Annotated in this window: 56 protein-coding genes and 1 pseudogene (1 of these 57 only partly in view); 28 read left to right on the top strand and 29 right to left on the bottom strand. The window is 73.7% G+C overall.

The annotated features are described in order from the left end of the window. From E1O70_RS03270 to E1O70_RS03250, 5 genes are all read right to left on the bottom strand, one after another. Positions 1-1395 carry the 5' portion of an ABC transporter ATP-binding protein gene (locus E1O70_RS03270; protein WP_021483161.1) on the bottom strand. Its footprint begins 339 nt before the window's first position, so only the first 1395 of its 1734 coding nucleotides appear in the window; it begins with the start codon at positions 1393-1395; the stop codon falls past the left edge of the window. A gap of 113 nt (positions 1396-1508) precedes the next feature. After that, the gene (locus E1O70_RS03265) at positions 1509-2258 is read right to left on the bottom strand and encodes a TetR/AcrR family transcriptional regulator (protein WP_061267370.1); all 750 of its coding nucleotides are present in this window, start codon (positions 2256-2258) and stop codon (positions 1509-1511) included. A gap of 142 nt (positions 2259-2400) precedes the next feature. Beyond that, positions 2401-3732 (bottom strand): SPFH domain-containing protein, encoded by a 1332-nt coding sequence (locus tag E1O70_RS03260; RefSeq protein ID WP_061267369.1) that lies wholly within the window; start codon positions 3730-3732, stop codon positions 2401-2403. A 67-nt stretch (positions 3733-3799) separates the two neighbouring features. After that, positions 3800-4270: an NfeD family protein gene (locus E1O70_RS03255; RefSeq protein ID WP_306303300.1), complete on the bottom strand. Its 471-nt coding sequence runs from the start codon at positions 4268-4270 to the stop codon at positions 3800-3802. A 73-nt stretch (positions 4271-4343) separates the two neighbouring features. Further along, entirely contained in the window at positions 4344-5132 is a 789-nt protein-coding gene (locus tag E1O70_RS03250) for an ABC transporter ATP-binding protein (RefSeq protein WP_021483599.1), read from the bottom strand. Positions 5133-5159: 27 nt separating this feature from the next. Here E1O70_RS03250 and E1O70_RS03245 point away from each other — a divergent pair, with 27 nt between their 5' ends. Next, positions 5160-5996, top strand: a complete 837-nt coding sequence (locus E1O70_RS03245) for a hypothetical protein (RefSeq protein WP_232422923.1) — start codon at positions 5160-5162, stop codon at positions 5994-5996. Between the two features lie 50 nt (positions 5997-6046). On the opposite strand, the gene E1O70_RS03240 is transcribed toward E1O70_RS03245, so the two are convergent. Then, complete coding sequence (locus E1O70_RS03240; RefSeq protein ID WP_061267368.1) at positions 6047-6529, bottom strand: SRPBCC family protein; 483 nt, start codon at positions 6527-6529, stop codon at positions 6047-6049. After that, positions 6526-7737: a glycogen synthase gene (glgA, locus tag E1O70_RS03235; RefSeq protein ID WP_061267367.1), complete on the bottom strand. Its 1212-nt coding sequence runs from the start codon at positions 7735-7737 to the stop codon at positions 6526-6528. The genes E1O70_RS03240 and glgA overlap by 4 nt, the downstream gene beginning before the upstream one ends. Positions 7738-7855: 118 nt before the next feature. Between glgA and glgC the strand changes: the two genes are divergently transcribed. Next, entirely contained in the window at positions 7856-9097 is a 1242-nt protein-coding gene (glgC, locus tag E1O70_RS03230; protein ID WP_061267366.1) for a glucose-1-phosphate adenylyltransferase, read from the top strand. 86 nt (positions 9098-9183) lie between these two features. Continuing rightward, complete coding sequence (serB, locus tag E1O70_RS03225) at positions 9184-9852, top strand: phosphoserine phosphatase SerB (protein WP_255218742.1); 669 nt, start codon at positions 9184-9186, stop codon at positions 9850-9852. A 70-nt stretch (positions 9853-9922) separates the two neighbouring features. On the opposite strand, the gene E1O70_RS03220 is transcribed toward serB, so the two are convergent. From E1O70_RS03220 to fabG, 3 genes are all read right to left on the bottom strand, one after another. Then, a complete protein-coding gene (locus E1O70_RS03220; RefSeq protein ID WP_061267365.1) occupies positions 9923-10477 on the bottom strand; it encodes a SixA phosphatase family protein in 555 nt (184 codons plus the stop codon). Beyond that, positions 10474-11241 (bottom strand): enoyl-ACP reductase FabI, encoded by a 768-nt coding sequence (gene fabI / locus E1O70_RS03215; RefSeq protein WP_061267364.1) that lies wholly within the window; start codon positions 11239-11241, stop codon positions 10474-10476. Before fabI ends, E1O70_RS03220 begins: the two co-directional genes overlap by 4 nt. Before the next feature lie 122 nt (positions 11242-11363). Further along, complete coding sequence (gene fabG / locus E1O70_RS03210; RefSeq protein ID WP_061267363.1) at positions 11364-12089, bottom strand: 3-oxoacyl-ACP reductase FabG; 726 nt, start codon at positions 12087-12089, stop codon at positions 11364-11366. A 198-nt stretch (positions 12090-12287) separates the two neighbouring features. On the opposite strand from fabG, the gene E1O70_RS03205 reads away from it, so the two are divergent. The 3 genes from E1O70_RS03205 to E1O70_RS03195 are packed head-to-tail and all read left to right on the top strand — an operon-like array spanning position 12288 to position 13887. Beyond that, positions 12288-12656 carry a DUF3099 domain-containing protein gene (locus tag E1O70_RS03205; RefSeq protein ID WP_074807059.1) on the top strand — a complete coding sequence of 123 codons (369 nt, stop codon included), beginning with the start codon at positions 12288-12290 and terminating at the stop codon, positions 12654-12656. Positions 12657-12664: 8 nt separating this feature from the next. After that, positions 12665-12901 (top strand): hypothetical protein, encoded by a 237-nt coding sequence (locus E1O70_RS03200; RefSeq protein ID WP_061267427.1) that lies wholly within the window; start codon positions 12665-12667, stop codon positions 12899-12901. Continuing rightward, the gene (locus E1O70_RS03195; RefSeq protein WP_061267362.1) at positions 12898-13887 is read left to right on the top strand and encodes an SURF1 family cytochrome oxidase biogenesis protein; all 990 of its coding nucleotides are present in this window, start codon (positions 12898-12900) and stop codon (positions 13885-13887) included. Before E1O70_RS03200 ends, E1O70_RS03195 begins: the two co-directional genes overlap by 4 nt. Before the next feature lie 27 nt (positions 13888-13914). On the opposite strand, the gene E1O70_RS03190 is transcribed toward E1O70_RS03195, so the two are convergent. After that, a complete protein-coding gene (locus E1O70_RS03190; protein ID WP_061267361.1) occupies positions 13915-15513 on the bottom strand; it encodes an ABC-F family ATP-binding cassette domain-containing protein in 1599 nt (532 codons plus the stop codon). 248 nt (positions 15514-15761) lie between these two features. Between E1O70_RS03190 and E1O70_RS03185 the strand changes: the two genes are divergently transcribed. From E1O70_RS03185 to ypfJ, 3 genes are read left to right on the top strand one after another with little or no spacing between them, the layout of a single operon-like run. After that, entirely contained in the window at positions 15762-16130 is a 369-nt protein-coding gene (locus tag E1O70_RS03185; RefSeq protein ID WP_021481118.1) for a hypothetical protein, read from the top strand. A gap of 5 nt (positions 16131-16135) precedes the next feature. Continuing rightward, positions 16136-16669, top strand: coding sequence for a hypothetical protein (locus tag E1O70_RS03180; RefSeq protein WP_061267360.1), 534 nt, complete (start codon positions 16136-16138; stop codon positions 16667-16669). A gap of 34 nt (positions 16670-16703) precedes the next feature. After that, positions 16704-17609 carry a KPN_02809 family neutral zinc metallopeptidase gene (ypfJ, locus tag E1O70_RS03175; RefSeq protein ID WP_061267359.1) on the top strand — a complete coding sequence of 302 codons (906 nt, stop codon included), beginning with the start codon at positions 16704-16706 and terminating at the stop codon, positions 17607-17609. A gap of 19 nt (positions 17610-17628) precedes the next feature. On the opposite strand, the gene E1O70_RS03170 is transcribed toward ypfJ, so the two are convergent. Then, positions 17629-18762: a GNAT family N-acetyltransferase gene (locus E1O70_RS03170; protein ID WP_061267358.1), complete on the bottom strand. Its 1134-nt coding sequence runs from the start codon at positions 18760-18762 to the stop codon at positions 17629-17631. Between the two features lie 121 nt (positions 18763-18883). Here E1O70_RS03170 and metH point away from each other — a divergent pair, with 121 nt between their 5' ends. Further along, positions 18884-22477 carry a methionine synthase gene (gene metH, locus E1O70_RS03165; RefSeq protein WP_061267426.1) on the top strand — a complete coding sequence of 1198 codons (3594 nt, stop codon included), beginning with the start codon at positions 18884-18886 and terminating at the stop codon, positions 22475-22477. 47 nt (positions 22478-22524) lie between these two features. Here metH and E1O70_RS03160 read toward each other — a convergent pair whose 3' ends face one another. Beyond that, a complete protein-coding gene (locus E1O70_RS03160) occupies positions 22525-23193 on the bottom strand; it encodes a hypothetical protein (protein ID WP_061267357.1) in 669 nt (222 codons plus the stop codon). Positions 23194-23577: 384 nt separating this feature from the next. On the opposite strand from E1O70_RS03160, the gene E1O70_RS03155 reads away from it, so the two are divergent. From E1O70_RS03155 to E1O70_RS03140, 4 genes are all read left to right on the top strand, one after another. Continuing rightward, the gene (locus E1O70_RS03155; RefSeq protein WP_082774361.1) at positions 23578-24054 is read left to right on the top strand and encodes a DUF2975 domain-containing protein; all 477 of its coding nucleotides are present in this window, start codon (positions 23578-23580) and stop codon (positions 24052-24054) included. Next, complete coding sequence (locus tag E1O70_RS03150; RefSeq protein WP_034655601.1) at positions 24055-24291, top strand: helix-turn-helix domain-containing protein; 237 nt, start codon at positions 24055-24057, stop codon at positions 24289-24291. Positions 24292-24376: 85 nt separating this feature from the next. Further along, positions 24377-25024, top strand: coding sequence for a dihydrofolate reductase family protein (locus tag E1O70_RS03145; protein WP_061267355.1), 648 nt, complete (start codon positions 24377-24379; stop codon positions 25022-25024). Between the two features lie 109 nt (positions 25025-25133). Further along, entirely contained in the window at positions 25134-25574 is a 441-nt protein-coding gene (locus E1O70_RS03140; protein WP_061267354.1) for a VOC family protein, read from the top strand. Between the two features lie 9 nt (positions 25575-25583). On the opposite strand, the gene E1O70_RS03135 is transcribed toward E1O70_RS03140, so the two are convergent. From E1O70_RS03135 to E1O70_RS03115, 5 genes are all read right to left on the bottom strand, one after another. Next, a complete protein-coding gene (locus E1O70_RS03135; protein WP_061267353.1) occupies positions 25584-25952 on the bottom strand; it encodes a DUF2200 domain-containing protein in 369 nt (122 codons plus the stop codon). Between the two features lie 71 nt (positions 25953-26023). Further along, complete coding sequence (locus E1O70_RS03130; protein WP_061267352.1) at positions 26024-26611, bottom strand: DUF6580 family putative transport protein; 588 nt, start codon at positions 26609-26611, stop codon at positions 26024-26026. After that, positions 26608-27081: a DUF4430 domain-containing protein gene (locus tag E1O70_RS03125; RefSeq protein WP_061267351.1), complete on the bottom strand. Its 474-nt coding sequence runs from the start codon at positions 27079-27081 to the stop codon at positions 26608-26610. Before E1O70_RS03125 ends, E1O70_RS03130 begins: the two co-directional genes overlap by 4 nt. 64 nt (positions 27082-27145) lie before the next feature. Continuing rightward, positions 27146-27790: a cation efflux transmembrane domain-containing protein gene (locus tag E1O70_RS03120; protein WP_061267350.1), complete on the bottom strand. Its 645-nt coding sequence runs from the start codon at positions 27788-27790 to the stop codon at positions 27146-27148. A 2-nt stretch (positions 27791-27792) separates the two neighbouring features. Beyond that, complete coding sequence (locus tag E1O70_RS03115; protein ID WP_061267349.1) at positions 27793-29922, bottom strand: DNA gyrase/topoisomerase IV subunit B; 2130 nt, start codon at positions 29920-29922, stop codon at positions 27793-27795. Positions 29923-30112: 190 nt separating this feature from the next. Here E1O70_RS03115 and E1O70_RS03110 point away from each other — a divergent pair, with 190 nt between their 5' ends. After that, positions 30113-30325: a DUF7455 domain-containing protein gene (locus E1O70_RS03110; RefSeq protein WP_061267348.1), complete on the top strand. Its 213-nt coding sequence runs from the start codon at positions 30113-30115 to the stop codon at positions 30323-30325. A gap of 197 nt (positions 30326-30522) precedes the next feature. Here E1O70_RS03110 and E1O70_RS03105 read toward each other — a convergent pair whose 3' ends face one another. From E1O70_RS03105 to E1O70_RS03095, 3 genes are all read right to left on the bottom strand, one after another. After that, positions 30523-32076, bottom strand: a complete 1554-nt coding sequence (locus tag E1O70_RS03105) for an RNA polymerase sigma factor (protein WP_061267347.1) — start codon at positions 32074-32076, stop codon at positions 30523-30525. Positions 32077-32424: 348 nt separating this feature from the next. Further along, positions 32425-32826 (bottom strand): universal stress protein, encoded by a 402-nt coding sequence (locus tag E1O70_RS03100; protein ID WP_061267346.1) that lies wholly within the window; start codon positions 32824-32826, stop codon positions 32425-32427. A gap of 69 nt (positions 32827-32895) precedes the next feature. Continuing rightward, positions 32896-34116: a DUF4192 domain-containing protein gene (locus E1O70_RS03095; protein ID WP_128957492.1), complete on the bottom strand. Its 1221-nt coding sequence runs from the start codon at positions 34114-34116 to the stop codon at positions 32896-32898. Between E1O70_RS03095 and E1O70_RS20550 the strand changes: the two genes are divergently transcribed. From E1O70_RS20550 to E1O70_RS03085, 3 genes are all read left to right on the top strand, one after another. After that, positions 34115-34243: a hypothetical protein gene (locus E1O70_RS20550; protein WP_276321337.1), complete on the top strand. Its 129-nt coding sequence runs from the start codon at positions 34115-34117 to the stop codon at positions 34241-34243. The two genes, E1O70_RS03095 and E1O70_RS20550, sit on opposite strands and share 2 nt — an antisense overlap. A gap of 13 nt (positions 34244-34256) precedes the next feature. Further along, positions 34257-34826, top strand: coding sequence for a hypothetical protein (locus E1O70_RS03090; protein WP_128957491.1), 570 nt, complete (start codon positions 34257-34259; stop codon positions 34824-34826). A 70-nt stretch (positions 34827-34896) separates the two neighbouring features. Further along, positions 34897-36066, top strand: a complete 1170-nt coding sequence (locus E1O70_RS03085; protein ID WP_240696581.1) for a polyprenyl synthetase family protein — start codon at positions 34897-34899, stop codon at positions 36064-36066. A gap of 49 nt (positions 36067-36115) precedes the next feature. Here the strand turns inward: E1O70_RS03085 and E1O70_RS03080 are convergent, their stop codons facing one another. Then, positions 36116-36541, bottom strand: a complete 426-nt coding sequence (locus tag E1O70_RS03080; protein WP_061267343.1) for an Rv2175c family DNA-binding protein — start codon at positions 36539-36541, stop codon at positions 36116-36118. 91 nt (positions 36542-36632) lie between these two features. Here E1O70_RS03080 and pknB point away from each other — a divergent pair, with 91 nt between their 5' ends. Next, entirely contained in the window at positions 36633-38663 is a 2031-nt protein-coding gene (pknB, locus tag E1O70_RS03075) for a Stk1 family PASTA domain-containing Ser/Thr kinase (protein ID WP_061267342.1), read from the top strand. A 94-nt stretch (positions 38664-38757) separates the two neighbouring features. Here pknB and E1O70_RS03070 read toward each other — a convergent pair whose 3' ends face one another. The 3 genes from E1O70_RS03070 to E1O70_RS03060 all read right to left on the bottom strand — a co-directional run bounded on the left by E1O70_RS03070 (position 38758) and on the right by E1O70_RS03060 (position 42270). Then, entirely contained in the window at positions 38758-40107 is a 1350-nt protein-coding gene (locus tag E1O70_RS03070) for a class II 3-deoxy-7-phosphoheptulonate synthase (protein ID WP_061267341.1), read from the bottom strand. Between the two features lie 40 nt (positions 40108-40147). After that, the gene (locus tag E1O70_RS03065) at positions 40148-41374 is read right to left on the bottom strand and encodes a pyrophosphate--fructose-6-phosphate 1-phosphotransferase (protein WP_061267340.1); all 1227 of its coding nucleotides are present in this window, start codon (positions 41372-41374) and stop codon (positions 40148-40150) included. 110 nt (positions 41375-41484) lie between these two features. Next, a complete protein-coding gene (locus E1O70_RS03060) occupies positions 41485-42270 on the bottom strand; it encodes a lysophospholipid acyltransferase family protein (protein WP_228075234.1) in 786 nt (261 codons plus the stop codon). Positions 42271-42327: 57 nt separating this feature from the next. Between E1O70_RS03060 and E1O70_RS03055 the strand changes: the two genes are divergently transcribed. Then, entirely contained in the window at positions 42328-42975 is a 648-nt protein-coding gene (locus tag E1O70_RS03055; RefSeq protein WP_061267339.1) for a hypothetical protein, read from the top strand. A 37-nt stretch (positions 42976-43012) separates the two neighbouring features. Here the strand turns inward: E1O70_RS03055 and E1O70_RS03050 are convergent, their stop codons facing one another. After that, positions 43013-43960: an ROK family glucokinase gene (locus E1O70_RS03050; protein WP_043658218.1), complete on the bottom strand. Its 948-nt coding sequence runs from the start codon at positions 43958-43960 to the stop codon at positions 43013-43015. Between the two features lie 251 nt (positions 43961-44211). Between E1O70_RS03050 and E1O70_RS03045 the strand changes: the two genes are divergently transcribed. Beyond that, positions 44212-46029: an AMP-dependent synthetase/ligase gene (locus tag E1O70_RS03045; RefSeq protein WP_061267338.1), complete on the top strand. Its 1818-nt coding sequence runs from the start codon at positions 44212-44214 to the stop codon at positions 46027-46029. A 69-nt stretch (positions 46030-46098) separates the two neighbouring features. Here the strand turns inward: E1O70_RS03045 and E1O70_RS03040 are convergent, their stop codons facing one another. Beyond that, on the bottom strand, positions 46099-47424 hold the full coding sequence (locus E1O70_RS03040; RefSeq protein ID WP_128957490.1) for an NYN domain-containing protein: 1326 nt from the start codon (positions 47422-47424) through the stop codon (positions 46099-46101). A gap of 186 nt (positions 47425-47610) precedes the next feature. On the opposite strand from E1O70_RS03040, the gene E1O70_RS03035 reads away from it, so the two are divergent. Continuing rightward, positions 47611-49467 carry a DEDD exonuclease domain-containing protein gene (locus E1O70_RS03035; protein ID WP_082774861.1) on the top strand — a complete coding sequence of 619 codons (1857 nt, stop codon included), beginning with the start codon at positions 47611-47613 and terminating at the stop codon, positions 49465-49467. Next, positions 49446-49727, top strand: a complete 282-nt coding sequence (locus E1O70_RS03030; protein ID WP_034654744.1) for an Lrp/AsnC family transcriptional regulator — start codon at positions 49446-49448, stop codon at positions 49725-49727. The genes E1O70_RS03035 and E1O70_RS03030 overlap by 22 nt, the downstream gene beginning before the upstream one ends. A 33-nt stretch (positions 49728-49760) precedes the next feature. Here the strand turns inward: E1O70_RS03030 and trpD are convergent, their stop codons facing one another. Both trpD and E1O70_RS03020 read right to left on the bottom strand, forming a co-directional pair. After that, positions 49761-50858: an anthranilate phosphoribosyltransferase gene (trpD, locus tag E1O70_RS03025; RefSeq protein WP_061269446.1), complete on the bottom strand. Its 1098-nt coding sequence runs from the start codon at positions 50856-50858 to the stop codon at positions 49761-49763. Between the two features lie 34 nt (positions 50859-50892). Then, positions 50893-51330, bottom strand: a complete 438-nt coding sequence (locus E1O70_RS03020) for a response regulator (protein ID WP_021481151.1) — start codon at positions 51328-51330, stop codon at positions 50893-50895. Positions 51331-51647: 317 nt separating this feature from the next. Here E1O70_RS03020 and ctaE point away from each other — a divergent pair, with 317 nt between their 5' ends. The 5 genes and pseudogenes from ctaE to E1O70_RS02995 all read left to right on the top strand — a co-directional run. Continuing rightward, a complete protein-coding gene (gene ctaE / locus E1O70_RS03015; RefSeq protein WP_021481150.1) occupies positions 51648-52298 on the top strand; it encodes an aa3-type cytochrome oxidase subunit III in 651 nt (216 codons plus the stop codon). Between the two features lie 73 nt (positions 52299-52371). Beyond that, complete coding sequence (qcrC, locus tag E1O70_RS03010; protein WP_021481149.1) at positions 52372-53151, top strand: cytochrome bc1 complex diheme cytochrome c subunit; 780 nt, start codon at positions 52372-52374, stop codon at positions 53149-53151. Beyond that, positions 53148-54209 carry a cytochrome bc1 complex Rieske iron-sulfur subunit gene (gene qcrA / locus E1O70_RS03005; protein WP_061269447.1) on the top strand — a complete coding sequence of 354 codons (1062 nt, stop codon included), beginning with the start codon at positions 53148-53150 and terminating at the stop codon, positions 54207-54209. Before qcrC ends, qcrA begins: the two co-directional genes overlap by 4 nt. Then, positions 54206-55960 (top strand): cytochrome bc1 complex cytochrome b subunit, encoded by a 1755-nt coding sequence (gene qcrB / locus E1O70_RS03000; protein WP_021481147.1) that lies wholly within the window; start codon positions 54206-54208, stop codon positions 55958-55960. Before qcrA ends, qcrB begins: the two co-directional genes overlap by 4 nt. 192 nt (positions 55961-56152) lie before the next feature. Further along, positions 56153-56247, top strand: a pseudogene (locus E1O70_RS02995) (superoxide dismutase); the annotation flags it as partial.

Genomic DNA, 56247 nt, shown 5'->3' with positions numbered 1-56247 from the left:
GACCGGTGCGTCGAGGCCGCCGTCGAGCGCCTCGACGAAGTCGCGCGCCTGCGCCACCTCGAGGGCCTCCCACATCTGCTCCTCGGTGGCGTCGGGCCGGCCGTAGCGGAGGTTGTCGGCGACCGTCCCGGAGAACAGGTAGGCCTTCTGCGGTACGAGGCCGAGGAGGGAGCCGAGGTCCGCGCCGGTGAGGTCGCGCACGTCGGTCCCGTCGATCCGCACGGCGCCGCCCGTCACGTCGAACAGCCGCGGGACGAGGTTGAGGAGCGTCGTCTTGCCGGAGCCGGTCGAGCCGATGATCGCCGTCGTCCGCCCGGGCTCGGCGACGAACGAGACGTCGTGGAGCACGGGCTCCTCGGCCCCCGGGTAGCGGAACTCGACGCCGTCGAGCTCGACACGGCCCGTCCGCGTGGTGAGGGCGACCGGCCGCTCGGGCTCGACGACCGTCGCGCGGGTCTGCATGACGTCGGTGATGCGCTCCGCGGAGACGGCCGCGCGCGGCACCATCATGAACATCATCGTCGACATCATCACGGCCATGAGGATGTACATGAGGTACGACAGGAACGCGGTGAGCGCACCGACCTCCATGTCGCCGGCGTCGATCTGGCGCCCACCGAACCACAGCACCGCGATGCTCGACGCGTTCATGACGAGCATGACGGTCGGGAACATGAGCGCCATGAGCTTGCCCGCCTTGAGCGAGACGTCGAACAGGGCGTCGTTCGCGACGTCGAACCGCTCGGCCTCGCGGCGCTCGCGCACGAACGCGCGGATCACGCGGATACCGGTGATCTGCTCGCGCAGCACGGCGTTGATGCCGTCGATCTTCTTCTGCATCTGCCGGAAGTAGGGCACCATCCGCCAGATGATGAGCCCGACGCTCACCCCGAGGACGGGCACGATGACGAGCAGCAGGCCGGAGAGCTCGACGTTCTCCTGCAGCGCCATGACGACGCCGCCGACCAGCATGATCGGCGCCATGACCATGATGGTCAGCGAGAGCAGCACGAGCATCTGCACCTGCTGCACGTCGTTCGTCGTGCGGGTGATGAGGGACGGCGCCCCGAACTGGCCCATCTCCTGGGCCGAGAAGCGCTGCACGTTGGTGAACAGCCCGGCTCGCACGTCGCGGCCGAACGACATGGCGACCCGCGCGCCGAAGTAGACGGCCGCGACCGCGCACACGACCTGGCCCAGGCTCACGAGGAGCATGAGGCCGCCGGTCCGCATGATGTAGGCGGTGTCGCCCTGCGTGACGCCCTGGTCGATGATGTCGGCGTTGAGGCTCGGCAGGTAGAGCGACGCGAGCGTCGCGAGGAGCTGGAGCACGAGGAGGACGACGATCGGCGTCCGGTAGGGACGCAGTCGTGTCCGCAAGAGGCTGACGAGCATGGGCTTCCTGTCCGGGAGGGGGCTGCGGGACGAGGGCGCGAGCCGCGGGTCGCGGGTGCGCGGGGCGGGCGGCACCGGGCGAGGGTGCGCGCGCGTCGTGGACGGGCCGCCGGTCAGGGCGACGGGTCGGTCGTGACGTCCGCCCCGATGCCGCCGAGGATGAGGTCGGCGAGCTGCACGGCGTCGAGCCTGTCACCGCCCGAGAGGTGCGGCAAGGCGTTTCCGAAGACGAGCGAGAACAGCGCCCGCGCGGCCAGCGCCGGGTCCACGCGGAGCTGCGCCCGGTGCGCCGCGAGCTTGCTCTCGATCGCCGCGACGATCTCGCGCGCCGACCGCTCCCGGGCGTCGAACCCGGCCCGACGGGCGTCCCGGCCGTCCCCGGCCCGCATCCGGCGCACGGCCTCGGCGCGGTCCGCCGTCGCGCGGTGCGGGTCGAGCACCTGGTGCGCCGCGGCGAAGATGCGCATACCGACGCGCTGCGCCTCGAGCAGGAACTCGACGATGCTCACGACGAGCGGGCGCAGGCCGTCGTCGTCCGGGAGCGTGCCGATCGCGGCGACGGCGGGCGCCGGATCGAGCGAGCGGACGACCGCGGCGTGCAGGATCTCGTCCTTGTCCGCGAACGCGCGGAACAGCGTGCCCTCCGCGACGCCCGCGGCGTCGGCGATCTGGCGCGTCGTCACGGCGGCGCCGTGCTGGACGAGCAGCGGGATCGTCGCGGCGGCGATCGCGTCGCGGCGCTCCTCGCGCGAGAGCGGCCGTGCGCGGGTGCGCTCCGGGGTGGACGCCTCGGACCGCGCGCCCGAGGGCGCGTCGAGAGGAGCGTCGGGCGGGGCGTCGGAGGGCACGGAGACGGGGGCCACACCTCGACGGTAACTGAGTGAGCACTCACTCTCAAGGTCGTCCGCGCGCGGCACGACGACGCCCCCGCACCCGGGTGGGTGCAGGGGCGTCGTCGTGCGGGGCCGGGGCCACCACGGCCGCGGGCTGCGCGGTGCCGCCCCGTCAGTGCCGCGGCGAGAAGGACGGCGGCGGCCCGCCGGCGGGCGGCTCGTCGCGCGGGGGCTCGTCCGTGGTCGGCGCGTCCTCGACGATCGGCTGCGGGGGCGGCGGCGCGTACTGCGACGGCCCGCCCAGCGGACGCGGCGTGGCGGTCCCGGGCTCCGGCGCGGCCGCGTGATGCTCGCCGGGGCCGCCCGGGTGCTGGCCCCGCTCGGTCTGCGGGTCGAACGGCAGGCCGGACCGGGTGCCCGAGCTCGTCGCGTCCGCGGTCGCGGCCTCCGCCTGACGCCGCGCCTCGGCCAGGGCCTCGGCGGGGTCGGTCAGCGACGGGACGCCGAACCTCACGCGGTCGCGGTCGCGCTCGCGACGCGCCTCGGCGCTCGCCTCGGCCGCCTCCGCGTCCTCGGCGGGGCCCCCGCTCGGCACTCCTCCGCCGTCGATCCCCGGCACGCCGCCGAATCCCTTGGCGATCGAGCCGAGCGCCGCCGTGAACTCCGTCGGCACGACCCACAGCTTGCTCGCCGTGCCGTTCGCGATCTGCGGGAGCATCTGGAGGTACTGGTAGGCGAGCAGCTTCGGGTCCGCGTCGCCCTCGTGGATGGCGTCGAAGACCTGGAGGATCGCGCGCGCCTCGCCCTCGGCCCGGAGGATCTGGGACTGCGCGTCACCCTCGGCCCGGAGGATCGCCGCCTGCTTCTCACCCTCGGCCGTGAGGATCTGCGACTGCTTGACACCCTCCGCGGTGAGGATCGCGGCGCGGCGGTCACGCTCGGCGCGCATCTGCTGCTCCATCGAGCCCTGCACGCTGGGCGGCGGGTCGATCGACTTGAGCTCGACGCGGTTCACGCGGATGCCCCAGCGACCGGTCGCCTCGTCGAGCACGCCGCGGAGCTGGCCGTTGATCTGGTCGCGGCTCGTGAGCGTCTGCTCGAGGTCCATCGAGCCGATGACGTTGCGCAGGGTCGTGACGGTGAGCTGCTCGATCGCCGTGATGTAGTTCGCGATCTCGTAGACCGCGGACTTCGGCTCGGTGACCTGGAAGTAGATCACCGTGTCGATGCTCACCACGAGGTTGTCGGACGTGATGACCGGCTGCGGCGGGAACGACACGACCTGCTCGCGCAGGTCCACCGAGGCGCGGACGCGGTCGATGAACGGCACCAGGAGGTGCAGGCCCGGCTCGAGCGTGCGCGAGTACCGGCCCAGGCGCTCGACGATGATCGCGACCGCCTGCGGCACGATGCGCACCGCCTTGACGAGCGCGACGATCACGAAGATCAGGATCAGCGCGAGGACGACGTACGCGAGGATCGTTCCGGGACTGGGGTCGTTCATCGACTGCCTCCTGGTCGTCGGTCGCGCGACCGGTCGCCCGGCGGCGCGGTGCGGGTGTGCCGGCTGGTCACGACCCTGTGGGGTGCTGGGCGGGCAGCGGCGCGACGACGGCCGTCGCGCCGTCGATACGGACGACGCGCACCTCCGTGCCCACGGGGATCTGCGGCGCGTCGGGCTCGGTCCGCGCGGTCCAGACCTCGCCGACGAGCTTCACGCGGCCACCGAACTCGCTCACGCGGTCCACGGCGAGCGCCGTGCGGCCGACGTGCGCCGCGACGTTCGTCTCCGTGAGCGGGACGCGCGAGCGCAGGTGCCGCAGGAGCCACGGGCGCAGCGTGAGGAGCAGGATGACGCTCACGACCGCGAACGCGACGATCTGGAGCCAGAGCGGCCCGCCGGCGGCGTTGACGCCGGCCGCGGCGAGCGATCCCCCGGCGAGCATGATGAGCACGAGGTCGAGCGAGATGATCTCCACGAGACCGAGGAGCAGTGCCGCTCCGACCCACCACAGCCAGTCCATCTCGACCCCCGTTCCCACGTGCGCGCTTTACGTGTACTTTACCGAATTTCCGCCCGCGGTGCACGCCCCGGGCGCTTGCCGCGCGCGGAGGTCACGCCCGCGCGGCGCGCGCCATCCACCGGCCGCCGCCGTGCGCGACGAGCAGCGGCACGCCGAACGCGTCGCTGAGGTTCTCCGCGGTGAGCACCTCGCGGATCGGGCCGGCGGTGTGCACGACGCCGTCCTTGAGCAGCAGGACGTGCGTGAAGCCCGGCGGGATCTCCTCGACGTGGTGCGTGACGAGCACGAGGACCGGCGACGCCGGGTCTCCGGCGAGCTCCGCCAGCGCGCCCACGAGCTCCTCGCGGCCCCCGAGGTCGAGGCCCGCGGCGGGCTCGTCGAGCAGCAGGAGCTCCGGGTCCGTCATGAGGGCGCGCGCGATCTGCGTGCGCTTGCGCTCCCCCTCGGACAACGTGCCGAAGGTGCGGTCCGCGAGGTGGTCGACGCCGAACGCGGCGAGCAGGTCGTCCGCGCGCTGCGCGTCGAACTCCTCGTACTCCTCGCGCCACCGGCCGGTGACGCCGTAGGCGGCGGTGAGCACGACGTCGCGCACGGTCTCGTCGCCGGGGATGCGGTCGGCCAGGGCCGCGGACGCGAGCCCGACGCGCGGGCGCAGCTCGAACACGTCGACGCGGCCGAGCCGCTCGCCGAGGACGTCGGCCGTGCCGGCCGTGGGGTGCATGCGTGCGGACGCGATCTGCAGGAGCGTCGTCTTGCCGGCGCCGTTGCGGCCCAGCACGACCCACCGCTCGCCCTCGTTCACCTGCCAGTCCACCGCGTCGAGGATGGTCTTGGGGTGGCGTCGGACGGTGACGCCCTTCAGGTCGAGAACCGCGCTCATGGTCACCGACCATATAGGTTGGCCGTCGTGGTCTCACACTCGTCCGGGGGTCCGCACGACGCCCCGCAGCCCGCCCCGGGCCCCGGCTCCGCGTCGAGCACGGGCGCCCTCCCTCGCAGCGCCCTGCTCGCGCTCTGGCTGCGCGCCGCGCGCCTCGGCGACGACGACGGGACGGCCCGCCTCGTGCGCGCCGTGGAGCGCGACGACGAGCCGCACGTGGTGTCCGGGGCGCTCGGTGACGTCCGGCTCGCGGACCTCGCGGGCGCGTGGGCCGGCGACGCGCGCGAGGTCGTCGCGCTCGCACCCGTCCCCGGCGACGTGTCGGGCGTCCCGCCCGAGGCCGCCGCACGCGCGACGGACGCGGGCGAGTGCGTCGTGATCACGACGTCGTCCGGGTCGTGGGCGCTCGTGCCTGAGGTCACGGAGTTCGGCAGCGACCTGGAGCCGGGCCACCTCGTCACGTGGCACGTCACGCAGGTCGGGCCGTGGAGCGCGCGCGTGCTCGGCGCCGTCGGGTCGCTCCCCGAGGCGGAGCGCGACCTGCGCACGGCGCTGCTGCTGGCCACGCGCGCCCTCGACGAGCTCGACGTCGCCCGCTGGCGCGACGACGCCGCGGGCGCCATCGCCGACCTGCGCGCGGGCGGCGCCCCGACCTGGCAGCTCCCGCCCGGCGTCCCGCCGCGCGCCGTCCAGGTCCTCGTGCAGGCCGTGCGCCTGCGCGCGATCGTCGACCTCGCGACCGCCGACGACGGCGGGGCCGTCAACCTCTGGCAGGCCGACCAGCGCTCGACCGCGCTGCGCGAGGTCGACCGCGCGTCCCGCCACGCCGTGGGCGCCGCCACGTTCTGGACCGCCACGGCCTGACCCGGACCGCGGACCACCACCGCCTGGCCCGCTCTGCGCGGGGTCGGCCGTCAGGCGTGCGACGTCACGTACGCGTCGAGGTGGGCGAGCGAGGACGCCATCCCGGCGGCGTGGTCCGCCGGGGAGATCCCCGACGGCACGCCCGTCGCGCGGACCGTGACGCGCGCGCCGTCCCCGACCGGCTCGACGGTCCACGTCATCGTCATGGTCCCGGCGAACGCCGGGTCGTCCGCGGCGAAGACGACCCGCTGCACGACGCTCCGGCCCGGGACGAGGTCGAGGATCGCGACGTCGACGACATCGGTCCCCTCGCCCGTCTTCCCGGGGTCGGCCTGCGGGTCGTCGTAGGCGAGGACCATGCGGTAGCCGCCGCCGGGGCGCAGGTCGAAGCGCTCGAAGCGGCCCGTCATGCCGTCGGGCGGGAGCCAGGTCGCGAGCGCGTCCTGGTCGACGAGCGCGCGGTACACGGCGCGGGGCGCGGCGGCGACGAGGCGCGACGCCTCGTCGACCCGGTCGCTCCCCGCGGTGCTCACGACTGCCCCAGCACCGTCCGGTAGACCTCGAGCGTGCGCTCGCCGATCGCGTCCCACGCGAAGTGGTCCTCGACGCGCTGCCGCGCCGCGCGGCCCATGGCGGCGGCCCGCTCGGGGTCGCTCACGACCTGCGTGAGGGCGGCGGCGAGGTCGGCGACGAAGCGGTCGGGGTCGAGCGGCGTGCCCGTGCCGTCGTCCGCCTGGTCGATCGGCACGAGGAGGCCGGTGACGCCGTCGTCCACGACCTCGGGGATGCCGCCCGTGGCGGTCCCGACGACGGGCAGCCCGACGGCCATCGCCTCGAGGTTGACGATGCCGAGCGGCTCGTACACGGACGGGCAGACGAAGACGGTCGACGCGGCGAGCACCGCGACGAGCTCGGCGCGCGGCAGCATCTGCTCGATCCAGACGACCCCGCTGCGCTCGGTCTGGAGCTCGGCGACGGCGCCGCTGACCTCCGCGGCGATCTCCGGGGTGTCGGGGGCGCCCGCGCACAGGACGAGCTGGACGTCGTCGGGCAGCGAGCGCGCGGCCCGCAACAGGTACGGCAGCCCCTTCTGGCGCGTGATCCGCCCGACGAACACCACGGCGGGCCGCCCGGGGTCGATCCCCAGGTCGCGCACGACGCGGTCGGCGACGTCCTGCTGCACGCCCGGCTCGGGACGGCGCCAGCCGTCGAGGTCGATCCCGTTGTGCACGACGTGCACCTTCGCCGGGTCGACCTGCGGGTAGACGCGCAGGATGTCGTCGCGCATCCCGCCGGAGACCGCGACGATCCCCGCCGCGCCCTCGTACGCGGTGCGCTCCGCCCACGACGACAGCGCGTACCCGCCGCCGAGCTGCTCCGCCTTCCACGGCCGCAGGGGCTCGAGCGAGTGCGCGGACAGCACGTGCGGGACGCCGTGCAGCAGCCCCGCGAGGTGGCCCCCGAGGTTCGCGTACCAGGTGTGCGAGTGCACGAGGTCGGCGCCCGCGACGTCGTCAGCCATCTGCAGGTCCACGCCGAACGTGCCGAGCGCGGCGTTCGCCCCGGACAGGACGCCGGGCACGGAGTAGCCGGTCACGCCGTCCTCGCCGCGCGGGCCGTCGAAGCAGCGCACGCGCACGTCGACGTGGCGCCGCAGCACCGCGGACAGCTCGGCGACGTGGACGCCGGCCCCGCCGTAGACGTGCGGCGGGTACTCACGGGTCAGGAGGTCGACTCTCACGCGCCACACCGTAGCCGAGTCGCCCGCCGCGGACCCCCGGTGGGCGGGGCCGACGCGGCCCGCGCCCAGGATGCGGGTCCTGCTGCGTGGTCCCGCCCCGAGGGGCTACCGTCTGGGCATGGCCGCCGCACCCCGAGTCCTCGCCATCGTCCTCGCCGGGGGCGAGGGCAAGCGCCTCATGCCGCTCACCGCCTCGCGGGCCAAGCCCGCGGTGCCGTTCGGGGGCATCTACCGCCTCGTGGACTTCGCGCTGTCCAACCTCGTGAACTCGCACTACCTGCACATCATCGTGCTCACGCAGTACAAGTCGCACAGCCTCGACCGGCACATCACGAAGACGTGGCGCATGTCGTCGCTGCTCGGCAACTACGTCGCGCCGGTGCCCGCGCAGCAGCGCGTCGGCAAGCACTGGTACCTCGGCAGCGCGGACGCGATCTACCAGTGCCTCAACATCATCGACGACGAGCGTCCGGACATCGTCGTGGTCGTGGGCGCGGACCACGTGTACCGCATGGACTTCTCCCAGATGGTCGACGCGCACGTCGAGTCCGGCGCGCAGCTCACCGTCGCGGGCATCCGCCAGCCGATCTCGATGGCGGACCAGTTCGGCGTCATCGAGACCGACCCGAAGGACCCGACGAAGATCGCGGCGTTCCGCGAGAAGCCCTCGGACCCGGTGGGCCTGGCCGACTCCCCCCACGAGGTGCTCGCCTCGATGGGCAACTACGTCATCGACACCGACGCGCTCGTCGAGGCCGTCACGTCCGACGCCGCGAACGCGGACTCGCGCCACGACATGGGCGGTGACATCGTGCCCGCCTTCGTCGAGAAGGGCACGGCCGCGGTCTACGACTTCATCCGCAACGACGTGCCGGGCTCGACCGACCGCGACCGCGACTACTGGCGCGACGTCGGGACGATCGACTCGTACTACGACGCGAACAAGGACCTCATCGCCGTCACGCCGGTCTTCAACCTCTACAACGAGGAGTGGCCGCTGCACACCGGCTACACCGGCCTGCCGCCCGCGAAGTTCGTGCACGCCGGGCGCGGGCGCCTCGGTCACGCGGCAGACTCGCTCGTCTCCCCGGGCGTCATCATCTCGGGCGCGACGGCGGTCGGCTCCGTCCTGTCGCCCGGCACCTACCTCCACTCGTGGTCGTCCGTCTCGGACTCCGTGCTCATGGACGGCGTGCAGGTGCACCGCCACGCGCAGGTGCACCGCGCGATCATCGACAAGAACGTCGTCGTCGGAGAGCAGGCCCGCATCGGTCTCGACCCCGAGCAGGACCGCGCGCGCGGCTTCACGGTCACCGAGTCCGGGATCACGGTCGTCCCCAAGGGGACGGTCGTCGAGTGACGCCTTCCCCTATCGGCGTCGTGCACGTGCCCGACGCCGCGCCGAGCCCTGCCCCGCCCGCGACCGCCAGCCCGAGGAGCCCTCGCGTGACCCCCGACCCGTCGAGCGCCCCCGTGCGGCTCCTCGTCATGGACGTCGACTCGACGCTCATCGAGCAGGAGGTCATCGAGCTCCTCGCCGACCACGCGGGCACGCGGGCCGAGGTCGCCGCGGTGACCGAGCGCGCGATGCGCGGCGAGATCGACTTCGGCGCCTCGCTGCGCGAACGGGTCGCGACCCTCGCGGGCGTGCCCGTCACGGCGTTCGCCGACGTCCGCGCGCGGGCGACCTTCACCCCCGGCGTGCGGGAGCTCCTCGCCGAGGCCCGGCGCCGCGGCTGGGAGGTCGCGCTCGTCTCGGGCGGCTTCGAGGAGGTCGTGGCCGGGCTCGCGGCCGAGCTCGGCATCACGCGCTTCCGCGCGAACCGGCTCGAGGTGTCCGGCGGGAGGCTCACGGGCCGCACGACCGGGCCGATGGTCGACCGCGCGGCGAAGGAGGCCGCGCTGCGCGAGTTCGCGGCCGAGCTCGACCTGCCGATGAGCGCGACGATCGCCGTGGGAGACGGCGCGAACGACCTCGACATGATCGGCGCCGCGGGCGTCGGCATCGCCTTCGCGGCCAAGCCCGTCGTGCGCGAGCAGGCGCCCTACGGCGTCGACGGACCGCGTCTCGACGCGGTGCTCGCGGTCGTCGACCAGGTCGACGCCGCGCGCTGACGCCGGACGCACGAGAGCCCTGGCACCGTGGGGTGCCAGGGCTCTGTCGTGCGGGTGCGCCGGGACCGGGTCAGGACGGGCGGCCCACGTAGGTCAGCAGGGCGGCCTGCGGCTCCCACGCGTCCCACGACGCCCCGGACTCCAGCACCGAGTACGTCGCGGTCGGCACGCCGACGCGCACCTGGGCGAGCGCGCCGCCGTCGGACGCCGGGTCGGCCAGGTACGACGCGGTGGCCGCCATCGTGGGCTCGTGCCCGACGACGAGCAGCGTGCGGACGCGCGGGTCCGTGGTGCGCAGGAGGTCCAGCACGTCGGCCACGTCGGCCGCGTACAGCCCGTCGCTCACCAGCACGTCGGGCTCGACGTCGCCCAGGTGCGCCGCGAGGAGCTCCCACGTCTGACGCGTGCGCAGCGCGGAGGAGCACAGCACGCGCTCAGGGACGAGCCCTGTCTCGCGCAGCGCCGCACCGACGCGCACCGCCTGCCGGCGGCCGTTGAGCGCGAGGGGACGCAGCACGTCGTCGACGCTCCCGCCGCCGGGCTCCGCCTTCGCGTGCCGCAGCAGGACGAGGCGGCGCGTGCCGCCGTCGGGGGTCTGCGCGCCCTTGCGCTCCTCCGCGGTCACTGCCCCATGGCGTGCACGCCGCCGTCGACGTGCACGATCTCACCGGTCGTCGCCGGGAACCAGTCGGACAGGAGCGCGACGACCGCGCGCGCGGCGGGCTCCGCCGTCGTCTGGTCCCAGCCGAGGGGCGCCCGGGTCGGCCAGGCGTCCTCCATCTGCGCGAAGCCCGGGATGGACTTCGCCGCCGTGGTGCGGATCGGGCCCGCGGAGACGAGGTTCGCCCGGATGCCGTCGGGGCCGAGGTCGCGCGCGAGGTAGCGGTTCGCGGACTCGAGGCCCGCCTTCGCGACACCCATCCAGTCGTAGACCGGCCACGCGAACTGCGCGTCGAACGTGAGGCCGACGACGGCGCCGCCGTCGGTCATGAGCGGCTTCGCCGCGACCGCGAGCGACTTGTAGGAGAACGTCGAGACCTGGAGCGCGGTCGCCACGTCCTCCCAGGTGCCGGAGAGGAAGTTGCCGCCCATGACGCTCTGCGGCGCGAAGCCGATGGAGTGCACGACGCCGTCGAGGCGGTCCGTGTGCTCGCGCACCGCGTCCGCGAGGCCGGCGAGGTCGTCGTCGTTCGTGACGTCGAGCTGCACGACGGGCGCCTCGACCGGCAGGCGCTTCGCGAAGGCCTGCGTGAGCTTCATCTGGCGGCCGAACGAGGAGAGCACGACCTCGGCCCCTTCCTCCTGCGCGAGCCGCGCCGCGTGGAACGCGATCGAGGAGTCGGTGAGCACTCCCGTGACGAGGAGCTTCTTGCCGTCGAGCAGACCCATCGGTTTCCTTCCGTCGTGCGCCCGCTGTGGGCGCGCTGAGGCGAGCGTACTGAAAGAGAGGTGGGGCGGGCGCGTCGGTGACGGGGCCGCGGGACGGGCGCGCGAGGCGCCGCGGGCTGCGGTCAGTGGCCCATGCCGAGGCCGCCGTCGACGGGGATCACGGCCCCCGAGACGTACGCGGCGTCGTCGGACGCGAGGAACTGCACGACGCCCGCGACCTCGTCCGCCTGGGCGAAGCGGCCCGCGGGGATGGCGGACTTGTAGGCAGCCTGGCGCTCCTCGGGGAGCTCGGCGGTCATCGCGGTGTCGATGAACCCGGGCGCCACGACGTTCGCCGTGATGTTGCGCGACCCGAGCTCGCGCGTGATCGAGCGCGCCATGCCGACGAGCGCGGCCTTCGAGGCGGCGTAGTTGACCTGGCCCGCGCCGCCGTAGAGTCCGATCACGGACGACACGAGCACGATGCGCCCGCGACGCTGCCGGATCATGCCCTTCGTCACCCGGCGCACGCAGCGGAACGTGCCGGTCAGGTTGACGTCGATCACGGACTCGAAGTCCTCGTCGGTCATCCGCAGCAGGAGCTGGTCGTGCGTGACGCCCGCGTTCGCGACGAGCACCTCGACCGGGCCGAGCTCCTTCTCGATCTCGGAGAACGCGGCGTCGACGGCGGCGGTGTCGGTGATGTCCGCCACGGCGCCGAAGACGCCCTCGGGCAGGTCACCGCCCCGGTAGACGGTCGCGACGCGGTCGCCGTTCGCGACGAAGCGCTCGGCGATGGCACGGCCGATGCCCCGGTTCGCGCCGGTGACGACGACGGTGCGCGGGGCGGGGGCGGTGGCTTCGGACACGTGCGGCTCCTCGGGACGGTCGGGTGGGTCGGCGGCCGGGGACGGGTCCCGCACGGCCGGTGCCGGGTGGGCCCTGCCGGGCCCGGCGCGACGGCGCCGCACCGACCGTACCGTGCGCGGGGCCCGCGGTGCGCGGTGCGCCCAGGTCACACCGCTGCCCCACACTTTGTGGGGTCCCCACAAACGTAGACTGGACGGGTGACCACACGACGCGCCGCCCGGAGGTCGGCCGAGGCGGTCCCGAGCATCACCGCCGCACCGGAACCGCTCGCCGCGGACCAGGCGCGCCGGGAGCGCAAGTACCTGATCCAGATGGGCATCCGCCTCGTGTGCATCTTCGGCGCCATCCTGGCGCAGGGCAGCTGGGTGACCTGGGTCCTCGCCGTCGGCGCGGTCGTGCTGCCGTACAGCGCGGTGCTCGTCGCCAACGCGGGCCGCGACCAGGCGCACTACGACACCTCCCCCATGGAGCACCGCGCGCTGCCCACGGCGGGTGCGCCCGGGAGCCACGGCATCGCGGGCGCCGAGCCCCGCGAGCCGCACGACGACGAGGAGGACCGCCGGTGACCGACGTCATGGGCCTCGCCGACCCTGTCGGCGAGGACGAGCTGGTGTGCAGCGCCAAGGGCTGCCAGGAGGCCGCCGCGTGGGGCCTGCTGTGGAACAACCCCAAGATCCACACGCCCGAGCGGCGCAAGGTGTGGCTCGCGTGCGACGCGCACCGCGAGCACCTGGAGACGTTCCTCGGCGCCCGCTCGTTCTGGCGCTCGACGGTGCCGGTCGACGAGCTCGAGCGCCGGGCGGCCCCGTGACGCAGGCCGCACCACCGCAGGTCCCCGCGGGCCCGACGCCGCAGCGCGCCACCGCGGACGCCCACCAGCCGCGCACCCCGCGCCAGTGGGCGACGCTCGCGGTCGGGGTCCTCGTCCTCGTCGCGCTGTGCCTCGTCGCGGGCCGCTGGCAGTGGAACCGCTACGTCTCGCGCGACGCCGAGATCGAGCGCATCGAGGCGAACTACACGTCGGACCCGGTCCCGGTGGACGACGTGCTGCCCGCCCCGGGCGCCGAGCTCGACGAGGCCGACCTCTGGCGGCCGGTGACCCTCGAGGGCCGCTACGAGACGGACGCCACGGTCCTGCTGCGCAACCGCCCGGTAGGCGGCAGCGCCGGCTTCCACGTGCTCGTCCCGTTCGTGACGAACCCCACGCCGTCCGCGCCGGACGGGCTCGTCGTCGTCGTGGACCGCGGGTTCGTGCCGCTGGGGACCGACGCCGTCACCCCCGGGGACGTGCCCCCGCCCCCCGCGGGCGACGTCGAGGCGACCGTGACGCTGCGCGGCGACGAGCCGCCGTCGGGCCGGGACGCGCCCGCGGGCCAGGTGCAGGCCATCGCGACGGACCAGGTCCTCGCCGCCGGCCCGGACGGCGGCGGCTGGGCCGAGGGCCGCACGGTCGGCGCCTACGGGCAGCTGCGCACCGAGGTGCCGCCCGCGGCTCAGACCCTGGAGGCGCTGCCGAAGCCGGACACCGACCCCGGCTCGCACCTGTCGTACGCGTTCCAGTGGGCGGTGTTCGCCCTCGGCGCGGTCGCCGGCTTCTGGCTCCTCGTGCGCCGCGACCGGCGCGACGCGCGCGGGGAGCAGACCACCCTCACCGCCGGCGACCTCCTCGCGGTCCAGGACCCGGACGCCGCCCGGGCCCGGCGGGAGCCGCGCTCGCGCCGTCCGAGCGCCGAGGACGAGGAGGACGCGCTCATCGACGCGCAGCTCGACGCCCGGCAGGGTCCCGCACCGCGGTAGCCCCGGTCCCGGCGACGAGCGGCCCGGTCAGGCCAGCGAGACGAGCTCCGCGTACTCGTCGCTCCACAGGTCCTCGTCGCCGTCCGGCAGCAGCAGGACGCGCTCAGGCTCGAGCGCCTCGACCGCGCCGTCGTCGTGCGTGACCATGACGACCGCGCCCTCGTACGTCTTGAGCGCCCCGAGGATCTCGGCGCGCGACGCGGGGTCGAGGTTGTTCGTCGGCTCGTCGAGGAGCAGCACGTTCGCCGCCGAGACGACGAGCGTCGCGAGCGCCAGACGCGTCTTCTCCCCGCCGGACAGCACGTTCGTCGGCTTGTCCGCGTCGTCGCCGGAGAACAGGAACGACCCGAGCACCGAGCGCACCTGCGTGTCCGTGAGGTCGGGCGCCGCGTGGCGCAGGTTCTCGACGACGGTCGCGTCCATGTCGAGCGTGTCGTGCTCCTGGGCGTAGTAGCCGATCTTCAGGCCGTGGCCCGGGTGCACCTCGCCCGTGTCCGGCTGCTCGACGCCGCCGAGGATGCGCAGGAGCGTCGTCTTGCCGGCGCCGTTGAGGCCGAGCACGACGACGCGGCTGCCGCGGTCGATCGCGAGGTCGACGCCCGCGAAGACCTCCTGCGAGCCGTAGGCCTTGGACAGCCCGCTCGCGGTGAGCGGCGTGCGGCCGCACGGCGCGGGCTTCGGGAAGCGCAGCTTCGCGACCTTGTCGCTCTGGCGCTCGCCCTCGATCCCCGCGAGCATCTTCTCGGCGCGGCGCATCATCTGCTGCGCGGCCACGGCCTTGGTGGCCTTGGCGCGCATCTTCTCGCCCTGGACGAGGAGCGCACCCGCCTTCTTCTCGGCGTTCTGCCGCTCGCGACGACGACGGCGCTCGTCGGACTCGCGCTGGCCGAGGTAGGCGTCCCAGCCGAGGTTGTACTGGTCGAGCTCGCCGCGGTTGGCGTCCAGGTGGAACACCTTGTTCACCGTCGCGCGCAGCAGCTCGACGTCGTGCGAGATCACGACGAAGCCGCCGCTGTACGACTTGAGGTAGTCGCGCAGCCAGACGATCGAGTCGGCGTCGAGGTGGTTCGTCGGCTCGTCGAGGAGCAGCGTCTCGACGCCGGAGAAGAGGATGCGCGCGAGCTCGATGCGGCGGCGCTGCCCGCCGGACAGCGTGCTCAGCGGCTGGCCGAGCACGCGGTCGTCGAGACCGAGGTTGCTCGTGATGCGGTGCGCCTCGCTCTCGGCCGCGTACCCGCCGGCCGCGAGGAACCGCGCCTCGAGCTTGGGGTAGCGCTCCATCGCGGCCTCGTGGGTCTCCGCGTCCGCGCTCGCCATCGCGCCCTCGGTCTCGCGCATCTGGCGCACGATCCTGTCGAGGTTGCGTGCCGAGAGGACCCGGTCGAGCGCGATGATGTCGAGGTCGCCGGTGCGCGGGTCCTGAGGCAGGTAGCCGATGTCGTTGCCGCGCGTGATCTTGCCCGCCGTGGGCTGGGTCTCGCCCGCGAGGGTCTTGGTCAGGGTCGTCTTGCCGGCGCCGTTGCGGCCGACGAGGCCGATCCGGTCGCCCGCGGCGATCTGGAACGTCGCCTCGTGCAGCAGGACGCGGGCGCCGACGCGCAGCTCGACGCCGTGGGCGGTGATCACGTGCAGGTCCTCTCCGAAGGGTGACCCCGGTGGATCCAGCCTGGTGGGGCGATCCGATCGACGGGGCCCGACGATTCTACGGGCCGCGGGCCCGCGCCCGCGCGGTCTTTCTCTCGACGTCCTCCCGGACCGTCCCACGGTCGTCCCACGCACAGGGAACAGAACGGGACAATCAGCCCATCGTGCTAGCCTCCGGACGTCCCGGACCGTCGAGGAGATGGCGGGGGGACCGGAGCAAGGAGAGCACGTTGAGCAACGCCGAAGCAGCACTGAGCAAGGTCCTCGAGCTGGACGGGGCGATCGCGATCGCGGTCGTCGACTACAGCAGCGGCCTGGCCCTGGTCCAGAAGCAGGCCGCCCCGTTCGACCTCGAGCTCGCCGCGGCGGCGAACACCGAGGTCATCCGCGCGAAGCTCCGGGCGATCGAGCAGCTCGGGCTCGAGGACGGCATCGAGGACATCCTCATCACGCTCGGCCGCCAGTACCACCTCATCCGCCTGTCGCAGCGCGAGAGCCTGCGGGGCACCTTCTCCTACCTCGTGCTCGAGCGCGGACGGGCGAACCTCGCGCTCGCGCGCCGCGGCCTCGCCCAGCTCGACGAGTCGCTGTCGCTCTGACGCCCGTGGTCGCGGACGCCCTCGACCAGCGCGGGCGGGTCGCCCCCCGCAGCGTGGTGGACGTGCTGCGGGGCATCGACGACGCCCTCGACCACGAGGCGCACGTGCTCGCCCTCGGTCCCGGTGGCCGGGTCCTCGGCAGCGCGGGCCCCTCCCCCGGCCCTGTCGTCGAGGTGGCGCGGGCCGTCGCCGCAGCCCTCACCCAGGGCCCGGCCGTCCCGGGCAGCTCGGCGCGCTGCATCCTCAACACCGCCGAAGCGTGCGTCTTCGTCTACCTGCTCGGGCAGGACCTGTCGGTCATCCTCGTGGGCCCGACGGAGTGGAACATCGCCCTCACGGGCCGTCGCGTCGAGCGGTTCCTCGTCGACTTCGTCGACACCTACCTGGCCGAGACCGTCGCCGAGGCACCCGGCGACGACCCCGGCACGCTGCCGCGTCGCGAGCCGCCGGCGCCCGTCGTCGGGCCCGCCGAGCGGCACGAGCACCGCGGCGACCACGACCTGCTCGCGCGCGTGCTGCGCGCGCTGGTCCGCTTCTGAGGCCTGCGACCGCGCCCGGGGGTAGCGTTCCCCTGTGACATTCCAGGAGGGCGGATCGTTCGAGGGCGGACGCGTCCGCAAGGGTGGCGGCCGCGGGCGCGGCCCGATGATCGCGGGCGGCGGGATCGGCGCGGTGCTCGTCGCGCTGCTCATCGCGTTCGTCGGCAACCAGACGGGCGTCGACCTCAGCGCGCTGACCGGCGGCGACGGGTCGGACTCCGGCGCGTACGGCGACGGCCAGCAGGAGTACATCGACACGTGCACCGCCGAGCAGGCGAACACGACGCGCGAGTGCCGGCTCAACGGCACCGTCCAGTCGCTCGACGCCTACTGGACCGAGGCCCTCCCTCAGCAGGCCGGCGTCGAGTACGCGCTGCCCGAGGTCGTGAGCTTCACCGGGCAGGTCTCGACGGGATGCGGCGCCGCGACGAGCGCCGTCGGGCCGTTCTACTGCCCGCCCGACCAGACGGTGTACATCGACCTCGGCTTCTACGACGACCTGACGAACCGCTTCGGCGCGAACGACGGCGGGCTCGCGGAGATGTACGTCGTCGCGCACGAGTTCGGGCACCACATCGAGCAGCTGACCGGCGCCATGGACTCGGCGGACCGGCAGGGCACGGGCCCGGAGTCCGACTCCGTACGCATCGAGCTCATGGCCGACTGCCTCGCCGGCATGTGGGCGGGCCACGCCGCGACCACCGTCGACCCGGACACCGGTGTGACCTTTCTGGCACCGATCACCGAGCAGGAACTGAACGACGCGCTGTCGGCGGCGTCCGCCGTCGGCGACGACCGCATCCAGGAGGCCGCGACCGGCCAGGTGAACCCCGAGGGCTGGACCCACGGGTCGAGCGAGCAGCGCCAGCGCTGGTTCACGACCGGCTACGAGGGCGGCACCCTCCAGGACTGCGACGCGCTCTCCGCCTCGTCGCTGTGACCGCTCCCGCCGAGGTCGCTCAGAGCTCGATCGAGTACATGCGCGAGCCGGTGACCTTCTCGTAGCCGAGGCTCGCGTAGAGGCCGTGCGCGCCGGACGGGTTCTCCGTGTCGACGTCGAGCGCGGCGTACTGCATGCCGTCCGCCGCGAACGCGCGCATCGCGGCCGCGAGCGCCGCGACGGCGACGCGGCGGCCGCGGTACGCGCGCCGGACGCCGAGGAGCTCGGTGTACCCGAAGGTGTACCCCCGCACGGGGAAGTCCTCGTCGTACCGGCCCGCCATCTCGTAGCCGACGACGAGCGGCTCGCCGGCGCGCAGCGCGGCAGCGGTCTCGGGGTCGGTGGCCGGGTCGGCGAGGAGCGCGTCGACGTCGGGCGCGTCGTCGACCACGAGGAACGACCACTGGGGCGCGAACTCGCTGCGCCCGTGCGTCCACGCCTCGGCGGTGCGGGGCTCGCTCCCCCAGTGGTCGCGGAAGGCGTCGTTGTGCGCGAGGCGCGTCGCCTCGTCGAGCTCGGCGGACCACGGGACGACGCGCAGGGAACCGTCGAGCGGGACGTCGGGCACCGGGGCCGCGAGGTCGCGACGCAGGTCGGAGTAGAAGCGGCGGGCGACGAACCCGAACCGCGCGTAGAGCCGCGCCTTCTCGGGGGGGTCGGTGTCCTCCCCGAAGACGGCGAGCCGCGCGGGCAGCTCCTTGCCGCTCGCGGCGAGCACCTGCCGGGCGCGTGCCACCTGCCAGGCGAGCACCTCGCGTCCGATCCCGCGCCCCCGGTGGGTCGGGTGGACGCCGCCGCCGAGGAACGCCCGCACGGTGCGCGCGTCCCCCGGGTTGGTGTCGACCATCCCGTAGGCGCGCAGCGTCCCGTCGGTGTCGACGCCGACGATCGAGTCGGCCGCGACGTCGCGCCACGGCGCGGTGAAGATCTCCTCGATCTCCGCGAGCGTCTCGCGGTACGGCTCGTCGTCCACCTCCGCGATGTCGTTGCGCAGGGTGAGCAGGGCCGGCGCGTCGGCGGGCGTGGCGGGGCGCCACGTGAGCCCGCCCGCGGTCACCGGCGGCAGGGTCGAGGGGGCGGCGGCGCGCTCGGCGATCGGGGCGAGCGTCGAGGGCGCCGCCTCGGCGCGGTCGGTCGTCGAGGGAGAGGACATGGCGACCACGGTAGGGGGGCCCGCGCCGTCGGGCACGTGCTTTTCCCAGGACGTCCGCGCGACGCGTCGGCCCGCTGAGACGACTCCCCGTGCCGTGCCGCACGCGATCTACGCTGCGAGCATGCCGACCGTCGTTCCTCAGGACCTCGCCGACGCCCGCTCCCGGGCCCTCGCGGAGGCGCTGCGCACGCGCGTCGTCGTCGCGGACGGCGCGATGGGCACGATGATCCAGGAGCAGGACCCGACGCTCGAGGACTACCAGGGGCTCGAGGGCTGCAACGAGATCCTCAACGTCTCGCGACCTGACATCATCGCCGCGGTGCACGACGCGTACCTCGAGGTCGGGGTGGACGCGATCGAGACGAACACGTTCGGCGCCAACTGGTCCAACCTGTCGGACTACGACATCGACGACCGGATCCGCGAGCTCGCCGCCGCCGGGGCGCGGATCGCGCGCGAGCGCGCGGACGCCCACGCGACCGCCGACCACCCGCGCTGGGTGCTCGGTTCGATGGGTCCCGGGACCAAGCTGCCGAGCCTCGGGCACACGACGTACGCGCACCTGCGCGACACGTTCGCCGAGCAGGCCGCGGGTCTGCTGGAGGGCGGGGTCGACGCGATCCTCGTCGAGACGAGCCAGGACCTGCTCCAGGCGAAGGCCGCGGTGACGGGGTCGCGGAACGCGATGCGCGACGTCGGGCGCGAGGTGCCCGTGATCGTCCAGGTGACGGTCGAGACCACGGGCACGATGCTCATGGGCTCCGAGATCGGGGCCGCGCTGACCACGCTCCAAGCGCTCGGCGTCGACGCGATCGGTCTCAACTGCGCGACCGGCCCGGCCGAGATGAGCGAGCACCTGCGGCACCTGTCGCGGCACGCGGAGATCCCCGTGACGTGCATGCCCAACGCGGGCCTGCCGGTGCTCGGCCCGAACGGGGCGACGTACCCGCTGACGCCGGACGAGCTCGCGGCGGCGCACACCCAGTTCGTCACCGAGTTCGGCCTGGGCCTCGTGGGCGGCTGCTGCGGCACGACGCCCGAGCACCTGCGCCGCGTCGTCGAGGCGGTGCGCGCGCGGCCCGTCGTCGAGCGCCACCCGGAGCGCGAGAACGGCGTCGCGAGCCTGTACTCGCACACGGACCTGCACCAGGACGCGTCGTTCCTCGCCATCGGCGAGCGCACGAACGCGAACGGGTCGAAGGCGTTCCGCGAGGCGATGCTCGCGGAGAACTGGGACGAGTGCGTCGAGATCGCGCGGGCGCAGACGCGCGACGGCGCGCACCTGCTCGACGTGTGCATCGACTATGTGGGGCGCGACGGCGTCGCGGACGTGCAGCAGGTCGTCTCGCGCCTCGCGAGCGCGTCGACGCTCCCGCTCGTCATCGACTCGACGGAGCCCGAGGTCATCGCGGCGGGCCTCGAGCTCGTGGGCGGGCGCGCCGTCGTGAACTCGGTGAACTTCGAGGACGGCGACGGGCCGACGTCGCGGTTCGCGCGGATCATGCCGCACGTCGTCGAGCACGGGGCGGCCGTGGTCGCGCTGACGATCGACGAAGAGGGCCAGGCGCGCACCGCGTCGGGCAAGGTGGGGATCGCCACGCGGCTCGTCGAGACGCTCACGCGCGACTGGGGCCTGCGGGTCGACGACATCATCGTCGACGCCCTGACCTTCCCCATCGCCACCGGCCAGGAGGAGACGCGTCGCGACGCGATCGAGACCATCGAGGCGATCCGCGAGATCACGCGCCGCTACCCCGGCATCCACACGACGCTCGGGGTGTCGAACGTGTCCTTCGGCCTCAACCCCGCCGCGCGCACCGTGCTCAACTCGGTCTTCCTCCACGAGGCGGTCGAAGCGGGGCTGGACTCCGCGATCGTGCACGCCGCGAAGATCCTGCCGCTCGCGCAGATCCCCGCCGAGCAGCGCGAGGCCGCGCTCGACCTCGTGTGGGACCGGCGGCGGTACGACGACGAGGGGAACCTCGTGCACGACCCGCTCGCCCGGCTGCTCGAGCTGTTCGACGGCGTGGACTCGGCGGCGCTCAAGGACCAGCGCGCGGCGGAGCTCGCGGCGCTGCCCGTCGGCGAGCGGCTCGAGCGGCGGATCGTCGACGGCGCGCGCAAGGGTCTCGAGGAGGACCTCGACGCGGCGATGGCGTCCGGGATCAAGGCGCTCGAGATCGTCAACGACCACCTGCTCGAGGGCATGAAGGTCGTGGGCGACCTGTTCGGCCGCGGCGAGATGCAGCTCCCGTTCGTGCTGCAGTCCGCCGAGGTCATGAAGACGGCGGTCGCCTACCTCGAGCCGCACATGGAGAAGATCGAGGGCTCGAGCGGGTCCAAGGGCACGATCGTGCTCGCGACCGTGCGCGGCGACGTGCACGACATCGGCAAGAACCTCGTCGACATCATCCTCACCAACAACGGCTACACGGTCGTCAACATCGGCATCAAGCAGCCGATCTCCGCGATGATCGAGGCCGCCGAGGAGCACGACGCCGACGTCATCGGCATGTCCGGGCTGCTCGTGAAGTCGACCGTCGTGATGAAGGAGAACCTCGCGGAGCTCACGTCGCGCGGGCTCGCCGGCCGCTGGCCGATCCTGCTGGGTGGCGCGGCGCTCACCCGCACGTACGTCGAGGACGACCTGGCGGGCCAGTTCCCCGGCGTCGTCCGGTACGCGCGCGACGCGTTCGAGGGCCTGCGCCTCATGGAGCCGCTCGTGCGGGTCGCGCGCGGCGAGTCGCCCGACGCCGTCGGGCTGCCCGCGCTGAAGAAGCGTCGGCACGCCGTGGTCACCGTGACCGAGACGCCCGTCGAGGACCTGCCCGCGCGGTCCGACGTCGCGGCCGACAACCCGGTACCCGCTCCCCCGTTCTGGGGCACGCGCCTCGTCAAGGGTGTCCAGCTCGCCGAGTACGCGGCGTTCCTCGACGAGCGCGCGACGTTCATGGGCCAGTGGGGGCTCAAGCCCGGCCGGGGTGACGACGGAGCGTCGTACGAAGAGCTTGTCGAGACCGAGGGCCGCCCGCGCCTCAACGCCTGGTACGAGCGGATCCGCACCGAGGGCGTCGTCGACCCGTCGGTCGTGTACGGGTACTTCCCGGTGTGGTCGGAGGGCGACGACGTCGTCGTCGCACACCACGGCGCCGGGCTCGCGGGGATCGGCGCGCCCGACGGCGGGTCGGGCGGCGGGCCCGGGACCGAGCGGCTGCGCTTCACGTTCCCGCGCCAGCGCCGCGACCGGCACCTGTGCCTCGCCGACTTCGTCAAGCCGCGGTCGTGGGTCGAGGAGACCGGCCGGTACGACGTGCTGCCCGTCCAGCTCGTCACCATGGGCGCGAGCGTCGACCAGCACACCGCGAAGCTGTTCGCCGGGAACCACTACCGCGAGTACATGGAGCTCCACGGACTGTCGGTGCAGCTCACCGAGGCGCTGGCCGAGATGTGGCACTCGCGCGTGCGCGCCGAGCTCGGGTTCGCCGACGAGGACCCGACCGAGGTCGAGGGCATGTTCAAGCTCGAGTACCGCGGCGCCCGCTTCTCGCTGGGCTACCCGGCCTGCCCGGACATGGAGGACCGGACGAAGGTCGTCGAGCTCCTGCGGCCCGAGCGCGTGGGTGTCGAGCTCTCCGCGGAGCTCCAGCTCCACCCCGAGCAGTCGACCGATTGCTTCGTGTTCCATCACCCCGAGGCCAAGTACTTCAGCGTCTGACCATCCCCAGCCGCGGGACGTCCTTCCGGGGCGAGCGGGGAGCAGCGTCAAGACCACGTCCACGTGCCCGTGACCTGCTCGATGAGCTCGTCGCCGTTGTCGTAGGGGGTGACGATCGCGATCACGAAGAACTGGACCTCGTCCGTGCCCGACGCGAACCGCTCGGGTGCGAAGGCGGTGATGAAGGCCTTCGTCCGCGTCTCCTCGAAGCTCCCCTCGACCCGGGTGATGTTCGCCGGAACGCCGTCGAGGGTGGTCGCCTCGTGCAGGCTGAGGATGCTGCCGTTCTCCGCGAAGTACGAGTCCGCGAGGAGGTCGACCGCTCCCCCGAGATCGGTCCCGACCCCCCACGCCTCGGACGTCGCGACCCGCACCGGTTGGACCGACACCTGGCCGTAGATCGCCCCGACACCCGTGGGCACCACCGCCCCCTCGACGAGCTCGCCCCAGAGCTCGAGGGCACCGTGGCAGTGTTCCTCCTGGTCCGAGGAGACGTTGTTCACGAACGCCTCCGGGCCCTCGTAGGACCAGCAGGGCGTCCGCACCGGCTGGCCCGACACGATCGCGTACTCGGCCCCGGAGGGGGTCGCCGGCTCGCCCTCGCTCTGGGGCGTCACCGCCGCCGGAGGGGTCGCGCCGTCGTCGGTCTCGGCGAAGGGCAGCGCGCAGCCGGGGGCGACCGTGAGGACGACGGCGACCCCGAGTCCCGAGAGCACGCGACCGACGGCGGCTCTCCGACGGGTGGCGAGGCGAGCACGGGGAAGGCGCCCCGTGCGAGGGACAGCTGTCGTTCGCTCGTGCTGGCTCGTGCGCTCGTGCTGGTCGCGCATGACGATCCTCCTGGTCGTGGGTTCCTGGACCGGACGCTAGACGCCACGTCGGCGAGGGCCCCGGTTATCCACAGGCCAGGATCCGCAAGATCTCGGGACGCCACGCTGTGGCTCGGCTCATCGACCGGTTCGCGGACGAGAGCGCACCCGCGGCCGACGCCGCCGGCGGACGGGTACAGCGGATACCGCCGGGCCGCGCGCGTCCCCCTTCGCGCCACGGGCCGCGCCTCGGTCGTTGACAGAGTCGTCTCATCTATCGACAATCGATAGATGAGACCTCCCCTCGTCGCGTGCACACGAGCACTCCTCGTCCTCGTGGCCCTCGGCACCGCGCTGTCGATGTTCCTCGCCCCCCTCCTCGCGGCCGAGGTCGGGGGGCAGCACCCGGAGGTCCGCGGCCTCGTGGTCCCGTACTCCGTGCTGGCCGTGCTGGCGTTGCTCGCGGTCGAGGTCGCCCTCGTGGCGGTGTGGCGTCTGCTCGGCCTCGCCGCCCGCGACGAGGTGTTCGACCCGCGCGCGCTGCGCTCGGTCACCGTGGTGATCGGGTGCGTGGCCACGGTCGCGACCCTCGCCGCGACGGTGTTCGGTCACCTGACCTTCGGGGCGCAGCTCGGCGGGCCGCTCGTGCTCCTCGGCCTCCTCGGCTCGCTCGTGGGCGGGGGCGCGCTGGCCCTGCTCGTCGTGGTGCTGCGCGCGCTGCTCCGCGCCGCGACCGCCGACCGCCGCGAGCTGGCCGCGGTGATCTAGGTGCCGATCGTCATCGACCTCGACGTCCTCCTGGCGCGGAGGCAGATGTCCGTCGGCGACTTCGCCGCCGCGGTCGGCATCACGCCGGCGAACGTCGCCGTCCTGAAGAACGGGCGTGCGAAGGCCGTGCGCTTCTCGACGCTGGACGCCGTCTGCCGCGTCCTCGGGTGCCAGCCCGGAGACGTCCTGCGGTGGGTCCCGGACGAGCCCGACGACGCGGGACCGCCCGCCACCTGACCCGCCCGGTCGCCGCGTCGATGAGTTCGGCGACCGGACGACGTCTTACCCGTGACCGAGACCACGACGCCGCGGGAGCCGAGCCATGGGAAGCATCGAGATCGAGCTGTTCACGACCCTCGACCTCGTCGGGCAGGCGCCCGGCGGGCCGGAGGAGGACCCGGAGGGCGGGTTCGCGTTCGGCGGGTGGCAGGCGCCGCTGCTCGACGACGTCGCGGGCGCGCAGATCGCCGCGGCGTACGAGGGCACGGACGCGCTGCTGCTCGGGCGCCGCACGTACGACATCTTCGCGTCGTACTGGCCGTTCCAGGAGGGCGGGCAGGACGACGACTTCGCCACCCTGTTCAACCGCATCCCGAAGTACGTCGCGTCGCGCGGGACGCCGGACCTGCCGTGGGCCGGGTCGACGCTGCTCGGCTCGGACCTGCCCGCCGCGGTGCGCGAGGTGCGCGACCGGCACGAGCACGTCAAGGTCGTGGGCAGCCTCGACCTGGTGCAGACGCTGCTGCGCGAGAGGCTGTTCGACCGGCTCGACCTGTGGGTGCACCCCATCGTGCTCGGCACGGGCAAGACCGTGTTCGACGGCGGCGCCGTCCCCACCAACCTCACCCTCCTCGAGCCTCCCGCACCGAGCCCGACGGGCACGGTCCTGCTGCGCTACGGCCTCGCGGACGGCACACCCGGGACGGGCGACATGAGCGAGCCGGCACGCGGCGTCGGGCAGGACGCCTGATCCACGAGAGCGTGACCAGGCACGAGAGGCGTCGGCGCCGGCGGTTCGGAACCGTGCACCTCCCTCCCACGAGTCCGCACCCACGATCCCGAACTCAGGAGACCCGCCCATGACAATCCAGCGCCTCGACAACGTGGCCGTCGTCGTCGACGACCTCGACGCGGCCGTCGCGTTCTTCGCCGAGCTCGGGATGGAGCTCGAGAACCGGATGACGATCGAGGGGCGGTGGGCGGAGCGCGTCGTCGGCCTCGACGACCTCCGCTCGGAGATCGCGATGATGCGCGTCCCCGGCGGGCCCGGGCGGCTGGAGCTCACGCGGTACCACGCTCCGGCGCCGCTCGACCTGGGGCTCGACACCGCCCCGCCGAACGTGCTCGGTCTGCACCGCGTGATGTTCGCCGTGGACGACCTCGACGACACGGTCGAGCGCCTCGCCCGCCACGGCGGGGCGGTGCTGCGGGAGATCGTGCGCTTCGACGACGTGTACCGGCTCTGCTACCTGCGAGGGCCCGGCGGCATCATCGTCGGGCTCGCGGAAGAGCTCGGGTGAGGCGCGCCGCTAGGAGGCGGTAGCCGCCTCGCCGCGCAGGATCGACGACATCTTCTTGCCGCGCGCGACCTCGTCGACGAGCTTGTCGAGGTAGCGGACCTTCTGCATCAGCGGGTCCTCGATGTCCTCGACGCGGACGCCGCAGATCACCCCGGTGATGAGCGAGGCGTTCGGGTTCCACGCAGGCGCCCGGTCGAAGAACTCCTCGAGCGTGATCTCGTCGGCGATCGCCTGCGTGAGGCCGGCGTCGTCGTAGCCGGTGAGCCAGCCGACGACCTGGTCGAGCTCGTCCTTCGTGCGTCCCTTGCGCTCCACCTTGGTGACGTAGAGCGGGTAGATGCTCGCGAAGCTCGTCCCGAAGATCCGGTGTCCCGCCATGGATGGCTTCCTCCTGCCCCGGCTGCGCCCGTCATCGGCTCGGCGCGTGCGGCCGTCCGGCACGAACCACGCTACCGCGCGGCGGGGACGGCGCGGGCGCCGACCATCCCGTGCGACGCCTCGAGCCGGTCCACGAGCAGCGTCCCGGCCGCGACCAGCGGCACGAGCACGAGGTTGCCGAGCAGCATGGTGCGCAGGAACGGCAGACCCGCGACGTAGCTCGCGACGAGCCCGTCCGCTCCCGCCGGGTACCAGACGCCGCGGCCCTGCAGCCAGACGCCGAAGTTCGTCCACGCGAAGAACCAGAGCGAGCCCGCGACGCCGAACGCCGCGCCCGCGCCGACGCGGCGCCACCCGGTCGTGTTCCGCGCGAGCAGCGAGCCCAGCCCGACGACGAGCCACGCGCTCCACGTGAACAGCGCGATCGCCGTGTTGCCGAGCACGACGTCGGACACGACCGCCACCGCGAGCGGCACGACGAACGCCCACCGCGAGCGCAGCAGGATCGTCGCCGCGAACGTCGCCGCGGTGACGAGCTCGAGGTTCGGGGGTGCGCCGAGGTCGGCGCGCACGAGCCGCCACACGACGGCGAGCGCCGCGAGCGTGACGACGAGCGCCGGGCGCCACCAGCGCAGCGCCGTGCTCTCCGAGCGCGTCACGAGGTGAACGTCTCGAGCTTCCACGTGATCTCGTCCCCGTCCTTCGTCTCGAGGGAGCCTGCACCCACGGTAGCCATCTCGCCGTTCACGTACAGGGCCCAGAACTCGCTGTCGGGGTCGGCGGCGACGCCGTCGATCGCCGTGACGAACGCGTTCTCACCCTCGCCGGTCACCTGGGCGGACGGGTCCGCCTCGAGGAGCAGGGCGAGGGCGGTCGCGCCCTCGCGCCCCTCGTAGGAGAGCTCGGGCGCGTCCTCGCCGTCGCCGGGCTCGTCGTCGGGCGCCTCGTCCGTCGCGTCGTCGGCCGGGGCGCTCGACTCCTCGCCCGCGGTCGCCGTGGAGGTCGACGTGGTGTCGGCGGCGGGCTCGTCGGCGGACGAGCACCCGGCCAGCAGGCCCGCGGTGAGCAGGACGGCGGTCAGGGCGGTGAGCGGGCGCGCGGACGCGGCGCGGAGCGTTCGGAGGGTCACGTCGTCAGCGTACGGAGCGCCGCCCGGCTCGCGCCGGGTCGCCCGCCTGTCGGACGACGGCCCCTCACCCGATCTCCTCGCCCGCGACGGCCTTGGCCGCCAGCCGCTCCTCCTCGCTGACCTCCCACACCTCGTACGCGGAGTGGCCCGCGAGGAGGATGATCCCCCAGCCCAGGACAAGGTCCGGCCAGCCGGACCCGGTCCACGCGGTCACGAGCCCCATCGCGATGACGGCGACGTTGACGAGCACGTCGTTGCGGGCCGACAGGAACGCGGCGCGGCTCAGCGACCCGCCGTGGTGGCGGACGCGGACGAGGAGCCACGCGCACACGCCGTTGACCACGACCGCGCCGAGCGAGGCGAGGACGATCGGCAGCACCTCGGGAGCAGGCGGGTCACCGAACCGGCGCACGACCTCCCACGCCGCGAACAGCGCGGGGACGAGGATGAGCAGGGCCAGCGCCTTGCCCAGGACCGCGCGCCGCGCGAGCGGGAAGCCCAGCGCGACGGCGATGAGCAGGTTGATCGCGGTGTCCTCGAGGAAGTCCACGCTGTCGGCGAGCAGCGAGACCGAACCCGCCGCGAGCGCGACGGTGAGCTCGACGACGAAGTACGCGAGGTTGAGCCCCGCGACCAGGAGGACGGTGCGCCGCAGCAGGCGGGCCAGCTGGGGGTCGCCCGCCCGTGGCGCGTCCTGCCCGGCGGACATCGTCAGACGTCGATGCGGGCGTGGTCCAGCTCAGCTGCGCCGGCGACGATGAACTCCTTGCGCGGCGCGACGTCGCTGCCCATGAGCAGCTCGAACACGCGCTCCGCCGCCTCGGCGTGCTCGGCCGTGACGCGGCGCAGGGTGCGGTGACGCGGGTCCATCGTCGTCTCGGCGAGCTGGTCGGCGTCCATCTCTCCCAGGCCCTTGTACCGCTGGATGTCGTCCTTGTAGCGGCGGCCGGCCTTGTCGAGCTTCTTGAGCGTCGCGGCGAGCTCGGCCTCGGAGTACGTGTAGATGTACTCGTTCTTGCGGCGCCCGGCACCGATGACCTCGATGCGGTGCAGCGGCGGCACGGCCGCGAAGACGCGCCCCGCCTCGACGAGCGGCTTCATGTACCGGTAGAAGAGCGTGAGCAGCAGGGTGCGGATGTGGGCGCCGTCGACGTCGGCGTCCGTCATGAGGACGATCTTGCCGTAGCGCGCGGCTTCGAGGTCGAACGACCGCCCGGACCCGGCACCGAGCACCTGGATGATCGCGGTGCACTCGGCGTTGCGCAGCATGTCGCTCACGGACGCCTTCTGCACGTTGAGGATCTTGCCGCGGATGGGTAGCAGCGCCTGGAAGTCGGAGCTGCGCGCGAGGCGCGCGGTGCCGAGCGCGCTGTCGCCCTCGACGATGAACAGCTCGCTGCGCTCGACGTCGTCGCTGCGGCAGTCGACGAGCTTGGCCGGCAGCGACGACGTCTCGAGCGCGTTCTTGCGCCGCGAGATCTCCTTCTGCTTGCGCGCGGTGATGCGCGCGCGCATCTCGGCGACGACCTTGTCGAGCAGCAGCGCGGCCTGCGTCTTCTCGTCGCGCTTGGTGGAGGTGAGGAGGGCGTTCAGCTCCTTCTCGACGACGCGCGCCACGATGCCCCGCACCGGCGCCGTGCCGAGGACCTCCTTCGTCTGTCCCTCGAACTGCGGCTCGGCGAGGCGCACGGTGACGACGGCCGTCAGGCCGGCGAGCACGTCGTCCTTCTCGATGCGCTCGGACGCGTCCTTCGTCGACACCTTGAGGCGGCGTGCGTTCGTCTCGACCGCCTTGCGCAGCACCTTGAGCAGGCCCTGCTCGAAGCCTCCCAGGTGGGAGCCGCCCTTGGGCGTGGCGATGATGTTGACGAAGCTGCGGACCTCGGTCTCGTAGCCGGTGCCCCAGCGCAGCGCGACGTCGACCTCGCAGTCGCGCTGCACCGCCTGCGGGGTCATGTGACCGCGGTCGTCGAGCACGGGGACGGTCTCCGTGAACGAGCCCGAGCCCGTGAGGCGCCACGTCGCGGTGACGGGGGTGTCCGGCGCGAGGAAGTCGACGAAGTCGACCGACCCGCCCGTGTGCACGAACGTCTCCTCGTGCGGCCCGGACTCCCCCGGCGTCCCGGGCACGCCGCGCTCGTCGCGCACCGTGATCTCGAGACCGGGGACGAGGAACGTCGTCTGGCGCACGCGCGTGACGAGCTCGTCGTAGGAGAAGACGGCCGTCTTGAGGAAGATCTGACGGTCCGCCCAGTAGCGGACACGCGTGCCGGTGACGCCGCGCTTCGTCTTCCCGACGACCGCGAGCTCGGACCCGGATACGAACGGCTCGAACGGGGCGTCCGGCGTCGGACCCGTCCTCGGGTCGCTGAACACGCCCGGCTCGCCGCGGTGGAAGGTCATGCGGTGCGTCTTGCCGCCGCGGTCGACCTCGACGTCGAGGCGCGAGGACAGCGCGTTGACGACGGACGCGCCGACACCGTGCAGGCCGCCCGACGCGGTGTACGACCCGCCGCCGAACTTGCCGCCCGCGTGCAGCTTGGTGAAGACGACCTCGACGCCGGACAGGCCCGTCTTCGGCTCGATGTCGACGGGGATGCCGCGGCCGTCGTCCTCGACCGTCACGGAGGTGTCGGCGTGCAGCACGACCCGGATCTTCGAGCAGTTGCCCGCGAGCGCCTCGTCGACCGAGTTGTCGATGATCTCCCAGAGGCAGTGCATGAGACCGCGCGAGTCGGTCGTGCCGATGTACATGCCCGGTCGCTTGCGCACGGCCTCGAGGCCCTCGAGCACGGACAGGTGCCGAGCGGTGTAGCTGGACTCAGCGGAGGTGGTCGTCACGGCGGCAAGCCTAGACGAGGGCGCCCACAGCGCGGTGCTGCCCCGCCGCGCCGCCGCGGACGCCGCGCGATCCGGCGGGATGCGGCGGGATGCCGGCGGGAGGCCACGGCGCGGGTGAGCGCGCTTCGCGGGTAGCGAACCCGGCGCTCCCCCGGGACGAAACCTCAGGAGGGGATGGTTTGATGTTCATGTGACTGCTACGACGACCACCACCGAACCGCTGACCGCGGCCGACCGCTGCGACCGCTGCGGGGCCCAGGCGTACGTCCGTGTGGTCCTGCCGAGCGGCGAGCTGCTGTTCTGCGGCCACCACGCGCGGGCGCACGCGGATGCCTACACCGACCTCGCGACGTCCATCCAGGACGAGACCGACAAGCTGCTCGAGGAGCACGGCGCGCGCTGACGCGCCGGTCCGCCGAGCACCGTCCCGCGCCAGGAGCGCACGACCGCGGGACCGGCTCCACCGCCCGGTCCCCCGCGACGACCACCTCAGAGACAGACCTCAGACACGACGAAGGCCCCGAGGAGATCTCCTCGGGGCCTTCGTCGTGCGACGGCGGCGGGCGGCCGGTGGTGCCACCGGCCGCCCGCCGAGACGCGTCAGTCGAGGTAGTCGCGCAGGACCTGCGAGCGGCTCGGGTGGCGCAGCTTCGACATGGTCTTCGACTCGATCTGGCGGATGCGCTCGCGCGTCACGCCGTAGACCTTGCCGATCTCGTCGAGCGTCTTGGGCTGGCCGTCCGAGAGTCCGAACCGCATCGAGACGACGCCCGCCTCGCGCTCGCTCAGCGTGTCGAGCACCTGGTGCAGCTGCTCCTGCAGGAGCGTGAAGCTCACCGCGTCCGCCGGGACGATGGCCTCGGAGTCCTCGATGAGGTCGCCGAACTCGGAGTCGCCGTCCTCGCCGAGCGGCGTGTGCAGCGAGATGGGCTCGCGGCCGTACTTCTGGACCTCGACGACCTTCTCCGGGGTCATGTCGAGCTCCTTGGCGAGCTCCTCGGGCGTGGGCTCCCGGCCCAGGTCCTGCAGCATCTGACGCTGCACGCGCGCGAGCTTGTTGATGACCTCGACCATGTGCACCGGGATACGGATGGTGCGCGCCTGGTCCGCCATCGCGCGCGTGATCGCCTGCCGGATCCACCACGTCGCGTACGTCGAGAACTTGTAGCCCTTGGTGTAGTCGAACTTCTCGACCGCACGGATCAGACCGAGGTTGCCCTCCTGGATCAGGTCCAGGAACAGCATGCCGCGACCCGTGTACCGCTTGGCCAGCGACACCACCAGACGCAGGTTCGCCTCCAGCAGGTGGTTCTTCGCCCGCTTGCCGTCGTGCGCGATCCACTGCAGCTCACGCTTGAGCTTGCGGTCCAGGTCGTCGCCCTCGGCCGCGAGCTTCTCCTCCGCGAACAGACCGGCCTCGATCCGCTTCGCGAGCTCGACCTCCTGCTCCGCGTTCAGCAGCGCGACCTTGCCGATCTGCTTGAGGTAGTCCTTGACCGGGTCGGCCGTCGCACCCGCGGTCACGACCTGCTGGACCGGGGCGTCGTCCTCGTCCGCGTCGGAGACGACGAAGCCGGTCTCCTCGGGCTCGTCGCTCGGCGCGGCGGCGGCAGCCTTCTTGGCGCCAGGCTCCGCAGCCTCCTCGTCCTCGGTCACGTCGATCTCGAGTTCCTCGATCTCGACCTCGGCGTCGTCCTCGTCGTCGTCCTTCTTCTTGGCGCGCGCGGGCGTCGCCTTGGACTTGGCGGGGGCCTTGGCCGCGGTCTTGCGGGCGGCGGGCTTGGCGGGGCCGGTCGACGAGGTCTCCGCGCCCTCGGCGTCGGCAGCCGGGGCGGCCTTCGTCGTGGTCGTGCGCTTGGTCGCCGACGCGGACTTCGTCGCGGCGGGCTTGGTGCGCGCCGTCGTCGTGCTGCGCGGGGAAGCCGCCGCGGCCACCTTCGTCGTGGTCGGGATGTCGACCTCGACGCCGGCGCCCGCGAGCGCGCGGAAGACCGCCTTCAGCCGCTTGGCGTCGTTGACGGCAGCCTGCTCGCACGCGGTGCGGAAGCTCTCGGCGTCGACGCGACCGTTCGCGCTGCCGCGCCGCAGGAGCTCCTGCAGGGCGGGGTGCTCGAACTCTCGCGGGAGTGCGGAAATCGGGGTTGAGGGCGCCACAAACCGACCTTTCGGCAATCATGGGGGGCGGTAGGGCCGCCGGAGCGGGGACGTGAACCGTGAAGTGCGGGCTGCTCTGGACTCTCACGGTGAGTCGTCGGGCTCTGGCGGACTACCTATATTGTACCGGCGATCCGTGCGCCGGACGCCGCGACACGGGGTGATGTCGGACCTGGCCGTCTCCCGACGGCCCGGCGCACCACGTCGTCACGACGTTCGTCACCCGGATTCGTGACGTGTACAACGGGCCGGGGCCCCGGAAGATTCCCCCGCCCGCGCTGCCCTCACCCTGCGCGCTCCGCGCGCCGGACCGCAGGGATCCCCGTCCGCGCCGACGCGCGGGCCGGCTCAGACGCCGGCGGGCCGCTCGGGCTTGACGGCCAGCACGGGGCAGGGCGCGTCGAGCAGGATGCGCTGGGCGTTCGAGCCGAGGATGAGCTTGCCCACGGGGCTGCGCCGACGCAGCCCGATGACGATGAGCTCCGCCGACGACCGCTCCGCGGCGCCCACGAGGTCCTCCGCGAGGTCCGCCGAGCCCTGCTCGCGGCGCAGCGTCGTGCCCGTCCCCTCGAGGCGCGCCTCCACGCGTCGCAGGTCGTCCTCGTGCGCGGCGACGAGCTCGGGAGTCGACATGGAGGCCTCGGTCACGACGACGACGAGGTCGGTGCCGCGCCGGACGGCCTCGGTGGCCGCGCTGTCGAGAGCCTCGCGACCCTCGGGCGTGCTCAGGTGCGCGACGACGACGCTCATGTGTCCTCCGGAGACGGCTCGTGGGTGCGGCCGGCCGCGGGGGCGACCGCAGGTCGTGTTGCCTCGAACCTACCCGACGTCGTGCGTGTCGGCGCACGCGTCGGCGCGGACCCAGCCCGGCGGGACCCCGGCGTCGAGCGCGCTCGCGAGCAGCAGCGCGAGCCGGTACGTCGGGTCTTCCGCGAGCGCCTCGGCCAGCCGCCGACGGGCCCGGCCGCCGTCGCCGTGCCACCAGGCCACGAGCGCCAGGAGCGTCAGCGCGGGTGCGGTGCTCCCGCGAGGCGCGTGGGCGACGACCGCCTCGAGCACGGCCCTCGCCGGCCCGGTGACCGCCGGGTCGGGCGCGAGGCCCGCACCAGGGTCCACGACGGCCGCGATGGCACGGCCCGTCCCGGCGTCCACGTCCCCGCCCCGCACGGTGCGGTCCGGCAGGTCGTCGGTCCCCGGCACGAGGGACAGGAGCACGGCGTCGCGCACGGGGACCGACTCGAGGCCCGCGGCCAGGCGCCCGAGGACTGTCGCGGCGGGCACCGCGGCACCGGCGCCGTCGCCGACCGGCCCGCCGTCGACCGGCCCGCCGTCGGTACGCCCGCCGTCCCGCGCCCGGTCGCGCGCGACGACCTGCGCGACCGCGGTCCGCCACAGCGCGAGGGCGGACACCCGGGCCGCGACCCGGGCCGCGACGTCGTCGCCGGCCGCCACGGACCGGGCGCGGTCGCGCACCCGCCGTGCCGCGCGCGCGGCACGGCGCCGCGCGTCCGCGCCCGCGGGCGGGATCCGCAGCGCCTCCTCGCGCGAGTCCGCGAGCGCCGCCCCGGACAGCACCATGTGCGCGCCGACCTCGCTCGACTCGAGCTCGCGCAGCGACCTTCCCTCCGGCGGGCAGCAGTCGTCCTCGGCGCAGTCGAGCGCGTACCAGCCCGTCGACGACACGACCCACGCCTCGACGGGCCCGTGGTGCGGCTCGGCGGCCTCGCGGCAGTGCTCGACGGCGGCCCGCACCCGCGCGGCGGCAACGCCCGACGCGCGCAGCGGCGCGTCGGAGTAGACGACGAGCACGACGCGGCGTGCGCCGTCGGCCGCGAGGTGCCCCACGACGGACCGCGCGAGCTGCGGCCCGTGCTCGACGTCCGCCGCGTCGGCGACGTCGACGCGCACGACGAGACCGATGCGGCCGCGCGGTGGCCGCAGCCCCACGAGGACGACGCTGTCCTGCGGTCGGTAGCCGAGCCGGAAGGGGACGTAGGCGAGGAGCTCGCGCGGGCCCTGGGCCCGGATGAGGGTCGTCATGCGCCCATCCCAGCCGCTGCGCGCGGCGTGCGGGGCGCGCGCCGCCCGGCTGTGGACGACGCGGGGCGGGCACCCGGGGCTGTGGTCGGCCCCCGACCCCGGTGGTGGCTCGCGCACGCGCGGATGACTACGGTGTGCGCGTGCCACCACGAACCCGCGCCGCCGCGCACCCGGCGCTCTCCCCTGCCGGCCGGGCCGCCGTCGTCCTCGTCGCTGCCGTGCTGGGCTCGACGCTGGCGGGGTGCCAGGCGGACCTGGCCGACGTGCAAGGCGCCGCGGCACCCCGGGAGGAGCAGCCGGCGCCGGACGCCGACTCCGGCGCGCCGGGCACGCCGCTGCCCGACTACGACGCCGCCTCGGCGGTCGGGGACCTGGTGGAGGGTTTCCCCGCCGCGCTGGTCCCGGTGGCGCCGGGCGCCGAGGTGCTCGCGAGCTCGGCGCGGCCGTCGCAGGACGGCGCGCTCGTGGACGTCACGCTGAACCTGCGCTCGACGGACACGGTCGAGGCGCTCACCGCCTACTACACCGACACGCTGGGCCCGGCCGGGTTCGAGGTGTCGCCGTCGACCGTGCCGAGCGCGCTCACCTCGCTCACCACGTTCGTCCGCACGACCGCGCCCGAGGCCCCGACCGAGTCGGTCGCCGTCGGCGTCTTCGACGACGAGACCGAACGCCTCGTGACGATCAGCGGCCAGGTCGTCCCCGGCTGAGGCGCCGCGCCGCCCGCCCGCGACGAGACCGGGCGGGCAGGGTGTCGCCCGCTCCGCATAGGCTGCCCCCGTGCCGAACCCGTCGCTGCCGACCTCGCCCTCCGTCCCTCCCCAGGCGTCCGAGGACCTCACCGACCCGAGCCCCGCCGCGCTCGTCGACCGCGAGGGGGTGCGCGCAGGCGTCGACGACGCCCTGCACGCCTCGACCGCGGCGATGCGCGCCGAGCTCGCCGGGACCCACCCGGACACGGACGTGCTCGCCGACGCGACGCAGGAGCTGCTCGCGGGCGGCAAGCGCCTGCGCGCCGCGTTCTGCTACTGGTCGTGGCGCGCGCACGGCGGTGACGCAGCGGGCCCGCACCGACCCGCGGTGCTGCGCGCCGGCGCGGCGCTCGAGCTCTTCCAGGCGGCGGCGCTCTTCCACGACGACGTCATGGACTCCTCGGACACCCGCCGCGGGCGCCCGACGGCGCACCGCGCCTTCGCGGCGCGCCACCGCGACCTCGGCTGGTCCGGCGACGGCGCGCGGTACGGCGAGAACGCCGCGATCCTGCTCGGCGACCTCGCGCTCATCGCGAGCCACCGGGAGCTCGGCGACGCGCTCGACGCCCTCGCACCTGCGGTCGCCACGCGGTCGCGACGCGTGTTCGGCCGCATGCAGACGGAGGTCACGGCCGGCCAGTACCTCGACGTGCACGCGCAGGTCCTGCCGTGGGGCGAGGACCCGGCGGCCGACGAGGAGCGGGCCCGGGCCGTCATCCGCTCGAAGTCCGCGCGCTACAGCGTCGAGCACCCCATCGCGCTCGGCGCCGCGCTCGCCGGGGCCGACGACGACGCGGTCGCCGCGACGAGCGCGTTCGGCCTGCCCGTGGGCGAGGCGTTCCAGCTCCGCGACGACGTGCTCGGCGTCTTCGGCGACGCGCAGGTCACCGGCAAGCCGGCCGGCGACGACCTGCGCGAGGGCAAGCGGACGGTGCTCGTCGTGCGCGCGCTGGCCGCGGCGACGCCCGCTCAGCGCGAGCTGCTGCTCACGCACCTGGGCGACCCGGACCTCGACCCGGCCACGGTGGAGGACCTGCGCGCCGTCCTCGTCGAGACGGGCGCGCGCGACGCCGTCGAGTCGCTCATCGCGGAGCTCACCGAGCGCGCCGCAGCCGCCCTCGACGGGGCCGGGCTCGCGGAGCCGGGCGCGACGATGCTCGCGCTGCTCGCGCGCGCCGCCGTCGAGCGCACGGCCTGACCGCACCGCCGCCCGTCGGCCCGGACGATCGGGCCGACGGCGGAGCGCGTCAGAGCTCGGACTGCGCCACGCGGCGCACGCGCGCCTTGTGCCCGCTGAGGAGCGTGTCGAACGGGGCCTCGCCGAGCTCGTCGTGCGGGGCGAAGAGCCACTCGAGGATCTCGGCGTCGTCGAAGCCGGCGTCGGTGAGCACGACGATCGTGCCCTGCAGGCTCGACAGGACACCCACGCGGCCGCTCTCGTCCGGGCGGCCGGCGTTCGCCGGGTCGACCAGGTGCAGCGGCACGAGGAAGCGCGCCGGGACCTGGAACGTCGTGCGCTCGCCGCGCTTCACGCCCACGACGCGCCGCTCCTGCACGAGGCGGCGCACCTTGCCGACGTCGGTGCCGAGCGCCTCGGCGACGTCGGGGAGGGTCAGCCACTCGCCGACGAGGTCGTCGAGCGTGGGGCGGGGGCTGGTGTCGCGATCGGTCACCGGGCAAGCCTACGGCGTGCCTCCACACGACACCCACGCCGTGCGCGCCGTGCTCACCGGATCGTGACACCCGGCCACCTAGACTCTCCCCGTGGCCACCGTGACGACCGATCCCCTCGTCGGCCGCCTGGTCGACGGGCGGTACGAGGTCGTCTCGCGCATCGCGCGAGGCGGCATGGCGACGGTGTACCTCGCGATCGACCGTCGGCTCGAGCGCGAGGTCGCGCTCAAGGTCATGCACCCCCACCTCGCCGAGGGCGCGTCCGGCGCCGACTTCGTCTCCCGCTTCCGCCGTGAGGCGCGCGCCGCGGCCCGCCTCACCCACCCGGGCCTCGTCGCCGTGTACGACCAGGGCCTCGACGGCGACACCAGCTACCTGACGATGGAGTACGTGGCGGGGTCGAACCTGCGCCGCACCATGCTCACCGAACGCACCCTGACGCTGGGTCGCACGCTCGACGTGCTCGACCACGTGCTCGACGCGCTCGCCGCCGCCCACCGCGCGGGGCTCGTGCACCGCGACATCAAGCCCGAGAACGTCCTGCTCGACACCGAGGGCCGGCTCAAGGTCACCGACTTCGGTCTCGCGCGCGCCGTGAACGAGGTGACCGCGACGACGACGGGCACGATCCTCGGGACCGTCGCCTACCTCTCCCCCGAGCTCATCGCGACCGGCACGTGCGACGCCCGCACCGACGTCTACGCGGCGGGCATCCTCGCGTACGAGATGCTGCTCGGCACCGTCCCGCACACCGGCACGACGCCGATCCAGGTCGCGTTCCAGCACGTGAACAACGACGTGCCGCCGCCGTCGGACGTCGCCCCGTGGATCCCGCCCGAGGTCGACGACCTGCTGTGCGCGCTCGCCGCGCGCGACCCCGCCGACCGCCCGGCCGACGCCGGCGCCGCGCTCGCGCTCGTGCGCTCGACCCGGGCCGCGCTCGACCCGGCCGACCTCGAACGGCGCGTCGACCCGCCCGCCGGGGGGTCCGCCGTCGTGCCGCCCCCGCCGGGTCCGGGCCCGCGGACCGAGCCCGACGACCCGTCCGCCGCCGTGACCGCGTCCCTCGCGGCGCTCAGCCTGCGCGACCGCGAGGCCGCGGGCCTCACCGAGCCGCTCGCCGTCGGGCACGTCGTCGCGCCGACCACGCGGCCCGCCCCGCCGCCCCCTGCTGCCCCGGCCCCGGCGCGGCGACGTGGCCACGGCCGCGTGGTCGTCTGGTCGCTCGTCGTGCTCCTCGTCCTCGCGGGCGTCGGCGGCGGCGCCGCGTGGTGGTTCTCGTCCGGGCCCGGCGCCTACACCCAGGTCCCGGACGGCCTCGTCGAGGCGTCGCGCCCGGAGGCCGTCGCGATCCTCGACGACGCGGGCCTCTCCCACACGGTCGAGGAGCGCTACGACGACGCCGTGCCCGAGGGCGCCGTCGTGGCGACCGACCCGGCGTCCGGCGAGGACGTGCGCAAGGACGGCAGCGTCCAGCTCGTCGTGTCGAAGGGCGTGCGGATGCTCACGGTGCCGACCGGCCTCGTGGGCGCGACGCAGGAGGAGGCGACCGCCGCGATCGAGGGCGCCGACCTGACGCTGGGCGACCCCGTCGCCACGCCGCACGACGATGTGCCGTCGGGCCAGGTCATGGCGGTGCAGGACCCCGACGGCAACGTCATCGAGGAGGGCGCCACGATCCGGCACGACGTGCCGGTGGTGCTGACCGTCTCGTCCGGGCCCGCGCCCGTCGTCGTGCCGCAGGTCACGGGCGCCGCGAAGGACGCCGCGGTCGCCGCGCTCGAGGAGCAGGGTCTCGTCCCCGCGGTCACCGAGGAGTACTCCGAGACCGTCGGCGCAGGGCTCGTGATCCGCCAGGACCCCGAGCAGGGCTCCGACGCCCACCGGAAGGACACCGTGAACGTCGTGGTGTCGCTCGGGCCCCCGCTCGTCGATGTCCCGAACGTCACCACCCGCAACGTCGCCGACGCCGAGAAGGCCCTCAAGGACGCGGGCTTCCAGGTGGAGATCCGCTACCCGCAGGGCATCCACCCGCTCAACATCGTCTACGCCCAGGACCCCCCGGGCGGTGACGGGCGCACCGCGCCCAAGGGCTCGACGATCGTCCTCAACGTCTTCTGACCTCGCGACCCGCGCAGACGGCTGTGGCCCGCCCCGACCACGGGACGGGCCACAGCCCTGCGCTCGACGGGAGACGGCCGTCTCCCCCGCGCCCTCAGCCGCGCAGCATCTCCGCGACCTGGAACGCCATCTCCAGCGACTGCTGGTGGTTGAGGCGCGGGTCGACGAGGGTCTCGTAGCGCAGGGCGAGCCCCGCGTCGTCGATCTCCTCGCTCCCGCCCAGCACCTCGGTCACGTCGTCGCCCGTGAGCTCGACGTGCAGCCCGCCCGGCACGGTCCCCGCGGCGCGGTGCACCTCGAAGAAGCCGCGCACCTCGTCGAGGACGTCGTCGAACCGGCGCGTCTTGTAGCCGCTCGCGGACGTGATGGTGTTGCCGTGCATGGGGTCCGTGACCCACGTGACGGGCACGCCCGCGCGCGCCACGGCCTCGACGAGCGGCGGGAGCGCGCCGCGCACGTTGCCCGCGCCCATGCGCGTGACGAAGGTCAGGCGGCCCTCGACGTCGTCGGGGTTGAGACGGCGGGCGAGCTCGAGCGCGACGTCGGGCGTCGTCGTCGGGCCGAGCTTGACCCCGATCGGGTTCGCGACGCGCGAGAGGAAGTCGACGTGCGCGCCGTCGAGCTGGCGCGTGCGCTCCCCGATCCACAGGAAGTGGGCCGACGTGTCGTACGCGTCCCCCGTGCGCGCGTCACGGCGCGTGAGCGCGCGCTCGTAGTCCAGCACGAGCGCCTCGTGGCTGACGAAGAACTCGACGGTGCGCAGCGCGTCGAAGTCGGCGCCGCACGCGTCCATGAAGCGGATCGCGCGGTCGATCTCGGACGCCGTCCGCTCGTACCGCGCGTAGGCGGGGTTGCGCATGAAGCCGCGGTTCCACTCGTGGACCTGGCGCAGGTCGGCGAAGCCGCCGGTCGTGAACGCGCGCACGACGTTCCACGTCGCCGCGGAGATCTGGTACGCCTGGACGAGGCGCTCCGGGTCGGGGATCCGCGCCTCGGGCGTGAAGGCGTGCCCGTTGATCATGTCGCCCCGGTACGCGGGCAGGGTCACGCCGTCGCGCGTCTCCGAGTCGGAGCTGCGCGGCTTGGCGTACTGCCCGGCCATGCGGCCCATCTTGACGACGGGCATGCTCGCGCCGTGCGTGAGGATCACCGCCATCTGGAGGATGGTGCGGATCTTGTTGCGGATCCGGTCGGCGTTCGCCTCGGCGAACGTCTCGGCGCAGTCGCCCCCCTGCAGGAGGAACGCCTCGCCCCGCCCGGCCGCGGCCAGGCGGGAGCGCAGCGTGTCGGCAGCCGCCGGCACCACGAGCGGCGCGGAGGCCGCCAGCCGGTCACGGACGGCGTCGAGCGCCGCCTCGTCCGGCCACGTCGGCTGCTGGAGCGCGACGAGCGTGCGGAAGTGGTCGAGCCCGGAGTCGGTCCCCGGCTCGCTCGTGGTGGTCATACGGCGTCCCCTGACGAGGTTCCTGGTGCGGTGGTGCCGGTCAGTGGGCCGCGGGCGTCGCAGGGACGAGCGGCTGGCCGATGCCCTCGAGGAGCTCGCCGAACCACTGCTGCGACACGTCGAACGCCTTGCCCCCGGCGATGCGCGGGAACTCGATGGCGCGCAGGCGGTCGCCGTTCTCCTCGTCGTGGCCGATGACGCCCGACTCGCCGCGCAGCGCGCACTCGACCGCGAGGTCGGTCATCGACTTGATGAGGCGCAGGTCCTCGGCGTTCGCGGCGGCCGCGCGCGAGAAGTAGCCGGACTTCTGGACCATGACCTTCTCGGCGCCCAGCTTGTCGGCGAACTGCTTGGCGAACCACTGGCCGGGGTTGACCGTGTCGAGCTTGACGTGGCCGAACGGGTCGCGCTGGACCTCCTCGCCCGCCGCCTCGAGCTGCGCCACGATCTCGTGCATGCCGGCGCCCTCGGACAGGAAGATGTTGACGTTGCCCTGCTCGTCCATGATCGCCTTGAGGCGCTCGGCCTCGGCGTCGATGTCGAGCGCGAGCTCCGGCAGGAAGACCGCGTGGACGTCCCAGCGCTCGCGCGTCAGGCCGAGGGCCGGGGCCCACTCCTGGGCGTCGAGCCACTTGCGGTACTCGGCGGCGGACGCCGCGGTGAGCCAGCCGCAGTGCCGGCCCATGACCTCGTGCACGATGAGCATGCGCGGGCCCGAGCGGTGCTCGCCGATGACGTTGGCGGCGAAGCCCGCGGCCTCCTCGGCGGCGGTCCACGCACCGAGCGACTGACGGATCGGGATCACGTCGTTGTCGATCGTCTTCGGCAGGCCCACCACCGTGAGCTCGTAGCCGTTCTCGTGGAGGTACGCGGCGAGGTCGGCCGCGGTCGTGTTCGTGTCGTCGCCGCCGATCGTGTGCAGCACGTCGACGCCGTCCGCCTTGAGCTGCTCCGCGGCGACCTGCAGCGGGTCCTGGCCCTCCTGGACGAGGCCGCGCTTGACGCAGTCGGCCGCGTTGGTGAGCTTGACGCGCGAGTTGCCGATCGGCGAGCCGCCGAAGCGGTGCAGGATCCCCGCCTGCTTGCGCCCCTCGGAGTCCACGACGATCTTCGTGCCGGTCAGCAGGCCGTGGTAGCCGTACTGGTAGGCGATGATCTCGATCTCCGGGTCGAGCTCCGTGTACCGCTCGATGAGACCCCCGACCGCGGAGGACAGGCACGGGGCGAAACCGCCCGCGGTGAGGAGGGCGACGCGACGAACCGACATGTGAACTCAGAACCTCTCGTAGGACGGATCCTGGCCGGACGGACGCGGTCCGGCGGGGTGGCGGCGACGGGGCTCGGGCCCTGCACGGGCCCGGCGCGACCGGCCGTCGCTCAGTCTACTGACGCCGCGCCGGGCTCCGGCGGCGGTTCCGGGACCTGGACGTCCGGGGCGGGGCGCCCGCCGGGGGCTCCGCCCGCCACCTCGGACTCGGTGTGGCCCGCCGCGAGGCGCGCCTTGGCCGTGGCCGCGTAGATGTCGACGTATTCCTGGCCGGACAGCCGCATGATCGCGTACTGGATCTCGTCGGCGACGGCGCGCAGGATGAAGCGGTCGTTCTCCATGCCGCGGTAGCGCGAGAAGTCGAGCGGCTCGCCGATGACGACCCCGATGCGCATGGGCGTGGGGATGACCTTGCCGATCGGCTGCGCGATGTTCGTCCCGACCATCGCGACCGGGACCACCGGGGCGCCCGACTCGAGCGCGAGGCGCGCGACGCCGGTCTTGCCGCGGTACAGCCGCCCGTCCGGGCTGCGCGTGCCCTCGGGATAGATGCCGAACAGGTCGCCCTCGCGCAGGACGCGCAGGCCCGTCTCGAGCGCGGCCTCGCTCGCCTTGCCGCCCGCGCGGTCCACGGGGATCGTGCCGACGCCGCGCATGAAGCCCGCGGTCAGGCGGCCTTTGACGCCCGTGCCCGTGAAGTAGTCGGACTTGCCGAGGAACTGGACCTTGCGGTCGAGGACGAGCGGCAGGATGAACGAGTCGATCACCGCGAGGTGGTTGCTCGCGAGGATGGCACCGCCCTCGTCCGGCACGTGCTCGACGCCCCGCGTCCAGGGACGGTACAGGAGCCGCAGGATCGGGCCGACCATCACCTGCTTCATGAACCAGTAGAACAACGTTCCTCCTCGCGGGGTCCCGGCGCGGGACGTGCATCCGACTCTAGAGTGATTCCCATGGCCGCACCGAACGCCCAGCCGGACTCCCCGCAGCCCGACGACGTCCCCGACCCCACGCCCGACGACGCGGCGCCGGGTGCGGACCACCCTGCCGCCGACGACGGGGAGGCGACGGCGCCGCGCGACGAGGCGCCCGAGCCCGCCCTCGACGTGGACGCCCGGTGGGCCGGCATCGTGGCCGAGCTCGCGGACCTGTCCGAGCTCGACCGGTCCGACCCGGGCGCCCGGCCGGGCGATGACGACCCCCGGGCCGCGCAGGACCCGGCGGCCGGAGCGCCCGAGGGCTCCCCGCGCAGCGGCCGCGACGTGCTCGGGTCCGTGCCCGTGGCGCCCTGGGTGCGCCCGACGGGGCCGCGCGACTGGCCCACGACGCCCGAGGTCGAGGACCTCGAGGAGGCCGAGAGCCACTTCGTGCCCCCGGACCCGCCGCTCGTCCTCGGTCGCGACCCGCTCCTGACGATGGCGTGGGCACTCGTCGTCGGCGTGCCGATCCTGCTGCTCGTCGTGCTGGTCGTGGCGCGCCCGTACCCCGTGCTCGTCGCGCAGGTGGGCGGCGGCGCCTTCCTCGTGGGGCTCGCGATCCTGCTCTGGCGCATGCCGCACCGGCGGGACGACGACGACCGGGGGCCGGGCGCCGTCGTCTGACGCCCGCGCCTCCCCTGCACCGCGCCCGCGCCGCCCGTCAGCGGCGCGCGAGGTCCGCGGCGCCGACGATGCCCGCCTCGTTGCCGTGCTCGGCGAGCTCGATCCGCGCCTCCGGGCGGTGCCCGCGCGCGGAGAGCTGGTCGGCGAACGCGCGCCGCACCGGCTGGAGCAGGAGGTCGCCCGCCGCACCGACGCCGCCGCCGATGACGATGAGCTCCGGGTCGAGCAGCGCCGTGACCGACGCCGCGCCCTCGCCGATCCAGCGGCCGAGGTTCGCGAGCAGCTCGACCGCGAGGTCGTCGCCCTCCTGCGCGGCCTGGGTGATCTGGGGACCGTTGAGCTTGTCCGGGTCGCCGCCGCAGATCTCGAGCAGGCGCGTCGCGCGGTCCGGCTGGGCGATGAGGGCGTTCTGCCCGTCACGCACGAGGGCGCGCCCGGACGCGTACTGCTCCCAGCAGCCCTCGTGCCCGCAGCCGCAGTAGTGCCCGCCGGGGACGACGCGCATGTGGCCGACCTCCGCCGCGACGCCCCACTTGCCGCGCACGAGCTCGCGGTCGACGACGATCGCGCCCCCGAGCCCCGTGCCGACCGTGAGCATGAGCATGTCGGTCGCGTCGCGCGCGACGCCGAACTGGAACTCCGCCCAGCCGGCCGCGTTCGCGTCGTTCTCCACGACGATCGGGACGTCGACGTCGCCGATGAGCTCGCGCACGTTGCGCGCCAGCGGGTACTCGCGCCACGCGATGTTCGGCGCGAAGAGCACCGAGGTGCGGTCCGGGCTGACGAAGCCGGCCGCCGCGAGGCCCATCGCGCCGACCTCGTGGTCGGCGGTGAGCTCGGCATAGACGTCGGCGATGGCGCGGTCGATGCTCGCGACGTCGTCGGGCTCGGTGTCGCGGCGCGTCTGGACGAGGATCTCGCCCTTCTCGTCGACGACCCCGGCCGCGATCTTCGTCCCGCCGATGTCCACCCCGATGGCGTGCATGTCCCGTCCTCTACTCGCTCGGTTCCGCTGACTGCAAGGTCTCGCTGCGGGTGCTCGCCCGCTCACGGACCACGCACGACGACGGGGCCTCGACCCCGCGCCACGGGTCGGGCCACCGGAACTCCGCGCCCGCGCGAAACGTTGCGCAAGCAGCGCACAGCACCTGAAGCCTACCGACAACGGCAGGTCTCGGGCACACGCCGCCACTGGGTAGGGTTCTCCCACCGTCGACTACTGCCACTGGAGCCAGAATGGACGAGATCAGCGCCCCACGGATCGTCGAAGTCGATCCCTCGAAGAACCTCAACGACCTCCTCGCGAGCCGCGTCGCGGCCGACCCGGCCGCGCCGATGGTCGAGCGCCGCACGGGTGCCGACGGTGCGTGGCAGGCGCTCAGCGCGCGCGAGTTCGACGCCGAGGTCGTCGCCGTCGCGAAGGGGCTCGTCGCCCGCGGCATCCAGCCGGGCGACCACGTGGGCATCATGTCGCGCACGCGCTACGAGTGGACCCTGCTCGACTGGGCGACGTGGGCGGCGGGCGCCGTGCCCGTGCCGCTCTACGAGACGTCGAGCCCGGAGCAGGTGCAGTGGATCCTCTCGGACGCGGACGTGCGCCTGCTCGTCGTGGAGACCGAGGCGCACGCGGCGACGGTCGAGGAGGTGCGCGACCAGGCCCCGGCCCTGCAGGACGTGCTGGCGATCGACGCGGGCGCGATCGCCACGCTCACGGCCGACGGCGCCGGCGTGGACGACGCCGAGATCGTGCGCCGGCGCGGCCTGGCCGACCTCGCGGACGTCGCGACGATCATCTACACCTCCGGCACGACCGGCCGGCCCAAGGGCGCGGAGCTCACGCACCAGAACTTCTACTCCCTCACGGTCAACGCCGTGGCCGCCGTGCCCGAGGTCTTCGGGGAGCCGGGCGGCCGCACGCTGCTGTTCATGCCGCTCGCCCACGTGTTCGCGCGGTTCATCGGCGTGCTCGTCGTGGCCGGCGGCACGGTGCTGGGCCACACGCCGGACACCAAGACGCTGCTCGAGGACCTCGGCACGTTCAAGCCGACGTACATCCTCTCGGTGCCGCGCGTCTTCGAGAAGGTCTACAACTCCTCGGAGCAGAAGGCGGCCGCGGGCGGCAAGCTGAAGATCTTCCACTGGGCCGCCGCGACCGCGATCGCGTACTCGCGCGCGCTCGACGAGCCGTCGGGGCCGGGCATCGGGCTGCGCCTGCAGCACAAGGTCGCGGACGCGCTCGTCTTCAAGAAGCTCCGGCACGCGCTCGGCGGTCGCGCGAAGTACGCCGTCTCGGGCGGCGCGCCGCTGGGCGAGCGGCTCGGCCACTTCTACCGCGGCATCGGCGTGCGGATCCTCGAGGGCTACGGCCTCACCGAGTCGACGGCACCGACGAGCGTCAACCGCCCCGGGAACACGAAGATCGGGACCGTCGGCGAGCAGCTCCCCGGCTGCGGCGCCCGGATCGCCGAGGACGGCGAGATCCTCCTGCGCGGGGACCACATCTTCCGCGGCTACCACAACAACGAGCAGGCGACCGCGGACGCGTTCGTCGACGGCTGGTTCCGCACCGGCGACCTCGGCTCGCTCGACGAGGACGGCTTCCTGCGCATCACCGGGCGCAAGAAGGAGATCATCGTCACCGCGGGCGGCAAGAACGTCGCACCCGCCGTCCTCGAGGACCGGATCCGCGCGCACGCGCTCGTCTCGCAGTGCGTCGTCGTGGGCGACCAGAAGCCGTTCATCGGCGCCCTGGTGACGCTCGACCCGGAGGGCCTGCCCGGCTGGGCGAGCATGCACGGCAAGGAGCCGCTGACCGTCGAGCAGGCGGCCAAGGACCCGGACGTCCTCGCCGCCCTCGACGCCGCGGTCACGCGCGCGAACCAGGCGGTGTCCCGCGCCGAGTCGATCCGCAAGTTCACGGTCCTCACGACGGACTTCACGGTCGAGAACGGCTACCTCACGCCGTCGCTCAAGGTGAAGCGCAGCGAGGTGCTCAAGGACTTCGCGGCCGACGTCGAGGCGATCTACGTCGACGGGCCCGCGCCCGTCCGCTGACACGGCCCGGGGCCCTCGTCCCCGCGCACCACGGCCCTCCCCGGCGGCACGCCGGGGAGGGCCGCGTCGTCAGCGGCGGGCGAGCCGCGCCAGGAGCGCGCGGGCCGGGACGCACGCCGCGCCCATCGCCTGCACGTCGTCGGCGACGGCGCGGTCGCTCGTCACCACGACGACCGGGCGCCCGGGCGGCTCGGCGGCGACCAGGCGCCGGATGAGGTCGTCCGCGATCTCCCCCGACGAGAACAGCACGCGCACGCCGCGCGGGGCGTGCACCGGCCGGGGGCCGCCGTCGGCGCCGTCGAAGCACACGGTGACCTCCGTGCCGGCGGCGGCCACGCGGAGCAGGCCGGCGAGGAGGCGGTCGCGCTGGTCCGCGAGCGACAGCTCGCCGTAGCCCGTCTTCGTCACGTTGTAGCCGTCGACGACCAGGTGCGTCCGCGGGACGGACAGCAGGTCGTCGACGAGCGCCGGGTCGTCCGCCGCGCGGCCGCGCGACCCCGGCCGGGGACGCGCCGCGTCCGGCAGCCCGGCGGCGACGTCGTCGGCGGGGGTCGTGGTCGACGGGCCGAGCGCGAGCTCGCGTCGGAGCCCCGCCGCCGCGTCGACCACCGAGTCCAGCAGGAGCCGCGCCCGGGCCGTGGCGAGGTCGGCCGACGACGTCCGCGCCCGGCGCGCCTCGTCCCGCTCCGCGCGCGCCCGGGCCAGCTCGACGGCGGCCGCGCGACGTTCCTCGCGCGCGTCCCGCAGCGCGGCCTCGGCGGCGTCCCGCTCCCCCCGCGCCGCCCGCTCGGCGGCCCGCGCCTCGGCCCGCGCCCGGTCCGCGTCCGCGCGCAGCCGCCGCTCGGTCCGGCGTACCGCGGCGAGCTCGGCCGTCGCGGCCTCCGCGCGTGCGTCGGCATCGCGGGCACGCGCCTGGAGCTCCTCGACCTGGCGGGCGAGCCGGTCGCGCTCGACGCGGAGGCGGGCCGCGTCGTCCCGGGCCGACCGGTCCGCCCGGAGGGTGTCGTCGAGCGAGCGAGCGCGCTCCACCTCCGCCTGCCAGCCGTCGGGCCGCAGGAGGAAGGCACCCGCCGCCCGCTCGCGCACCTGCGCCGGGGACAGGCCGTCCGGGGCCGCGTCGTCGGGCTCCGGCTCGCTGTCGTGCTCGCGGGACCAGGCCGCGGCGACCGCGTGCCGGAACCCCGCGTCGTCGACCAGGGCCCGCCACAGGGGCGCCGCGCCGGCCGTCGCCCGCCGCCGGGGCGCGAAGGCCCGCACCCGCTGGAGCGCGACCGGGACCAGGGCCGTGTCGAGCGCTCCGAGCGCGTCCGCCGCGGCGGCCACGAGGAGGCTGCGGACCGACGGCGGCACGTCCGGCTCCGCGGGCAGGGCGTCCTCCGGTCCGTCGGCCACCATGCGCCGCGCCTCCTCCGCACCTCGTCCGCGGGTCACCACGGGCGCTTCGTCCGTGATCGTCCTGATTCTCTCGGTCCCACCCTATGCCGCCCGGGGACGCGCGCCCCGGCTCCCGGCCTTCGTGTCGGCGGGCGACCGACGGACCTCGCGGCGGCGGTGTCGGTGGCCCTCGCTAGCCTCGCCGCCATGTCGTCCGGACCCGCCCTCGCCGCACCCCGCGCCGGGTCCGCACCGCAGGGCGTCCCCGTCCAGCCCACGCTCGAGGACCTCGGCACGCCGCTGCACGAGGTGACGTTCGTCGTCGTCGACCTCGAGACGACCGGCGGCTCCCCCGCGGGCGCCGGGATCACGGAGATCGGCGCGGTGAAGGTGCGCGGCGGCGAGGTGCTCGGCGAGTTCCAGACGCTCGTCGACCCCGGGGTGCCCGTCCCCGCCTTCGTCGCCCGGCTCACCGGCATCACGTCGTCCATGGTCGCCACCGCGCCCCGCATCGAGGCCGTGCTGCCCAGCTTCCTCGAGTTCGCGCGCGGCGCCGTGCTCGTCGCGCACAACGCCCCGTTCGACATCTCGTTCCTCAAGGCCGCGTGCCGCTCCGCGGGCTACGACTGGCCCGGGAACCAGGTGCTCGACACCGTGCCCCTCGCCCGGCGGGTCGTCACGCGCGACGAGGCGCCGAACCACAAGCTCGCGACGCTCGCGGCCCTCTTCCGCGCCACCGTCACGCCGGACCACCGCGCGCTCGCCGACGCACGCGCCACCGTCGACGTGCTGCACGCGCTCCTCGGCCGCCTCGGCCCGCTCGGCGTGACGCACCTGGAGGACCTCGCCGGGGCGACGGACCCCGTGCCGCAGGACGTGCGCCGCAAGCGCCACCTCGCCGACGGCCTGCCGGACGCGCCCGGCGTCTACCTCTTCCGCGGCCCCGGCGACGAGGTGCTGTACGTCGGCACGTCGACGTCGATCCGGCGCCGCGTGCGGTCGTACTTCACGCGCTCGGAGAAGCGCGGGCGCATCACCGAGATGGTGCGCATCGCGCACGCCGTCACGCCCGTCGTGTGCGCGACGCCGCTCGAGGCGCAGGTCCGCGAGCTGCGCCTCATCGCCGAGCACGCGCCGCGGTACAACCGCCGGTCGCGGCACCCGGAGCGCATGACGTGGGTCCGGCTCACCGACGAGGCGTACCCGCGCCTCTCGCTGGTCCGCGACGTCCGTGCACCGGCGGCACACATCGGCCCGTTCGCCTCGCGGCACCAGGCCCAGGCCGCCGTGGACGCCCTGCACGACGCCTTCGCGCTGCGCCAGTGCACCCGGCGTCTCCCCGTCGTCGCCTCGCCCGGCGCGACGGCGTGCGTGCTCGCCGAGATGGGCCGCTGCTCCGCCCCGTGCACGACGACCGAGCGCGACGCGGGCTACGGCGACGTCGCGGCGGGCGCACGCAAGGCCTTCGAGGGCGACCCGTCGCGCGTGGTCGCCGAGCTCGGGCGCCGCATCGTGGCGCTCTCGCGCGACGAGCGCTTCGAGCAGGCCGGCGAGCTCACCCAGCGCCTGCGCGCCTTCCTCACGGGCGCGGCGCGTGCGCAGCGGCTCGCCCCGCTCGCCGCGTGCGCCGAGCTCGTCGCCGCACGCCCGACGGACGCCGGTGGGTGGGAGGTCGTCGTCGTGCGGCACGCGCGGCTCGCCGCGACCGGCGTCAGCGCCCCGGGCACCGACCCGTGGCCGCTCGTGCACGCGCTCGTCGCGACGGGCGAGACGGTGGCACCACCCGTGCCGCCGGCCCCCGCGAGCCATCCGCACGAGGCCGAGATCCTGCTGTCGTGGCTTCAGGAACCCGGGGTGCGGATCGTCGACGTCACGGGTCCCTGGGCGTGCCCGGTCCGCTCGGCCGGGTCGCACGTGGACCTCGCGGCCACGGCCCGCCACGTCGCCCGCCACGCGGACGCCGACGGCGCCGACCTGGCCCACGCGTCGGCCGGGCCGACCGTAGAGTGGTCGCCTGACGACGACCCGTCCCCGGAGGAACCATGCTCACCGCCATCGTCCTGATCGACACCGACCCCGCACGCATCCCCGAGGTGGCGTCGGAGGTCGCGGACCTGCGCGGGGTCAGCGAGGTCTACTCGGTGACGGGCAAGGCGGACCTCGTCGCGATGGTGCGGGTCCAGGAGCACGACCAGCTCGCCGACGTCATCGCGGACCGCATCAGCAAGGTCCAGGGCGTCGTGCGCACCGAGACGTTCATCGCGTTCCGCGCCTACTCGAACGTCGACCTCGAGCAGGCGTTCGCCCTCGGCCTCGACGACTGACCGGCGGTCAGTCGCGCGCCGGCTGACCGGCTGTCAGTCGCGCGCCGCGGCCTCCGCCCAGCGGGCGAGCGCCGCGCGCGCGGCACCGGAGTCGACGCTGCGGGCCGCGACGTCGTAGGCCGCGCGCAGCCGCTCGACGAGCGAGCCCTCCGCGGTACCGGGCAGCGTGCCGTCGGCGACGAGGCCCGCGGCCGCGTTGAGCAGCACGGTCTCGCGCACCGCGCCCGGCTCGCCCGCGAGGAACCGCCGCGCGACGTCGGCGTTGTGCGCCGCGTTCCCGCCCCGCAGGTCCTCGACGGTGACGGGCGTCAGCGCGAGGTCGGCGACGGGGTCGAGGCGGTGCTCCGTCACGGCGCCGTCGCGCACCTCCCACACCGTGGCGCCGCCGGTGGCCGCGAGCTCGTCGAGACCGTCGTCGCCGCGGAACACGAGCGCCGACGTGCCGCGCCCGGCGAGCACGCCCGCGATGAGCGGCGCCATCCGGGCGTCGGCCACGCCGATCGCGGCCGCGCGCGGCTGCGCGGGGTTCGTCAGGGGGCCGAGCACGTTGAACGCCGTCGGGATGCCGAGCTCCTTGCGCGCGACGCCCGCGTGCCGCATCGACGGGTGGAACACCATGGCGAAGCAGAAGGTGATCCCCGCCTCCTGCACGATGCGCGCCACGCGGTCGGGACCGTGGTCGAGCCGGATCCCGAGCTCCTCGAGCACGTCCGCGGCCCCCGACGACGACGTCGCGGCGCGGTTGCCGTGCTTGACGACGCGCACGCCCGCGCCCGCGATGACGAGCGACGCCATCGTCGAGATGTTCACGGTGTGGGCGCGGTCGCCGCCCGTGCCGACGATGTCCACGGCGGGCCCGTCCACGGAGAAGCGGCTCGCGTGCGCGAGCATCGCGTCGGCGAGGCCGGTGAGCTCGGCGACCGTCTCGCCCTTCGCGCGCAGCGCGACGAGGAAGCTCGCGAGCCTCACGGGCGAGACCTCGCCCGACATGACCTGGTCCATGGCCCACGCGGTGCGCTCGGCGTCGAGGTCGTTCCCCGCGACGAGCTCGGTGAGCAGACCGGGCCAGGTGAGCCCCGCACCCGTCGAGTCGCTCGTGGTCGAGGCGGCAGGGTGCGGGGTGGCGGTCACGGGTGGCCCTTCGGCTGGTCGGTCTCCTGGTCGGCTACCGCGTGCCGGAGGCGCGCAGCAGGTCGGCGACGGCGCGCTGGAGGGCGACCGCGTCGAACGGCCGGGGCACCGCGTCGTCGGCGAGCGACCACGATGCTAGCCAACCGTCCTGCGGCCTGCCGGTGAGGACCAGGACCGGCGGGCAGGCGTAGATCTCGTTCTTGAGCTGGCGGCACAGACCCATGCCCCCGGCCTTGTCGGCCTCGCCGTCCAGGACCAGGAGGTCCCACCCGCCGGCGTCCGCCGACGCCACGACCGCCGCCGGGGTGGCCACCTCGTGCCACTCGATCTCCGGCTGCCCCGCGCCCAGCCGCCGCCCGACGGCGAGCAGCACCTGCTCGCGCACGGTCACGTCGTCGCTGTAGAGCAGGATGCGCGGCGCGCGCGGGGTCACGTCCGTGTCCCCGTGCGTCGTCGTCACGGTCGTCGTCATCGTCGTCACCGTCGCCTTCGTCGTTCCCTCGGGTGGGCCCGGGAGCGCGCGGCGCCGCGGGTGGCGGACGCACGTCCCGACGGGCATCTTGGCACGTCGGAGCCCTCCGCAGCACCCCTGCGGCGGGTCGCGCGCCGACCGGCTGCGGAGCGGGGACCAAGGGCCCTGGCCCGCGCCCCGGACGCCCGGGTTTCATGGCACTCGGACGGTTTCCGTCACCAAGTGCAGGTCTCCGTGGGAAGTTCTGGAGACATTGTGAGATTCACCGCCTCCGGGCTGCCGTCTGCGTGCCGCGAAGCTGAGGTTCGTCGGCCATAATGGCTCCTGTGTCGACCGCAACGGCTGCCCCCCACGCCCATCAGCACGTGAGCGTCAACCGACCGAACCCCGTCTCGGTCGGGACGATCGTGTGGCTGGCCAGCGAGCTCATGTTCTTCGCCGGCCTCTTCGCCATGTACTTCACGGTCCGCGCCGTGATGCCCGCCGACGAGTGGGCCCTCGAGGCGGACAAGCTCAACCTGACCTTCGCGGCGATCAACACGACCGTCCTGGTGCTGTCGTCGGTGACGTGCCAGATGGGCGTGTGGGCCGCCGAGCGCTTCCAGCCCGTCCGCACCGGCTCGATCTTCCAGGTGAACCGCTGGGGGATGAACGAGTGGATGACGCTGACGTTCCTCATGGGCGCGTTCTTCATCGGTGGTCAGATCTTCGAGTACGCCGAGCTCGTCGAGCACGGCGTGTCGATCTCCTCCACGCCCTACGGCTCCGTCTTCTACATCACGACCGGGTTCCACGGCCTCCACGTCGTCGGCGGCCTGATCGCCTTCCTGTTCCTTCTCGGCCGCTCGTTCTCGGCCAAGAACTTCGGGCACCACGAGGCCACGACGGCCATCGTGACGTCCTACTACTGGCACTTCGTCGACGTCGTGTGGATCGCGCTCTTCTTCGTGATCTACATCTTGCGCTGACGTCCCGCCCGGGTTCCGCCCCGGACCGCCCACCCGCCCCCTGCTCCCCCACCTGCGAGACGAGGATCATTTCGTGAAGGCACTCGCCGCCCGCAGACACCACCGCTTCGCGCCGGTCGTGCTGCTGCTGCTGGCGCTGCTGGTCACCGGTGGCGTCTACGCCGCCTTTGCCCCGACTTCGGCCAACGCCGAGACCGCCAGCACCGAGGACATCGAGACCGGCCAGAAGCTGTTCCAGGCCAACTGCGCCACGTGCCACGGGCCGAACGCCGAGGGCACGGCCACCGCGCCCTCGCTCGTCGGTGTCGGCGCTGCGTCGGTCGACTTCCAGGTGTCCACCGGCCGCATGCCCATGCAGATGGACGGTCCGCAGGCCATCCAGAAGCCGCGCCAGTTCGACGAGGAGCAGACGGCGCAGCTCGCCGCCTACGTCGCGTCGCTCGGCGCGGGCCCCGCGATCCCCACGGACGAGCAGGTCGACGCAGCGCTGGGCGACCCGGCCAACGGTGCCGCGGTCTTCCGCACCAACTGCGCGATGTGCCACAACGCGATCGGTGCGGGTGGCGCCCTCTCCGAGGGCAAGTTCGCTCCCCCGCTGTGGGACACCTCGGAGCGCAACATCTACCAGGCGATGCTCACCGGCCCGCAGTCGATGCCGGTCTTCAACGACGCCACCGTGACGCCCGAGGAGAAGCGGGACGTCATCGCGTTCCTCGCCGAGCAGCGCGACGGCTCCGCCGGCGGCCTGTCGCTCGGGTCGCTCGGTCCGGTCAGCGAGGGCCTGTGGGCCTGGATCGTCGGAATGGGCCTCCTCATCGGGGCCGCAGTGTGGATCGGAGCGAAGTCCTCGTGAGCGACTACCAGAGCCCCCGCTCGTCCGAGTCCTCGCACCGCGAGGTCGGGCACCGCGAGGAGCACGGCACCCTCGACACGTTCCCGGACCCCGGTCTGCCGGAGCACAAGAGCCGCATGGCCGACCGCGACCCGAAGGCGTCGAAGCGCGCCGAGCGTCAGGTCGCCGCCCTCTTCGGGATCTCCGTCATCGGCACCATCGCGGCCCTCGTCGTCTACTTCGTGATCCCGCCGGACGGGACCACGGCGGGCGTCCGCCTCTCGACGGTGGCGCTCGGCGTCGCCATCGCGTTCGCCCTGCTCGGCATCGGCTTCGGCGCGGTGCACTGGGCCAAGGTCCTCATGTCCGACCACGAGAAGGTGGACGAGCGCCACCCCATCGCGAGCGACCCCGAGACGCGCACCGCCGCGCTCGCCGAGCTCGACGCGGGCGTCAAGGACTCGGGCATCGCCCGCCGCGGCGTCCTCAAGGGCGCGGTCATCTCCGCCCTCGCGCTCTTCCCGCTCACCATCGCGGTCCCGCTCGTCGGGAGCGTCGGTGGCGACTGGAACGTCTCCAAGTTCAAGCACACCCTCTGGCAGCGGGGCACGCGCCTCGCGATCGATCCCTCGGGCCGGCCCATCAAGGCCGCCGACGTCACCATCGGCTCGGTGGTCCACGTCATCCCCGAGGCCTCGCAGGAGGAGATGCGGTCCCACGAGTGGATCACGGAGAAGGCCAAGGCCGTCGTCCTCCTGGTCCGTCTCGACCCGCGCGACATCGTGTCCGAGCAGTCCCCCGCCGGGGAGAGCTGGTCGTACGACGGCATCGTCGCGTTCTCCAAGATCTGCACGCACGTCGGCTGCCCCGTCGCTCTCTACGAGCAGCAGACGCACCACCTGCTGTGCCCGTGCCACCAGTCGACGTTCGACGTGGCCGACAGCGCCAAGGTGGTCTTCGGCCCCGCGAAGCGGCCCCTGCCGCAGCTGCCGATCACCGTTGATGACGAGGGCTACCTGGTTGCGCAGAGCGACTTCCACGAGCCCATCGGCCCGAGCTTCTGGGAGCGTCTGAAGTGACCACCAGCACCGGAACCGCCGCACCTCGGGCGGCCGCACCGAAGTCAGCCGCGCCGACGACCCCCGCCGGGAAGGCCGCGGACTACCTCGACCAGCGCACCGGCATCGGTGTCGCCGTCAAGGAGTTCGCGCGCAAGGTCTTCCCCGACCACTGGTCGTTCCTCCTGGGCGAGATCGCGCTCTACTCGTTCGTCGTCCTGATCCTCACCGGCATCTTCCTGACGATGTTCTTCGTCCCGAGCATGTCCCTGGTGACCTACCACGGCGAGCCCGCCTCGATGGACGGCGTGCTCATGTCCGACGCGTTCGCGTCGACGCTGCACATGTCGTTCGAGGTCCGCGGCGGTCTGCTCATGCGGCAGATCCACCACTGGGCCGCGCTGATCTTCATGGCGTCGATCGTCACGCACATGATGCGCGTGTTCTTCACGGGCGCGTTCCGCAAGCCCCGCGAGGTCAACTGGCTCGTCGGCATGCTGCTCATGATCATGGGCCTCGCCGCCGGCTTCTCCGGCTACTCGCTGCCCGACGACGTCCTGTCGGGCAACGGCCTGCGCATCACCGACGGCGTCGTCAAGGCGATCCCGCTCATCGGCTCGTACATGTCGTACTTCATCTTCGGCGGCGAGTTCCCGGGCGAGCACATCATCCCGAGACTGTTCACGGTCCACATCCTCCTGGTGCCGGGCCTGATCCTCGCGCTGGTCGCGCTCCACCTGTTCTTCGTCGTGCTTCACAAGCACACGCAGTACCCGGGTGGCGGCCGCACGGACACCAACGTGGTCGGCTTCCCGCTGTTCCCCGTGTACGTCGCGAAGGCCGGCGGCTTCTTCTTCGTCGTGTTCGGCATCCTCGCCCTCATGGGCGGCACGATGGCGATCAACAACGTCTGGAACTACGGCCCCTACGATCCGTCACCGGTCTCCGCGGGAGCACAGCCCGACTGGTACATGCTGTTCCTCGAAGGGTCCTTGCGACTCATGCCGGGGCAGACGGAGTTCGTCATCGGCGGGTACACGCTGTCGCTGAACGTCCTCATCCCCGCGGTCGTCGTGCCGGGCCTGCTGTTCACGTTCCTGTTCGTCTACCCGTTCCTCGAGTCCGCGGTGACGAAGGACAAGCGCGAGCACCACGTCCTCGACCGCCCGCGCAACGTGCCGGTTCGCACCGGCCTGGGCGTCGCGTTCCTCACGGCGTTCATCATCCTGGCGCTCGCCGGGTCGAACGACCTCATCGCGACGCACTTCCACATGTCGATCAACACGATCACCTGGGCCTTCCGGATCCTGATCTTCGTGGGCCCCTGGTTCGCGTTCTGGGTCACCAAGCGCATCTGCCTCGGGCTGCAGCGCAAGGACCGCGAGCTCGTGCTGCACGGCCACGAGACCGGCCGGATCGTCCGGTTCGCGCACGGCGAGTACATCGAGGTCCACCGCCCGCTCGACGAGCAGGAGCGCTGGCTGCGGGTCAACTACTCCGCCCACGCCCCGCTCGAGATCGAGCCGGCGACGGACTCCCGCGGCGTGCGTCGCAAGGGCTACAAGAAGGACAAGCGTCTCCAGCGCCTGTCGCGGTTCTTCTACGAGGACCGCATCGAGCCCGTGACGCCGGCCGAGCTCGCCGCCGCGCACTCGCACGGTGAGCACGACGCCCTCGAGAGCACGAGCCACGAGCAGATCGAGGCCGGGACCGCCCCCGTCGGCGGCGGTCGGGACCTCGTGGAGCCGGAGAAGGGCGCCGACGAGCGCTGACCTCCGGGTTCCTGCACAGTAGGACGATGACCCGCGACCAGCCCCCGCTTTCCGGCGGGCAGGTCGCGGGTCATCGTCGTCCCTGCCCCCGGGGCGCGGCAGCGCCCGCTTAAGGCGGCAGGGACACCGTCAGTTCACTGCCCAGGGACCGTCGGACGACCTCCGGCGGTCCGTACCAGGAGGTACATCCGGATGCCCGCTTACACCCTGCCCGAGCTGTCCTACGACTACGGTGCGCTCGAGCCGCACATCTCCGGGCGGATCATGGAGCTGCACCACTCCAAGCA

This window comes from Cellulosimicrobium funkei, from assembly GCF_004519295.1.
Classification (GTDB): domain Bacteria; phylum Actinomycetota; class Actinomycetes; order Actinomycetales; family Cellulomonadaceae; genus Cellulosimicrobium; species Cellulosimicrobium funkei.
The sequence above is the reverse complement of the archived record's forward strand: the minus strand, read 5'-3'. Positions and strand labels throughout refer to the sequence as shown.

What these genes read in the sequence shown, in the direction of transcription:
- E1O70_RS03250 (WP_021483599.1), bottom strand. Translation starts at nt 5,132, where the DNA reads ATGAGCGCGGTTCTCGACCTGAAGGGCGTCACCGTCCGACGCCACCCC.
- E1O70_RS03135 (WP_061267353.1), bottom strand. Translation starts at nt 25,952, where the DNA reads ATGGCGGGACACCGGATCTTCGGGACGAGCTTCGCGAGCATCTACCCG.
- E1O70_RS03260 (WP_061267369.1), bottom strand. Translation starts at nt 3,732, where the DNA reads ATGAACGACCCCAGTCCCGGAACGATCCTCGCGTACGTCGTCCTCGCG.
- ctaE (WP_021481150.1), top strand. Translation starts at nt 51,648, where the DNA reads ATGGCTCCTGTGTCGACCGCAACGGCTGCCCCCCACGCCCATCAGCAC.
- E1O70_RS03155 (WP_082774361.1), top strand. Translation starts at nt 23,578, where the DNA reads ATGAGACCTCCCCTCGTCGCGTGCACACGAGCACTCCTCGTCCTCGTG.
- metH (WP_061267426.1), top strand. Translation starts at nt 18,884, where the DNA reads ATGCCGACCGTCGTTCCTCAGGACCTCGCCGACGCCCGCTCCCGGGCC.
- E1O70_RS03055 (WP_061267339.1), top strand. Translation starts at nt 42,328, where the DNA reads ATGGCCGCACCGAACGCCCAGCCGGACTCCCCGCAGCCCGACGACGTC.
- E1O70_RS03035 (WP_082774861.1), top strand. Translation starts at nt 47,611, where the DNA reads ATGTCGTCCGGACCCGCCCTCGCCGCACCCCGCGCCGGGTCCGCACCG.
- E1O70_RS03100 (WP_061267346.1), bottom strand. Translation starts at nt 32,826, where the DNA reads ATGAGCGTCGTCGTCGCGCACCTGAGCACGCCCGAGGGTCGCGAGGCT.
- E1O70_RS03140 (WP_061267354.1), top strand. Translation starts at nt 25,134, where the DNA reads ATGACAATCCAGCGCCTCGACAACGTGGCCGTCGTCGTCGACGACCTC.
- E1O70_RS03040 (WP_128957490.1), bottom strand. Translation starts at nt 47,424, where the DNA reads ATGGTGGCCGACGGACCGGAGGACGCCCTGCCCGCGGAGCCGGACGTG.
- E1O70_RS03045 (WP_061267338.1), top strand. Translation starts at nt 44,212, where the DNA reads ATGGACGAGATCAGCGCCCCACGGATCGTCGAAGTCGATCCCTCGAAG.
- E1O70_RS03065 (WP_061267340.1), bottom strand. Translation starts at nt 41,374, where the DNA reads ATGTCGGTTCGTCGCGTCGCCCTCCTCACCGCGGGCGGTTTCGCCCCG.
- E1O70_RS03120 (WP_061267350.1), bottom strand. Translation starts at nt 27,790, where the DNA reads ATGTCCGCCGGGCAGGACGCGCCACGGGCGGGCGACCCCCAGCTGGCC.
- E1O70_RS03170 (WP_061267358.1), bottom strand. Translation starts at nt 18,762, where the DNA reads ATGTCCTCTCCCTCGACGACCGACCGCGCCGAGGCGGCGCCCTCGACG.
- E1O70_RS03020 (WP_021481151.1), bottom strand. Translation starts at nt 51,330, where the DNA reads ATGACGACGACCGTGACGACGACGCACGGGGACACGGACGTGACCCCG.
- E1O70_RS20550 (WP_276321337.1), top strand. Translation starts at nt 34,115, where the DNA reads ATGCGCCCATCCCAGCCGCTGCGCGCGGCGTGCGGGGCGCGCGCCGCC.
- fabI (WP_061267364.1), bottom strand. Translation starts at nt 11,241, where the DNA reads ATGGGTCTGCTCGACGGCAAGAAGCTCCTCGTCACGGGAGTGCTCACC.
- E1O70_RS03070 (WP_061267341.1), bottom strand. Translation starts at nt 40,107, where the DNA reads ATGACCACCACGAGCGAGCCGGGGACCGACTCCGGGCTCGACCACTTC.
- glgC (WP_061267366.1), top strand. Translation starts at nt 7,856, where the DNA reads ATGGCCGCCGCACCCCGAGTCCTCGCCATCGTCCTCGCCGGGGGCGAG.
- E1O70_RS03200 (WP_061267427.1), top strand. Translation starts at nt 12,665, where the DNA reads ATGGGCCTCGCCGACCCTGTCGGCGAGGACGAGCTGGTGTGCAGCGCC.
- E1O70_RS03095 (WP_128957492.1), bottom strand. Translation starts at nt 34,116, where the DNA reads ATGACGACCCTCATCCGGGCCCAGGGCCCGCGCGAGCTCCTCGCCTAC.
- E1O70_RS03030 (WP_034654744.1), top strand. Translation starts at nt 49,446, where the DNA reads ATGCTCACCGCCATCGTCCTGATCGACACCGACCCCGCACGCATCCCC.
- E1O70_RS03050 (WP_043658218.1), bottom strand. Translation starts at nt 43,960, where the DNA reads ATGCACGCCATCGGGGTGGACATCGGCGGGACGAAGATCGCGGCCGGG.
- E1O70_RS03145 (WP_061267355.1), top strand. Translation starts at nt 24,377, where the DNA reads ATGGGAAGCATCGAGATCGAGCTGTTCACGACCCTCGACCTCGTCGGG.